Consider the following 57,671-nt stretch of genomic DNA (forward strand, 5'->3'; position numbering starts at 1 on the left):
AAACTCAAGCTATTTTGAGAGATAAATACATACCTCGCGTGCGAGCCTTGCAATCGCAGGTGATTGCTCATGTGGAAAGCAAAAAGCGTCATGTCCGTATACCGGATGAGTTGGGCGGAAGTGAACTTGCCGGTGCGGTCGCTCGTTCTTTCCTTCATAGCTTAAATAAACGCGGGCACAACGTTCAATTTGCAATTCATAATGCAGGTGGCGTTCGTACTTCACTCAATCCAGGTGATATTACAGTGGCAGATGTTGCCGGACGATTATTGCCTTTTGCCGTGCCGATCGGGTTTTACGATGTGAAAGGTGCGGTTATTCGCCGAGCTCTAGAAGGTGCAATCAATAATGCACTAAACAACGGCGTAGAAGGCACTGGGTCAGGCAGTTATCCATATACGTACAATCTGAACTTTGACTATCAAGCCGATGCGCCAAAAGGTGAGAGAATCCAACGATTAGAAATATTGGACGGATACCGCTGGGTAAAGGTTGATGATGACGCTTGGTATCGTGGCACGTCTTCGGCTTACACGATGAAAGGCAAAGAAGGCTATGAAGCCCTGCTTGATATGAAAGGCGAGGGTTGTGTGAGTAACTTATCAATGGCGGATTGCTTTATTGAACTACTTGCAGATGAGCCTAACTGTTTGAACGAAAGTCACAAACTTTACTCTCAACAAAATCGTTAATCATTCTTGGTATTGATTTTGCTGTACTTTCCACACTACATGCGAGTGAGAGGGTGGAAAGTATGTGGAAAAAAGACTGGGCAGACGCTGCAGTGGTCATTGCGTGGGTAGCCGCTTGGTCCATGCTTGTGTATTTTGTGCCACTAAATGGGCTATAAAGAACAAAGAGTAATAAGAAGGAGCGCTAGTCAGTGCTCCTTTTTCTTTATATTCATATATTTGATGGACTGCTGGCGATTAAATGCATTGATTTTATTGATAGGGAATTTTTGTTGGAAATCAGAATGATCAGGCGTATGATGGCGGCGTTTGGGGAGTAGTTAGCGCAAGTTTACTTATCGTCATCTCGTTAAGCGATAGCTTATCCGGTAAGTAAAGGTGTCTGATTGAACATTCAATCTTGGCACTTCAACGAGACCAACGCATTCATTGATTAGCAGACACATGGGTAATGTGACTGCTGGTTTGTATTGTTTGCGGAAGGTCACCAAACACTGCTGTCCTTCCGCGTGGGAGGAAGCATGTCTCTTATCGAAAATACCACCCAGTTAAGCCAATCTGTTCTATTTCAAGAATCACTGACAATGTATGGTGCATTCGGCCTTTTCACACTCGTTTTGGTTGCGCTTGATATCTATCAAACCCGAGGCGGTGCCATTACGATGCAAAAAGCCATCGTTTGGAGCATATTCTGGTTCTTACTCGCGTTTCTTTTTGCAGGTTCCATCTATTTCTTTTGGGACGTTTACGCTCCTCATAGTGCTTACAGCAATGAGAAAGCGACCGTTTCATTCCTAACTGGTTACTTGCTCGAAAAATCATTAAGCGTTGATAACTTATTTGTCTTCGCCATCATATTTGCCCAATACAAAGTGCCAGAGCATCTTCGTCCGCGTGCGTTACTATGGGGTGTGATTGGCGCGTTGGTTCTGCGAGCAATTATGATTGCTGTCGGTGCGCAGCTACTCGCCCAATACCATTGGGTACTCTACCTATTTGCGGCGTTCCTAATCTGGACAGGTATTAAGCTTGCTCGCGACAAAGGTGAAGAGGAAGAAGTGAACCCATACCCAGAGCAAGTGATTCGTAAATTGTTGCCAGTGACTGATGATTATCAAGGTAATCATATGTTCTTGAAGCAAGCAGGGAAGTGGGTTGCGACGCCAATGTTAATTGTAGTAGGCGTGATCGCCGTGATGGATGTGATGTTTGCACTCGATTCAATTCCGGCTATTTTTGCGGTCACTCGCGAGCCATTCTTGGTGTTAGCGGCTAACGTATTCGCGTTGTTAGGCTTACGCTCGCTGTACTTCGTGCTGCAAGCGATGCTGGACAAGTTTGTCTACTTAAAACCTGCGCTCTCTGTGATCATGATGTTTATCGGTGTGAAGATGCTTTTGGTCGGAACAGAATACGAAATCCCAACGATTTGGTCGTTGACGTTCTTGATTCTAGTAATGACTTCCGCGGTAGTTGCTTCGGTGTATAAGAACAAAGAAAACAGTCGTTCTCGAGTTAATATTACTAATCAAAAATATTGATAACCGGATTTTTGAAAAGATATTTTCAGTATTGATTGGTTAAGAATTTGTTACTTAAAAGCTTGGAGTTATCCCCGTAACTCCAAGTTATTCAAGAAAAGTAGGCGGTTGTTGAATTTTTATGCGAAAAGTGGGCATTTCTAGCTCGCAGCAATGTGAATGATTTGTTTTATTAGAAAAACTAATTTGGTTGGTCAAATTTTGTCATTTTTTAAACAGTGAGGAAGTGACTACTATACAACCAACAAAACATATTACTGCTTTTAAAGAGAGGCAATCATGGCACAAGCAATGCAAATGACAAATGTAGCTTTACCAACCTCTATGGATAAGAAAACCTACGCGGTTAACTTCAAAGGATTGATTGCTCACTTACTCGACATTCTTTTTGTAGATAACTCTGCTCCTCGCAGCTACTACGCAGAAGATTTGTCAGCTCACATTCAAAAAGATATCGGTATATACCGTTAATCTGAACACTGTTAAAAAAATGCCAGCTTAGCCGCTGGCATTTTTGTATTTGCTGTTTCAAAGGGACCTGATTCAAACGCATGGGTTAGGGGGCCTTCCGAAGCACAAACAAAAACGGGGTTCCAACTGGAACCCCGTTTTATACAAAAGTAACTAAAATTACTTCTTACGGCAGTACTCTGCGATCACGTACATTGACTGACCACCGTTTGCCTTACCTGAAATCAGTTTAGGGTCATCACCAAGGCTGATACCGCGAATCACAGTACCTTGCTTAATTACTTGGTTTGTACCTTTAACTGGTAGATCTTTGATTACTGTTACATCGTCACCTTTCTTAAGTTCAGTGCCGTTGCAGTCAACAGTTTTGTCATCAGCAGACATACCTGTCATTGCCCAGTTCTTTTGCTCTTCTTCCATGTACATCATGTCAAGAGCGTCTTGAGCCCAGCTTTCAGAGTTTAGGCGAGTTAGTTGGCGCCATGCAGTTACTTGTACTGCAGGAACCTGGCTCCACATGCTTTCGTTCAGACAACGCCAATGGTTAATGTCTTTAGGTTCTTCGATCTCGCTGTGGCATTTGTCACATACCATGATAGCGGTATCAACTGTTACGTTACCGTGTGGTGGTACAGCGTAAGCAGTTAATGGAGATTCAGATGAACACAGTTCACATTTTGACTCGCAGCGTGCAAGCAGAGTAGCTTCGATAGACATAAGGACTCACCTTAGTAATGTTATTTTGTGGCGGTATTATCCACTTTATCCTGAGAAATAAAAGGGTGTTAGCGAATTAAAGCCGAGATTTTACAATATTCCAACCTGATTAGGTGAAAGATGTAAAACAATCGCTAAATAAATAATATTTGGAATATAAAAGAAGTGGTCAATTACCTTGGGTTATGAATTGTTGTGTGAATTATTCAACACTCTTTTGAGTGCGAAAAATAAAAAACCCAGCCTAAGCTGGGTTTTTTCGATGGATGAATGGTCGATTATTTCAGTACTGTTGTATCCGCAACATCACTCAATGCGTTGTCCATCAAGAAGTCCGCGTTTTCTTTTTGCATTTCAGCATGATGATTGACATCGGCAAGTGTGCCTGATGGCGACGCAAACGTACTGTGTGAAGCAATAGCGTTGAATTGAACAAAGCTTGACGTCGCAGAGACCGCTGTATTTAAGCTATTAACCTCAGTTAAGCCCAATTTCTTGGCTAACGGCTCTGTACCTGCAAATGGAGCGTTCGCAACGTTATTCGGTACCGTCTTATCACCTTCAACTTCTGTCATCAAGAATGGTGTAGTTAGAGTGCCTGAAGCAACTAGGTCTGCGGCATTAGTAAATGGATCTACAGTATCAAGCGTGGTTTGCGCTGCGTAGATGAACTGTGAGAAACCAGCACTCAGAGCTGCAAGCTGTTCCGGTGTCGCTAAACCTTCAAAGACCTCGTAACATGCTTTGTCATCTAACTGTGCACACTGCGCGTCAGCGTAAGACTTGTAATCCGTTGATGCTGCATAAGCAAGGTTGTGCTTGATTTGCGGACCAAAGTCTGAAGAACCCAGCAATAGATTACCGATTTGACCACCAGAGTTCTGAATAGAGGCCGCGCTAAATGTATACAATGCATCAGCAGTAGGGCTACCTAGCGTATTGTTTGCAGCAGCAACCGCAGACGTACCAACAATACCGCCTAGTGAGTGACCTAGCATTTTCACTTGAGAGCCCATCATCGGGTTAAAACCTTGAAGAGGGCCTCCAGCCAATAGGCCGCCTTGCGCTGATACTACTAAACTAGCACGTAAGCCCAATACATCCAGCACGCTTTGACGAAGGTTATCACGCGCAACAGCAAGGTTAGAAAGGTTCAAGTAAGCAAGAACGTTCGCATTTGCCGATCGTTGTTCGTCTAGGCTACGTGTACCGTGGATTGGAAGATCGATAGCGATAACAGCTACGCCAGCCTGCACCATATTAAAAGCAAATGCATACGAGTTTTCTTTCGCTGAGGTGATACCGTGTTGGTAGATCACCACGTCTTTCGCTACACCATTTTGAGGAGTAAACAGTAAAAACTCGACATTTTCTAAAGATTTAACCGCAGGAACAGGAGAGTAACGAGTAATAACTCGCTCACTATCCAGCTGTGTACCGTCGTTTAAGTACAGTTTCGAGCCTACCAGTTTTAGCTGCTCTGTTGGATCTGTTGCCAGCTTGCTAACGTCTACAGGAGAGCTTGCGAAAACGCCAGAAGAAAGTTGCTGAACCATGTTCGCTTGTTCTGCTGGATCGGTAAGTGCTGCGTTTAGCTTCGCTAGGCTTGGCATCGCAGACACCATCGGTTGCATGTTCCAGTTTGCGCCTTTTTCAAGGTAGTGTGGCAGTCTTACTTGACCCTGAGTAACATTCACACTCGCGCCAGATTGCAGGTAAAGACCTTTAATCGCGGTTTTCGCTGCATCTAAGTCACTGACGTATTTATTAAAGTCACTGTCCGAATCTAACGCTGTCATAAAGTCTTGTGTCTCACCAAGCACCATTGTGTACGCAGTAGAAAGGTCGACAGCATTCTCGTTAGTATCATTTTTGTAAATGGTATTTAGCGTGTTCGCGCCAGTAGCAAAACCTGTCGCAGTAACACCTTTAACAGCCGCTAACGTGTCACCTACAGATTGAGTGCTGAACCATGAGGAGTAGACAATATCTGCTGGGTTGACTTGCGCTAGACCAAAAATGCCTTCGACAGCTTCTGTTACCGCTTGTACAGATGCAAGATCGCCTGATTCGTACTTAACTTGTTTGCTCTTTGCCACCGCGTAGCTTGAAGAGGTGCCAATAGGCTCGCCATTAACGTCAGTTACGTCTTGTGTGACTGCGAAAATGTATTCGCTAGATTCATCAAGAGAATCGGCAAACTGAACATAAAGAGATTTACCATTGGCTTGAACAACGTAATCTTGGTTCTGAACAAGGACTTTTGAAATCGGGTTAGTTTTTCCGTCCCATTCCGTCAAACGCTGGTTGATTTTGATAACTTTAACGCCAGAAGCCAACATGCCAGGAGCGAAGCCATCGCCGTTAAAGTTCAAAACGATAGGCATAGACGTTGACCAACCGTCCATTGTGTTCATTGATGCGCGTGGATTAGTAAGGGCATCATCACCGTTAGTTGGCAGGCCAAGCGTACCATCTGACGTATCCATAAGTAGGTAAGAAGGGGCAGGTACGTCTGCGTTTGCACCTTGGATAGTAAAGCTAATTGAAGTGCCACGATCTAGCAATGCTTGAACTTCCGATTCAAACGTTACTTTATCTGTTGTGCCTGAGCTTGATGTGTTGTCGCCACAACCTGCAAGTAGGATCGCAGAACAAAGCAGTGATAGTTTAAACGTATGTTTCATTGGGTTACTCCGAGAATCCTATTATTTGAAGGTGTAGTTCATCTGTACTGCACTGATGTATGCCGTACCTTCTGAATCAAACTTAATTTCTTGACCTGCAGCGTTAGTCTCAGTGAAAGAGCCCGACTCACTTTGTACCAATGCAAAACCAGCATCAAACGATAGGTTTTCATTCATTGCATACGTTAGACCCGCGCTGTACCACATACGGTCACTATCAGGGATACTCAATGTTGCTTCACCCGCTTGCTCGTCATAAGCCAAGCCTGCGCGGAATGTCCACTCTGTGTTTAGCGTGTAAGTTGCACCTACAGAGTAACGGTTGTTGTCTTCATACTTTTCTGGTTTGAAGAAACATACGCCGCCTTTACATTCATTACTGGTCGCTTTTAGCTCTTTAAAAGTGCTCCAGTCAGTTTGTTGCCAACCGTAATGAATCGCCCATTGGTCGTTCAATTGATGGAATGCAGATAGTTCGATAATAGAAGGAAGCGAAATCTTCAAGCGACCATCGACTTTTGCTGCGGTTGCGATGCCAGAGTCGTAGCTGCTGAATTCACCATCATCAAAATCTAGATCGACTTTAGAACGGTAGCCAAAGCCAAAACGGTTGTTTTCGTTAAGTTCAAATAGGGCACCGACGTTCCAACCCCATGCGAAAGTCTCACCTTCCATGCCAATTAGGTTATCGGACTTACTGCTACCAGAACCAAATAGCGGCGCCAACGCACCTTTATGACGTGTCAGTTCTGCTTCTGCATAAACTAAGTTGATGCCGCCACCAACACTGAATTTTTCGTTGATGCGGTAAGCAATGTTTGGATTGATATTGACAGAAAGTAGCGAGGTGTCGCCAGCCATATCACCCGCAGAAATATCATCTGGATAATCTGTTGCAACACCGTAAGTGGTGAACATACCGATACCCCAAGCCCAGTTGTCATTGATTGGGCTGATGTAATAACCCGCAGGAACCACTTGCAGTGGTGCTACGTCATCAGATTGCTCTTTATGAAGCGTATCGTAAACGTTGACTTCAGGATCAACGATAGAAAGTGCGCCAGAAAACTGAGCTTCTTTGAAAAGAGTCATTGCTGCTGGGTTACGTGCAAGAACGCTGGCATTGTCTGCTACAGCCCCTTCACCTGAGAATGCTCGACCAAGACCAGATGCCGAGTGTTCAGCAACCTGAAAGCCCGCTGAATGGGCATTACACGCAAACAATATTGAAATTGTCAGCAGAGAGCAGTGCTTCTTGTTCATCCTTGACCCTCCTAGGGTGTCATTATGCTGGACCGAAGTCCTTGTAATTGTTGTGTGGTACTAAACAGCAGTTGTGATTGCATTGAAATACAACCGTGATGTAAATGTAATGTTAATTGCATGTTTAATAACTTGTCAAAGTTTGAGCGTATTTGGCGTTTTAAATTTGATGCATACGTCAAACGCCTGCTCGTAAGGGCATGTATTATCGTTATATTTTTTGTGGAAATGGTACGACCAGAATTGTTTTGCAAATCTTATGATTAAATAACCTTCAAATCTTGAGTTCACATGCTTTGATGTCACTTGTTATAAGAGGCATAATTCGACCTTTGTGGTTATCGCATTAGGAATCGCGTTGGAATTACTACACACTGAATTTTTAGGTCGCCCGTTAAGATTAGAAGGATCGATGGCGGGATGGCAGCAATTGTACTGGGATAACACTCTAGTTTCTCAAATTGATGCGAGCGAAAAGAAAACCGAAACTTACACGCATCAATTTAAGCTGAGTGCTGGAGAAGAGGTTTTGCTTTGCCAATTAGACTGCACATTGGATTGGCAACCTTTTGATCTGACCTATCGCGCCACCGTTAACGGTGAGCTAATTACGGAAGGTTCAAGAAACGAAAAAGATATTGAAAGGCAGGTGCCACAGGTCGCGCCGCCATCAGAAAAGCGCTTGAGTGTCATCGGTATTTTTTCCTTAGGTATGAAAGCCTTAAAAAGCGCGAAAGTGATTAAAGTTGCGCTGGCGTCAGCAAGTTTAGCTGCCTATTCATGGTTGTTTTCTATTGAGTTTGCTCTGGCTCTTATCACTTGTCTTATGTTCCACGAATATGGGCATATCAAAGCGATGAAGTATTTCGGTATGAAAACCAAGGGCATTTACTTGATCCCGTTTCTAGGTGGCTTGGCTTTAAGTGACGAGAAAATAAACACGCGTTGGCAAGATGTCGTCATTTCTATCATGGGGCCTTTCTTTGGATTGGTTTTAAGCATTGTGTTTACTCTGCTTTATTGGATGACAGGCGAAATGATATTCGCTGGTCTTGCTGTGTTTAACGCGCTGCTAAACCTCTTTAACTTGCTGCCGATCTTACCGTTAGATGGTGGCCATGTTCTAAAGAGTATTACTTTCTCGATGAATACTTGGATTGGGTTGGCGGGCAGCATTGTTACAGCACTACTTGGTATTGCGCTCAGCTATTCATTTGGTTTAACGCTGCTCGGATTCTTACTGATGATGGGGATGCTGGAAGTGGTCATGGAATGGCGAGCAAGACATCACAGCCACTTGTTGCCACTCACTCGCTACGGTCAATTGTTCTCATTGATTTGGTATTTAGCATCCGTTGGTGGTTTTGTTGGGATTATTTGGTATTTCGCAGGACTGGGTGACAGCTTACTCAGCTTACCTTTGCAAATTCTTGGAGCTTAACGAAAGTTCTCAACACACAGATAACGAAAAAGCTCCTTAAGTAGGAGCTTTTTTGTATCAGACTTTTGTAGGGTTATACGCTTTCTAACCACATTTCGGTGCTTTCACATTGTACTTCGGTAACTTGTTGATGGTTGCCTGCAAGTCTTTGATTCGCGTACTGTGAGAAGGGTGAGTAGAGAAAAACTCCGGCGGCTGCGCTCCACCTGATGCTGCACTCATGTTTTTCCACAGATCGACGCTTTGATTAGGATTGAATCCAGCTTTCGCCATGTACTCTAAGCCAACGATATCTGCTTCAGACTCTTGCGTTCTTCCATAAGGGAGAATTACGCCGTACTGCACACCAACACCTAACGCGGCCATAGTGAGCTGTTGATATTGTTTGTATTCAGATGCGCCAATTGCCACATTCGCTAACGACAGCCCAGCATTGGCCAATTGGCTTTGAGACAGCCGCTCGTTACTGTGTTCTGCTAAAACGTGCGCCACTTCGTGCCCGATAACCGTTGCTAACTGATCTTGGTTTTTCGCTACCTTGAGAAGGCCAGTGTAAACACCAATTTTTCCTCCTGGCAACGCAAACGCATTGACTTGGTCACTATCAAACACCACGATCTCCCAATCTTTGAAACCAGCTTGAGGTGGAATGGCATTGGTGATCTGCTTAGCTACGCATTGTACGTAAGCGTTGGTCTTTTTATCTTTACTGATTGGAATATCCTTCTTCATTTGATCAAAGGATTTTGCACCAAGTGATGACATTTCTTGATCTGAAAACATCAGTATTTGATTTCGACCAGTTGGTGAGGCGCTGCACGCAGTTAAGCCTGCTAAGGTCAAGAGAGCAGAGGCTTTAATCCATACCTTCATAAGTGGCTCCATATTCACTAATTCTTGTTTTGAACCAGTAGTATATACCCAAATGATGACAAGATGCATAGGCGAGGTAAGTGTGATTGTAGAGTTGAGGGCTAGCGCGTTTTGTCTTGAAGTGTCGCAGCAATAGAGACTATGCTAAGCGCTTGGCATAAATATGAATAAGCAGTCTCAACCTGCAAACAGTAAGAGCGAAAAATGAGTATTTGGAAAAAGCCGATCAGTTTGGACATCCTTAACGCTACATCAAGAAATACCATGATGGAGCACCTACAAATCGAGTACACCAACTTCACGGATGACTCATTAAGTGCAACGATGCCAGTGTGCAGTTTTACTCACCAACCGCTGGGTATGTTGCATGGTGGTGCATCCGTCGTGCTAGCAGAAACATTAGGTTCCATTGCCGCAAACTTTTGCGTGAGTGAAGGTAACTACTGCGTAGGTTTAGATATCAACGCAAACCATGTACGAGCAATGCGCAGTGGTTATGTTATCGGTACCGCAAAACCTATTCACCTTGGTGTTTCGACTCAAGTTTGGCAGATTGAAATTACAGACGAACGTGATCGCTTGGTGTGTACTAGCCGTCTAACGATTGCTGTGAAGCAACAAAAAACAAAATTGGCTTAATTCGACGTTCATCAATCAGCAGAGATACACCCAAAGGCAGAACATGGTTATCGAGTTTTCATTAGGTAAAATTATCGCGACGCAGCGTGAAATCGTCATCAAACTAACGGGTAAGGCAATGGTCACATTGCAAGCACAAACCGATGCACTTCAACTTCTTGGTCGTGGCGCAAATGTGGTGTTAGCCCATGGGGCCGAATGCAAATGGTCAATAAAATTGGATAATGAGGAACAACTTATCCAACTCGCACAAGAAATTGGTATCGATATTCAATAATTTACCCCTTCATATTTGCACTTTTTCATAAAAATGAGGAAACTTGACTTATTGACATCAAGACAAGTATTTCCTCTTTATGAGTAGCCCTCGTTTACGTGTTCAGTTCGAAACACTCTTTGAAAAATTTGCCGGTAACGACACAGAAGTTCAGCTAGAAGACATTACCGACGCTCTGTTTTGTACGCGACGAAATGCGCGTATCGTTCTCAATAAGCTCGAAGAAGAAGGGTGGATAGAATGGCACCCGGCTGCTGGCCGAGGAAAACTATCCAAACTGATCTTTAAACGCAATCGTAGTGACGTAAGCGAAAACTTAGCGAGACGCTATCTAGACGAAGGAAAGATTGGACAGGCGCTCGATGCGTTAGACAATGACGCCGCACGTTTAACCCAGGTGATTCAAGGTTATTTGGGATTACAGCATCGACAAGGCGAGCAAGTCGTGAGATTACCTTATTACCGACCGTTAGCCATGCTGAACCCGCAAAAGCCGATGCGTCGCTCGGAACAACACATCGCGCGACAAGTTTTTAGCGGTTTAACGCGTCTTGATGAAAGCGAACAGCTTCAACCGGATCTCGCACATACGTGGGAGGCGCTTTCTGACACTCATTGGCGTTTCTATTTGCGTCGTGGCGTACGCTTCCATAATGGCGAACCACTCACGACAGATTGTGTTGTAGAGAGCATTCTTGCCTTGAGTGGATTGAATTTGTTCTCTCACATTCAGCAAGTTTCGTCACCACAGCCTTGGACCGTTGATATTAAGCTTGTTCGTCCAGATCGCTATTTACCGTTAGCATTGAGCGAGTCTCAAGCCAAAGTCTTATTGCCACAAGCGCTTCGCTCTGAGGATTTTGACCGTAAGCCTATTGGCACAGGTCCGTTCCAAGTGAAAGTGAACGACGACAAACGCCTTATCCTTACTGCTTTCGATGGTTATTTTGGGTTTCGTCCACTGCTGGACCAAGTTGAAGTGTGGGTGATTGATGAAGCCTACTCATCAATGGTGTATCCAAGCCTGTCCAAGCCACAAATGAACAAACAAGCGTCGACCGATGAAGTGGAACTCGATCCGGGCTGTACCTTCTTGCTGCTTAACAAAAACACCGGGATCGCAAAAGACCCACGTTGGGCCGAATTTTTAAGCCAAACACTAAATAGCCATCAAATCTACGCGCACGTTCCCCAAGATAAAGTGATTGAACTGGGTGTACTGCAAGCATTTGGTTTAAAACCGGGGTGGATTGACTTAAGGCCGACATCAGTGGGTGAAGTCCCGCAACAAGGTAAATCGATTACCGTCGCTTATCAGAAAAAACATCCGATGTTTCCTGTCATTGCCAAAGCAATTAAACATTTGCTCAAACCGCACAGTGTCGATGTCGAGTTTATTCGCTACGATACGCAGCCGCCAAACCCAGAAGAAGTCGACGTTTGGGTAAAAGCAATGGGTATTGCGACCAATCGCAACGATGCCTTAGCGGGTTGGCTACTTGATTACAGCGACATCGAAAAATTCAGCGCGGGTTACGATTTTTCAGAATGGGCGACATTAGTCGATCAATGGCGTGCAGGCATTCATGCCGACTTTCCTGCTCGCGAATTAGGAAGGCAGTTAGTGAAAAGCTGTCAGGTTATTCCAATGTTCCATTGCTGGCTAGGGGTAAACAAAGACCACAGCGGTGCGCTTCAAAACGCAAAATGTAATGCGCTGGGGTGGTTCGATTTCAGCAATGTGTGGGTCAAGCCAGAGATAGAAGATAATGGCCAAGCCGAATAAAAAGCAACCGAGTAAAACTGTCGAAATTTATTGTGCGAAATGCAAAGCGCAGCTATATAAATATCGCAAGGGCGGAAAGGGGGCCTTGGTGAAGTGCTTTAAAGAACGTATTGTAGAAGATTACACTCAAACCCCTTGTTTTTGCCCTAGCTGCGGGCAAGAGTTTGCACGAGATACGTTAGTCAGAGGTACGCCTGCGTTTAAGATGATTGGCGGAAAAGTGACAATGAAGTAGGAAAAATAATGAGCCAACAAAACGATTGCTGCATGGTGTTAAGTACCACCAATAATGAAAAAAATCGCGATGAAATCATCAAAGGTTTATTAGAAGCTCAATTAGCGGCGTGTATTCAGACGATGCCAATTGAGAGCCATTATGTTTGGAAAGGGGAAGTTTGTACTGATCACGAATGGTTATTGATCATCAAAACACGACGTGAGCTTTACGAGTTAGTGGAAGAAAAAATTGAAAACCTGCACGAATATGAGGTTGCTCAAATCGTACAGGTTCCTATTGTGGATGGTTTTAATCCGTATTTAGAATGGCTTCGCGAATCGACGTTGAGCCGACATTAAAAACAACGACAGTATGGCACCCGTCGTATCACACAACATGTCTTTCTGGGCATCCCAAATGTCTCCTTGGGAGCCTAGGAAGGCAATGCCTTCATCGCCACCAGCCAGTTCGGCATACCACCACTCAATGATTTCGTAACCTGCAGCCAAAGACATAATGGCAAACAACGCAAACCAGCATGAAAAAGTTGGGTTGAATTTTTTGTTGTGAATCAAATACTCAGCGATCGGGTAGGCATATAAACCAATCGCAAAGTGGGCCACGCGATCAAAATTGTTTCTCTCTGATCCAATTAGGTTATTGAACCAATCAAACGGCACTTCAGCGAAGGTGTATTTCGCGCCAATGGTGTGTAGCCACAACCAAATAAACATCAAAAGGTAAGCGGTGTTGCTGAACTGGTAGCGAATCGAAATCGCCCAAATAGCAATGAGAATACCAATCGCCGGAATGATTTCAGCAAACCAGACAGCACGCGAGCTAGGTTCTAATGCTGAAAATAAAAAAACGATGGCGTAAAAAATCGTCAATCCCAATAGTGTAGAAGTGCTTTTCATAGGGTTAGTTGATCCTTCAATTGATTTTTTAGAGCGTACAAACATCGAGTTAAACCGTTTATATCTCTGTTTGTAATGCGTTAACAATGATTACACTTAATTGAACGGTGTGCAATTATTTATTTTCATTGGTTAATTATTAACTAAACATGTTGAATTATTAGCGAACTGCTCAACATTAAAACGTTTGCGCGTGCACATTTCATTAAAGTTTGATTTACAACATGCCCATCCATAGAATCCGTGACTCAGTCTAATAAAAAAGAAGTAAAGTCATGAAACTGGAAACTGTCGATTATCTTGCTGACGACGCTGCTCAACAGTTCGTAGCATCACTACGCGAAACAGGATTTGGCGTATTAAAGAATCACCCAATCCCTCAAGAGTTGGTTGAGTCCATTTACAAAAACTGGCACGAGTTTTTCTGCTCAGAAGAAAAAAATGATTTCCAATTTAATGTAGAAACGCAAGATGGTTATTTCCCACCTTCGGTTTCTGAAGTTGCGAAAGGCCACAAAGTAAAAGACATCAAAGAGTACTTTCATGTTTACCCTTGGGGACAAATCCCAGAACAGTTGAAAGCAGAGATTCTTGAGTACTACGAGCGCGCAAACGCTTTTGCACAAGAACTGCTAGGTTGGGTAGAAGAGTACGCACCAAAAGACGTACAAGAGAAGTTCTCTATCGCGCTGTCAGAAATGATCAATAACAGCGACAAAACGTTGCTTCGCGTTCTTCATTACCCACCAATGACAGGCGAAGAAGAGCCAGGTGCAATTCGCGCAGCCGCTCATGAAGACATCAACCTACTGACTGTACTGCCAGCGGCGAACGAGCCTGGTCTGCAAGTTATGAGCAAAGATGGCGAGTGGATCGATGTTCCATGTGATTTTGGTAACTTGATCATTAACATCGGTGACATGCTACAAGAAGCGTCAGGTGGTTACTTCCCGTCAACGACGCACCGAGTTATCAACCCAACAGGTGCTCGCCAAGAAAAATCTCGCATTTCACTACCGCTTTTCTTGCACCCAAAACCAGATACAGTACTTTCTGAGCGTTACACAGCACACAGCTACTTGATGGAACGATTACGTGAGCTAGGCGTTATTTAATCAAACGCGATCCTGATTCCAAAGGCCGATGGTTTTTCGCTATCGGCCTTTTTTCGTTTATGGTACAAAAGTAATGACGTTGAGCTTTGAAACGTGCTTAATTTTAATCGCTTATAAATCAAACGAGGGCGCATGGAAGATCAATATGGCGTATGCGATAGCAGTCAGAGTGAAATAGAAAACCCATTGCTTTGGCCAATGCTTGAGATTCTCAAAAAGCAACCGTCTGGTTGGAAAGTACACACCTTGGCCAGCAAGCTCAGTGAACGCGGTTACATTAACCAGCTTGACCCCTTGCCAGATAAAGACTTATTCAAAAGAAACTTTCTGATAATGAATGCGCTGTATCAACTGCAAGAGACGCTCTTTCCGGACAGTTGGTTGCAAGTAGAAGCGATGGATATCATGTTGATGTCAGCATTAGAAGCGAGTAGAAACAGCGTCGATCCAAACGATCCTTTGCGACAATACTATTTGGATTGGAGCCATTATGAAGCGAACGAAGATGAAGTTCGTCGATTACTCAATGAGTTTTGGACTCGTTATCAACGCTTTGTAGGCGGCGCCTCGGAGCATAACATCGATAAAGCGAAAGCGCTTAAACTCTTTGACCTAGCGGGTGATGCATCTCGTACTGAAATCCGCCGACAATGGCGAAAACTGGCGTTACGCTGGCATCCTGATAGAGAAAATGGCGATGCCGAAAGATTCAGAGTGTTGTGCGAAGCATGGAACGTGCTTCGAAATAAATAGTAAGTAACCATCTACTGAAGTAGGTGGTTTAGGGCTGAAAATAAAAAAGGCAGCGATTATCGCTGCCTTTGTGTTTTAGACGAGCCAGACTTGGATAAGTCGTGATACGTCAAATACAAAGTACTTAGTGTGAAGGTTTGAACTGTGACTTACGCATACGGTTAAGTGCAGCCATTACATCCAAAGTACGTGGTTTAGCAAGGTCACCTTGTTTAGGCAATGATGCGTGCCATTCGCCCGATAACATCTCTTCAATTTCTTTTGCTGGGTTGTTACACCAACCAGGCAGTTGTGCAAGCTGGAACCACAACCAACCAATGGCGTTCACTTCGTCAGCAGACTCAATCTGCTCTAGCGCACTAAGGTCAGTAAATTCTTTACCAAAACGCAGTGAGTCTTTGCCTTTTGCACTTACGCGGAATTTACCGTCAGTCAATATATTCATAAGAGCCACGCGGTTTAGTGCGCGTGGTCGGAAAGTTTGTAAGCTCTCTTCTGATTCGTTATGGCGCTGAGTAGGGTGCTGCGCAATCACTTGTTTTGCTTTTTCAGTCACGTCGACCGCTTGGTAGTCATGCATCTGAATAACGGTATTCGCCACATCTAGGTAATCACCAGAGCCACCCATAACGATGATAGTAGAGATATCCAGTTCATCACGTAATTGACCGATACGGTCAACCAGCGGTGTGATTGGCTCATCGCCTTTTGCCACAAGTGCCTGCATACGCTCATCACGAATCATAAAGTTAGTTGCAGATGTGTCTTCGTCGATCAGCAGTGATGTCGCACCGGCTTCGATAGATTCTTGTAACCAAGCCGCTTGCGATGTTGAACCTGATGCATCTTGCGTTGAGAAATCTGCAGTATCTTTACCCATTGGCAAATGGTTGATGTAGTTCGACAGATTTAAGTGATGCACACAACGGCCATCTTCTGCACGAATCTTCATCGCTTTCTGATCTGTTACGATGTACTCGCGACCATCGCCAGGAATGTGATCGTAAATAGAACGTTCAATGGCGTTCAGCAATGTCGACTTACCATGAAAACCACCGCCGACAATCAAAGTGATGCCTTGGGGAATGCCAAGTCCAGTCACGTAACCTTTGTTTGGTGCATGCAGAGTCACCTGCAAAGACTCAGGAGCCGTAAACTCCACTGCTTCTTTCATCGGCAAATCACAGTTACCCGCAATACGTGGTAGAACGCTACCATTCGCAACAAACGCAACAAGATTGTGTGCTTCTAATTGTTCTCTTAGTGCGCTTTGATCTTCTACGACTTGACAGTGCTTCACCATTGCTTCTTTATCCAACTCACGCTCAAGCGTCGCGCGTCGAATAAACTTAGGCAGATGAAACGTTAGGATGTTGTTCGCCTTTTTACCAAGCACAGAACGGCCTTCAGCGGGTAGGTTGACACGAAAACGCAGTTCAATCCCTTCTTCTGTGAATAGCACCGCTGTGCTGTCTAAAACCGTTTGACCATTTAAAGCGATTGATACGGTATTTTCTTGTTTAGCAAATTGCTCAAAGCTACGAGCAATAAAGTCGCGAGCCGCGCGTTGGAACGCCGGAGACTCGTCTTTTAACCACTCAAGACCAGTTAGTGACCAAGCACGAGTCGCACGAAAACGTGACGCAGAAGCATACGGGTCGCCTTGAACATGATCGATAAACAACGTGAAATCAGTGAAGTCATACTGACCTTTGATTTGTTGGTAAGCACGGTAGTTCTGCTTTTCAATTTTCTTAAGCGTGGCAGTTAACTGATCCATGAAGATATTGGCCTTTTAATTAGAAGCGGGCGGCGATTATAGAAACCACCGCAAGGAGAGTAAAGGAGAGCTTAGGAAGAATAGGCGTATTGGCCACCAATTTGACGCTGATTAAACAAACTTTGTTCGAACTCGTTACAAGGCATCGGTTTTCCGTACAAAAAGCCTTGTCCGATATCGCATCCTTCGCCAATCAAAAACTGCTCTTGTTGTGGCGATTCAATTCCTTCAATGACCACTTGCAGCTCAAGTTTTTTCGCAATATGGATGATGGAACAGATGATTGCGCGGTCATCGTCGGATTTTTCCATTTGCTGAACAAAACTCTTGTCGATTTTGATGGCATCAAAAGGGTACTTCTTCAAATAACTGAAAGAGGCGTAGCCCGTACCAAAATCATCAAGTGACAATGTCACGCCAAGTTTATTCAATTTTTTAAGGGTTGTTCGTGCGACCACTTCATCAGCAATTAACGCACTTTCTGTCACTTCTAACTCAAGAAAACGTGCCGGAAGGTGAAACGCTTCGAGAAGGTGTTCAACTTGCTCGGCAAAATTCACGTTTTGCAGTTGAATAGGAGAGACATTTACCGCAACTTTGAAATTATCGAATAACTCAGACCACTGTTTGGCTTTGTCGATAGCAGTACGCAAAACAAATGAGCCAACTTCAAATATGAGCCCATTTTGCTCAGCCATGTGGATGAGCGCTTCGTTAGATACATCACCTAAAACGGGGTGACGCCAGCGTAATAGTGCTTCTGCACCTATCCATTTGTGCGTATGAGGGTTCACTTTCGGTTGGAAATACAACATCAAATCGTCATTACGTACCGCTTGGAGCAGATAACTTTCGAGCTGATTATGGTTGTTCAACTCATGCGTGTGGCTCTCACAGAAGTAACTGTAAGCTTCACCCGACTCTTTACATAGCAACATCGCGTAACAAGCATTTTGTAGAAGCTGTTTAGCACTGCTCGAACGATGAGCCTGAACTACGCCAACGTAGGAGTGCAAATGCACCTCTGTGTCGTTGATGTAGAAGTTCCCCACGCTGATATTGGTGATTTTATCGAGCAGATTATGCAGTTTCGAATCAGCATCTTCTCCCCATAACAAAAGCACTAAGTCGTTTGAACTTGGGCGGCCAGTAATGAAGTAGTTTGAATCGTTCGTCCCAAGGCGCTTACGAAATTCTTTGAGGATCTCATCAAACGCTTCAAAGCCGTATCGAGTTTGTATGCTACGCGCATTACTAAAGCCCACATTTATAACAATTAAAGACTGATGCCCGTGTTCTAGGGATTGAAGCGTATCTTCAACCACCGCTTCCAGTGCGGCGCGATTAAGAAATCCGGTACCTTGGTCATGGGTTTTCTGGTAGTTAACTTGTCTTTCTGCGGCTTTGCGGCGGTCAATTTCTTGAGTGAGTGAAAAGCTGAGTTGGGCGAGGTCAGTGGTTCGGTTTTCTACGCGATTTTTAAGTTCGCTGTTAAGTCTCAACAGTTTGTATTGTTGGTAGACAACAGCAAGTTGAGCTTCTATTGAGTCCTTGAACGTATTGAGCAATTGCCGGTAAGTTTCGCTGTACTCATTGGCTTTAGAGTCCAACATACAAATGGTTCCAAACGTTTCGCCATTTGGCCAAAACAACGGCAAACCACAATAGGAGAGCATACCAAGTTTGATGTCCGGATTATTCGACCATTTTTCATCGGCAAGGGCATCGGGAACAACCAGTTGGCTTTTGGTTTCAATGACATGTTCACAGTACAAACCATGTCCAAGATCTTCTTTGTCACCAGCTTTATATGGATTACCTTGAGTGTCGCTTGAGGTGTTTACTTCGATGTGGTTTTGATGCACTCGCATGATAAGCGTGGTTGGCACGTCTGCAATCTGTGCGAGGAGATTGACGATATCCTGCCAGCTTCGCTGCATGGATTCAGGAATCTCATAATCTAGTGTTTGAAATCTCCCCATAGAGGCCTTCCTTTCCGGTAGTTTCACATCCTGTGAATCGAAGATTTATGCAGTAGTAATTGTTATAACATTAGTCGTTTTACTTAAGTATAGGGTCGCCCACAGACGAAACAAAAAAAAGTCCTGAAAACCTTTCAGGACCCTAAATTGTTGGAAGCCATCTCAAATATGAAACAAATTTGACGAACTTATGGCTTAAGTGACGCCAAGGTTTCTAACGAAATGTCTTGCGAGTAGTCTACATCGTCAAAGTTAAAGCCGTTGAGTTTCATGAACTCGTCTTTAAAGCCTTGGTAATCACCAATCTCTTTAAAGTTCTCCGCATTCATTTGTTCTAATAAATGACTCACTTCAGCCTGCGTTTGCGGATCCAGTTCTAAATCATCAATTCGAATCAATCGCTCGCCATCAACAGGAACTTTAGGCTGATCGTAAAGCTTCGTCGTGAACAGACGTTGCATTTGTTCGATGCAGCGTTCATGCGTGCCTTTCTCTTTCATTACTCGGTATAGAGCTAAAAGGTAAGGGCTCAGAGCAGGGATGAAAACACTGGCTTTCGTTACCAGCGCTTTACACACCGTGGCGTAAGCACCACCGTCGAAGTTAGCCAGTTTCAGATTCAATGCATGGCTGGTTTGGTGCAAATCAATTTTGGCTCGGCCTAAAGTACCATCGAGATAGATTGGGTGAGTAACTTCTGGGCCCATGTATGAGAATGCAATGGTTTTGCAACCTCGAGCAACGGATTCCGTGTTGATGAGAGTATCAATCCAGCTTTCCCAATCTTCCCCCCCCATGACCTTAATGGTCGCTTCTGCTTCCTCTTCGGTGGCGGGCTCGAGCGTGGTTTCAACCCATTGATCATTTTCAAGTAAGATGGAAGCGCCAGTAACCGACTCACCAATAGGCTTAATCACACTGCGCCAGAACGTATCTGAATGAGGTTTTGGACGAACGCCCGCTGCAAGGCTGTAAATCACCAAATCGACTTCACCTTCAAAGTAGGTTTCGATCGCTTCGATAACTTCATTACGGACAGAGTCAGAGAATGCATCACCAACAATATTGATTGCAGTGCGTCCTGCATGTGTTGCTTCTTGTTTGAAAAAGATGTTGTTGTACCAGCCTGCGCTGCCAACCCCTTTCTCAGATGGACCTCGTTCAAACGAGACGCCAATGGTGTCTGCTTCAGCGCCGCCAAACGTTAGGGCAATACGTGCTGCTAACCCAAAACCGGAGGAAGCACCAATAATTAAAACTCGTTTAGGGCCGCTTTTGATCTGCGGGGCTTTTTTTACGTATTCAATTTGCTCTTTTATGGATGCATGGCAACCGTGTGGATGTGCAGAGCGAGCAACAACACCTTGAATTAACGGTTCTATTCGCATTGTTGTGATCTAACCTCGGTGAGTGGAATTCTGGTTAGATTAACGTAAAGTTAGGTAAAACTTATTGAGCTAGACCATCAAAATTAGAGATGTTTAACCAATTCTTGAGCAACGAATTCCGCAATCCAAGGTTGAGCTTCAGGTTTCGGATGTAAGCCATCATCCATCATCCACTCTGGCTTGGTGATCACATGCTCTAAGAAGAACGGCATTAACTGAACTTGTTGATGCTCAGCCAATTTAGGATAGATGTCGTAAAACATGTCGCTGTAGCGCTTGCCGTAGTTAGGTGGGACACGAATTTGCATCATGACCACATTGGCACCAGAATCTTTGATCATGCTAATCATTTTCGACAGATTCGACGTAATAACTTTTGGAGGGAAGCCACGCAACCCATCATTGGCGCCCAACTCGATAAGAACTAAGTCGGGTGTATGTTGGTCAAGCAGTTGCGGGAGGCGAGCCAAACCGTTGCCAGTAGTGTCTCCGGAGATGCTGCCATTAATAACTGTTACATCTTGCCCGTGTTCGAGCAGCGCGTCAGGGAGTAAGCTAGGCCAACTCTTCTCAATCGGCATTTGATAGCCAGCACTCAAGCTATCACCAAGAACAAGAAGCTTTTCGCTTGCTTGCGATGCGGCGGAAAGACAAAAAAAGAGAACTAAGGAAAGTAAACGAATCATGCAAACACCTGTACTCAAAGCACCTATTGTTCAAGCGAATTTGGTTTCTAAACAAGTCTCTACTAATCAAGAACAATTAACAATCCTTAAAGATGTAAATGTTGACATCAGAAAGGGCGAGACCATCGCAATTGTCGGCACATCTGGTGCAGGCAAATCCACGCTAATGACATTGTTGGCGGGGCTCGACACACCAACCTCCGGAGAAATCACGCTTCTAGGACATGAACTTTCGAAGCTAGATGACGAAGCTCGTGCGAAAATCCGAGCCGATTCTCTAGGATTTGTCTTTCAAAGCTTTCTACTTATCCCAAGTTTGAGTGCACTTCGCAATGTGACCTTACCGTGTCTTTTACGCGGAGAAGCCGAAGATGAAGCACGAGCGACAGAATTGTTGACCGCTGTAGGATTGGAAAAGCGACTCGACCACTTACCAAGTCAACTTTCTGGTGGTGAACAACAACGCGTTGCGTTGGCCAGGGCATTTATGACTCAGCCAGAATTGCTGTTTGCTGATGAACCGACAGGGAACCTTGATCACCAAACCGCGGATAAAGTCATCGAGCTGTTGTTCGATCTCAATAGCCAGCACGGTACGACATTAATATTGGTCACTCATGATGTGAACTTAGCAAGCCGATGCGACAGAATTTATCGTATGGAGGCGGGTGAGCTTAAGGAGGAGATGTAATGTCAGCAGTATCTTCAAGTGAAGTAACATCTTCAGATCAACGTGGATTGAAGCAACACTCTCCGAATAAAAGTTTGGTGCGTTGGAGTTTGGGCGAAATTAGGCAAGGAAACCTTTGGCCGATCAGCGTCGCTCTGGTGTTGGTCATCGCGAGTATTTTTGCATTGTCTGCACTTGCATCTCGTATGGAGCAAGTGATTGTCAAGCAGGGCAAGGATGCATTAACAGCGGATGCGGTGTTCGTTTCCGCAAACCCATTATCTGACTCGCTATTAAAATCGACAGAGCAACTTGAGCGCTCCGTTATGACCCGATTTTCGACCATGGCTTTTAGCGATAACGGAATGCAGCTTATTTCTGTACGAGGTGTCGATGAAAGTTATCCTTTAATGGGAGAGTTGGTTTTAGATGGGAATGAGTCAGGTCGCGTGAAGCCTAACCAGCTTTGGTTAGACGAACGCATTATGGCTCAATTAGAAGTTAACAAAGGTGACAATGTCACCATTGGTGATGCAGATTTCACCGTTTCAGGTGCCGTGCTGATGGAGCCGGGTTTAAGTTTCAATCCATTCCAACAAATGCCTGCTGCGTATATTCACCAAAGCGACGTAGAAAAAACAGGCGCGATACAAGTCGGCAGTCGAGTGCAGTATCGACTGTTTCTAAAAGCTGACAATGCGGCGCTAAAGCAACTCCAAGATAAGACAGTTCTGTCACCAAGTGATCGCTGGCGTACTCAAGATACCGCGAGTCGCAGCAATGAAGTTTTTGATCGCACTACACAGTATTTATCATTGACCGTAGCTATCGTCATAATTATGGCCGCGACAACGTTGGTTCTTACTTGCCAAAACTACGTGAATAGCCGAACTCAAACCATCGCAATGTTGAAAAGCCTTGGCGCGAGCAGACGTTGGATAGAAAAGTGGTTATTGATTCAAGTTGCCATTCTATTGGTAACCGCCAGCATTGTCGGACTCATTCTGGGTAGCGGCTTGGAATATTTGTTACGTATTCCTCTGAAAGATCTCTTGCCAAACCCATTACCGAGTTACGGCGTCACTCCGTTTATTGTCGCTGTGGTTTCTGCCATTCTCATCACCGTTCCGGCGCTTGGTATCCCGCTACTTGGCTTAATTAAGACACCAGCACTTGAGGTTTTACAGCAGGGCACAGCGCAACGATCTTGGAAGCGACTGCTGCTCGTTCTTGTCCCTGTGCTTCCATTGCTCGCGTTGTACGCAAACAACACTTTGGTCTGGATTGTACTTGCGGGTATTGCAGCACTATTTGTCGTGTTGGCCGGATTAAGCATCGCATTGACGAAGTTATTCTCCCGCTTTGCCACCAAACCAGCGATGAAGTTGGCACTGAGCCGGATCAACCGCACGCCTATAACCAGCGGTCTGCAGTTTGGTGCGCTGTCGCTTTCTTTGATGCTCCTTTCCATTATTTGGCTTGTCCGTAGCGATATCCTCGCAGATTGGGAACGGACTTTGCCTGCGGATGCGCCTAATGTATTCGCATTAAACATTGCCGATCATGAACTGGCTAACTACCTAGAAACACTGGATAAAAATGGAGTGACGCGGTCACAAGCATTTCCAATTATTCGAGGACGACTCACAGAGATTAATGGCCAAAACGTTAAAGACGTTGAATATGAAGGGGAAGGCTCTGACGCAATCCGTCGAGAGCTTAACTTAACATGGGGTGATCAGTTACCAGAATATAATGACGTTCTTTCAGGAAAATGGACGAACGCAAACAGTGTTTCTGTTGAGGCAGATGTCGCGCGCGATTTGGGTATTCAACTTGGAGACGAATTAAGGTTTGTTATCAACAGCCAAAACTTTGATGCGACGGTGGATACCATTCGTCATGTTGAGTGGCGAGATATGAAGCCTAACTTCTATTTCATCTTTTCTTCTGATGTGATGGCAAATGTTCCGGGTTCATATTTAATTAGCTACCGAATCAATGAAGGAAACGAATCGCTGCTTACATCAATGTCGAGAGCGCACCCAACAGTTTCTGTGTTAGACATCCGAACTATGGGAGAGAAAATACAGGCACTAATACAACAAATCGTTTCTGCGATCACTATTCTTGCTTTGTTAGGCGTAGTTGCAGGGCTATTGCTCATTTTTACATTATTGCGCTTGAGCTTGTCTCAACGTCAGCAAGAAATCCGTCTGTATCGTACGCTCGGCTCAAGCAAAAAACGGATTAATACAACCTTGTGGGCGGAATACGGAATTATGGCGCTTGTCGCAAGTTCTGTCGCCGTTACGGCTGCCGAAGCCTGTGTAGCAGCAGTGATGAAGTATGGGTTTGACCTCAATGCTCAAATTCACCCTGAATTGTGGATAGCTTTACCGTTAGCCACTTTCGTTACACTGGCACTTGTTGTAATGAGTTTGTTGAAAAGATTGCTAACGCCAGTAAACACTTAATACCCATTTATATAACTAACGCGGACTCACTCCATGACATTTTTATTTTAGTTATCCACAAAAACGGTGGATAACTTTTGGGATAACTGGAGAGGTCAAAAATAGGGGTGATTCCGCAAGCTTTACGCCATGGGTCTTAGAGTGGGATTCTTATACACAACAGGCTAAAAATTCGCTCATCAAACCACTTCGTCAAGCACTTTTTTTGCAATTTTTTTATTCCGTAAAGCAACTTTTAAAGTTATCGCAAACCCATGAACTTTTTGTGATTTTAATCATGCCCAAACCCGAGTAGAATCACGGTTAGTAAAGATTTCTCCTTATAAAATTTTTAGTGAAGCAATGAAGTCTGAGTTTCTAAGTCATAAAGATAAACACATCGCCGTTGTAGGTGGTGGTGTAGCCGGTGCCACAGCCGCCATTCATTTTGCAGAGTTGGGATTCAAAGTCTCTGTTATTGAAAAGGGCGTCTCGTTAGTCAACGGCCCACCAATTTGTCACCTTCATGCGGGCGGTAATTTGTATCGTGAAATTTCTGAACAACAATGTTTGGATTTGCTTGCGCAATCTATAGATACGATCAGACTGTATCCTCACTCACTGAATATTCGTCCTACCATTATTGCCGTACCTCACTCTGATGGGGGTGACCCATTCGCGCTGCTGCCTCGCTTAGAGGTGATTAAAAGTGCTTACCAGGCGTTAGTCGACAAAGACGAACACAACAAAGTACTTGGCGAGCCTGAAGAGTATTTCAAACTGTATTCGAAAGAAGAATTGCAGGAACTGGCAAAACAAAACCAACCAGAACATCCATCCACATTTGATGAATGGAGCATTCCTTTTGCTCAGCACGCTGATTTAGAACAATTAAAATATCCGGTCGTTGCCGTTCAGGAGTATGGTTGGAGCGTGTTCCGTTTAGCGGCTATTGCTAACTTAACCTTAGCAAAACTGCCGAATTCAAACGTGATTACTCAAGCGACACTGAATCAGGCTGATTGGCTTGGTGATCATTGGCAATTGACTTACGAACACAATGGCGTCAATTGTTTGCTTACTTGTGATTACTTAGTCAACGCATGTGGTTTCGAGACGGGAACTATTGATAACGCAGTTGGTGCTAAGCGTGACCGTTTAGTTGAATTCAAAGCCGCTTACGTGACCAAATGGAACGAATGTAACCAGCAATGGCCAGAAGTCATTTTCCACGGCCCCCGTGGCACAGATAAAGGAATGGCGCAGTTAACTCCCTATGGAGATGGCTATTTCCAGCTGCACGGCATGACGAAAGAGATCACGTTGTTTGAAGATGGCTTAGTTGAAAGCACGGCACTCTCTGCTCAACCTGAGCTACCTGTTCCGTTACTGTCTAAAATTCGCAGTGGGTGGCGTGAAGAAATTTTGGGAGAAAGAACGCATAACGCAATACAACACATGGCCCAATTTATCCCTGATTACAAAACAGCGGAAAAAGGTGGCAAAGCATTGTTTGGTGCTCAACAGATTCCAGGCACAGATCCTGTGCTTCGCGCGGCAGATGTTTCATTCGAACAAAATCACTACGCTCGAATTGAAGTTGTGAAAGCGTCTTCTACGTTGTTAGCTGCTCAAAAAATGCTTCAGTATTGGTTTGATATCACGCCTCAACAAAATGTAGAAGCGCAACATCCAGTGACCGTTAATTGGTCTGAAGACAAAATCGAACAATACGCGATTAAACTGACCGAAGAACGAGGCTATCCGCATGCTCTAGCTGAACGCTACGGGATGTAAACAGCCAAAAACTGAATAGGGCTCAGTAGCCAAAAAACTGAGCCCACTGACACCACACATCCTGCAAACCTTGTCTATCACCCTTGATGAAACGCACTTTCTGACCCGGCTTCGCTTGCGCTAATCTAGGCAAATCTATTCTTGCAACACAACCAAGCTTTGGATACCCGCCAATGGTTTGGTGGTCATTGAGTAATACAATCGGATTACCATCATGGGGAATTTGAATGGCGCCTAGCGCGATCCCTTCAGACAAGATGCCATCATAAGGTGGCTTTACCGTATTTCCTTCAAGGCGATAGCCCATTCGATTAGAGTCTGGCGATATCGCAAAGCTTCCCGAATAGAGTTTTTCTTTAGCTTCAACACTGAAATCATCACATTGATAACCTTCAATAACGCGTAGTGTAATTGGCAAGTTGTAATCTGGCTTGAAACGAAATGTCATGATTCTTGGTTTATGGTTAGGTAATGAATGAGCGTCAAAAGGGAGAACATCTCCAGCTTTTAGAGCGTTACCATTGGCTTCTAGTCCACCTAATGCTTCACGAAGCACGGTCGATGAGCTCCCAAGGTGCTCAGGCACATTGAAGCCACCTTTTACAGCGAGATAGGCGCGAAGGCCATTTCTCGCCATTCCGAACTGAAGCTTTTGCCCTTTTTTTATCGAAAAATCCGACCAATTAGCAATAGGGTGACCATCTACTGATGCATTAAGATCGCCGCCACAAATTGCCAGGTGACAGTCTTGTAAGGCGACAAAACAAGCATTGCCTAGCGTAATCTCGATTGCTGAGCAATTCACACGATTTCCAAGTAAATGATTAGCCCAACTGTAGGCGTAATCATCAACAGGGCCACCTTGCGTTATCCCGATGTGAGCAAGACCAAAACGGCCAAAGTCTTGAATCAGTGACAAAGGCCCTGACTTTTCAACTAATAATCCTGATGCGCTCATAACGCTCCCCCTAATTCAAGAAATTCCTGTTTTGATACCGCATAAAACGTGACCTTGTCACCAACTTCAAAAGGAATAAAAGGAGGAGTATCCGAAAAGAGTGAGAGTGGAGAACGACCTATGATATTCCAACCACCTGGACTGTCTGATGGGTAAACGGCGGTCTTACTATCGGCAATGCCGACACTTCCTGATGGCACAAACGTTCTCGGCGTTTTTAACCTAGGCATGGTGATACTCTCTTCGACATCAGAAAGAAAGGCGAAGCCAGGTGCAAACCCAATCGCAGAAACGGTATATACTGGCTTTGTATGAGCATCAATAAGCGCGCCGATATCAATGCCTTGTTCTTCAAAACGCTTCAAATCTAAAGCAGTTTCTTCCGAGTAATAAACGGGTATCGAAATTTCGTTAGGTTCACCCTTGTCGGCTTTATTTGGATCAAAAGCGACTAAGATATTGTGCAGTATGCCGACTAACTGAAATTCACTGATTCTGAACGGTAAGTAATCAATTAACACGGTTCGATAGGAAGGAACGATATTCATGACAATATGAGACAGATGTTGGTTCATTGCTCGCGCTAACTGTCCAATTGAGTTTTCAGAAATGGTTTCATCAAATCGAATCAAAATGCTGCATTCAGAAACCAAATCAATCGAGAACTTTGTTTGATGCATTAATTTCCTCCGGAGTAGAGGCTTTGACGAATTTTTTGAATCAAAGCGATCGACTCTTCATTGTCTCCATGGACGCATATTGTGTCCGCTTCTAACAAGATATAACTGCCTGAAGCGGTTTTTACTCGGCCCGAATCAGCCAATGTTCTGACTTGTTCTAAAATCGCAAGCTCATCTTTCAAAACGGCATTTGGATGCGTTCTTGGTGTCAACATCCCATCATCCTGATACAGGCGATCGGCAAACGCCTCAAACAACAATGGCACATCATAATCGTCCGCGATTTCTAAATATTTTTCGTTCTCTTGCGATGCAAGGATCATCAACGGTACTTTAAACAGTGCGGCTGCTTTAACGACCGCTCGAAAAACCGCATCGCTTTTCATCATATCGTTGTAAAGGGCACCATGAGGCTTGATATAACCGATATCGGTATACTGCGCACGGCACAATGCCTGCAACGCGCCTACTTGATAGATCACCATGTTAGTAATTTCATCGCTGCTCATACTGAGGCTGCGTCGACCAAAACCTTGTAAGTCGGGATAACCGGGATGCGCACCAATATCAACATCGTGAAGATTCGCTAAGGTAATCGTGTCGTGCATCACGTTCGGATCGGAAGCGTGAAAGCCACAAGCAATGTTCGCCATATCGACATGAGGCATCACGCTATCGTCAGCGCCCATCTTCCAAGAACCAAAGCTCTCGCCCATATCGCAATTTAATGTCAGTTGCTGTTTATTCAATGTCATATATTTTTAGTTACCTTAGCAATCACATCACGATGCAGGAAAAACCTTTTATCTTCAGTGACTCAGTTCATTCTTCAAACAACCAGAATGAGATTTTTACTTAGAACTCGAGCTGAGAAAGATCATTAGAGTCCAGCACGTCGTTATCGTTCTTTGATTTGATCCGAATTTTAAGGTAATTCGGTCCTTTTCAATCCAATTTTTGAGAATTTAACGTTATTTTGCTTTGCCATCATGTTAGTCTTACGGCTTCTATTGGGTGATAGTTTGCATAACAACTCTTTTGTCTTCTAGCTGTTGTTGTGCGACAGGAATATATATGTCATTACGAGCAAAGCTTATCTGGCCGATTCTGGTTTTTATTACGGCAATCTTTGTTGCTTCAAAAGGTTATACCTCGTACACCGCATACCAATCGTCAAAACATGAGTTGGTTGAGCAAACTCGCAAGTTAATCAATAACGTGTCTTATTCAATTAAAGATGCGCTCACAACAAAGAACAAGCGAAAAGCACAAACTATTCTGGCCGATCTTCTAGAACAGCCCAACGTTTCTAGAGTGAAGTTGTATGATAGGGCCAATGAACCTTTTGTTGTGCTTGAAGGGAGCGGGGAGTCTGCTCCAGTGCCCAGTCAAAATGAAAGAAGTAAGCTCGATGCATTAGGGTACGCGTTGTCCGCCAAGTTTTTGTACGTACTTGAGCCTATCATCCATGAAGGGCATGTGATTGGCTCAATTCGAGTGACGTTGTCACACATTCCAATTATAAATGCGCAACATTCATTCTTGAAAGATGCCGGCGTACTTCTGCTGATATTGGCGGCTGGTGGCATTATTTTCTACATTACCATTGATCGTATCATTCTAAGACCGTTGCTCGATCTCAACGGTGCAATTCAAGATGTTACTTTTGGTAATGCCTCTCACGTACAAATTCGTCATCATTCTAAAGACGAACTGGGCGAAGTTATTCACGCATTCAACCGAATGATGACCAAACTCCGAAAAAGGGAAAAACAACGCCAACATTCGTTAGCTACGCTCGAACAAAAAAGAGCATTTTCAGAAGAAGTCATTGAATCCATTCAGTATGCGTTAGTTATTACCGACAACCTTGGCACCATTATCCACAGTAATGCTGCGACTCAGCATATATTTCAGAAAACACCGGAAACATTAGAAAATGCGAATATCCGCGATCTGATAAAAACAAAAATGCCGAACGAGCTTAGCCAAATTCTTAGTCGATGCTTAGAGTGTGATGATATCCACCTTCAAAACATTGATAACGAACAGCAGCTAAGCCTAACGACTCGTCGTTTGTCTAACCACGGTTATCTTCTCTTCGCCATTCAAGACATCACAGAGATTGAAGAGGCGATGAATCGCCAGCGCGTAGCTGGTCGAGTGTTTGAAGCCAGTCAAGACGGCCTTATTGTGCTTAATCACAAAGGCGTCATCACCATGGTTAACCCAGCAGTCACCAAGCTTGTGGGTTTAGAAATCGACCAGTTAGTTGGTCAGTCTTTCATTCAAACTATTCGTTGGCGAAAATTACAAGAAATGATGCCGAGTATCATTGAGTCCATTGAAAACTATGGCGTATGGCAAGGGGAAGTGATTGAGCAAAATCACTTAGGCTTACTTGTGCCAATGTTTGCTCGAGTAAATCGCATCGTGAAGTGCGAGGATAACGGTTTCTACGATTTGGTCATTATTCTTACCGATCTCTCCAATGCAAAAGAGATGGAGCGCCTCGAATATCTCGCACATCATGACGCGCTTACAGGATTAGCAAATCGTTCTAAGTTCCATTTAGAGCTGGAAGATTTAGTCCAAAGATCAGGCTATCAGCGCGATGAATTTGCGGTACTTTATCTTGATCTAGATGGTTTTAAGGAAATCAACGACACATACGGCCATGACGCTGGGGATGAAGTTTTAAAACGTGTCGCAGATCGTTTGACATCGGCGACTAGGCATAGTGACTTAATCGCACGCCTGTCTGGCGATGAGTTTGTTATGCTGGTCAACCCGGCCAATCAAAAAGTCGTAACGCGAATCGCCGAGCAATTGTTAGAGAGCATCTGCGCGCCTATTGAATACAAAGGTAATGAGTTAAAAGTCGGCGTGAGCATTGGGGTGAAATTGGTTGGCGTTAATGAACGAGACGCAACCCGTATTTTAAAGAGTGCGGATACCGCAATGTACCAAGCGAAGAAAGCCGGAAAAGGGCAAGCAATATTAATGGGATGCGAATTGCAAGAGACCGTTTAAATTGTCGCATTAAAGCTTTACACTAACCGGATTCGCGTCAGAAGGATTGATAAAATGAAAGTACTTGTTACGGGTGGTATGGGCTACATTGGCAGCCACACTTGTATTCAAATGATCGAAGCTGGTATGACACCAGTTATTCTCGATAACCTATACAACAGCAAATCTACAGTCTTAGAGCGCATTGAAAAAGTATGTGACGTAAAGCCTACTTTTATCGAAGCGGATATTCGCGATAAGGCTGCGCTTGTTGAGGCACTAAAAGCGCACAATATTGAAGCCGTTATTCACTTTGCAGGCCTAAAAGCAGTCGGAGAATCAGTAGAAAAACCGCTTGAGTATTACGATAACAACGTAAATGGCACACTTGTTCTTGTGGACGCAATGCGTGAAGCAGGCGTGAAATCACTGGTATTTAGCTCATCTGCGACAGTTTATGGTGATCCTGCATCAGTGCCAATTACTGAGGACTTCCCAACTAGTGCGACTAACCCATACGGTCGTAGCAAGTTAATGGTAGAAGAGTGCTTAACTGACTTCCAAAAAGCGAATCCAGACTGGAGCATCACACTTCTTCGTTACTTCAACCCTGTTGGTTCGCACCCAACTGGTGAGTTAGGTGAGGACCCGCAAGGTATTCCAAACAACCTGATGCCATTTATTTCTCAAGTAGCGGTTGGTCGTCGCGAATTTCTATCTGTCTTCGGCAGTGACTACCCAACCAAAGATGGTACTGGTGTTCGTGATTACATTCACGTAATGGATCTATCAGATGGCCACGTTGCTGCGCTAGAAAAAGTCGGCAGTAAAGCTGGTTTGCACATCTACAACCTTGGTACCGGTAATGGTTACAGCGTTCTTGAAATGGTAAAAGCATTTGAAAGCGCGTGCGGTAAAAATGTGCCATACCAGCTGGTTGAACGTCGACCTGGTGACATTGCAGAATGTTGGGCAGATCCTTCAAAAGCAATGAATGAACTAGGCTGGAAAGCATCACGTACTCTTGAAGAGATGACAGGGGACACATGGCGCTGGCAATCAAATAACCCACAAGGTTACCCAGATGCATAGCCTTTTAACACAATAACAACAAAAAGGCGCATTCCAGCGCCTTTTTTGATCTAAATCGGAAAAAATCGTAAATTACTGGTTAAAAGGTAGCAACCAAATAGATAAGTGCTAAACTACCCATGACTCTTAATTTAGGTCGTAAATTTTCTTGTAGCTATTGGGGTAGTTCATGGAGCTTGGTCTGATCATCGCATTCATCGTTGCAGCAGCAGTGATGGTGAAGAAAGAGATGGCAAAACAGTAAGCTTTCATTTTTCATACTTTTCTTAACATTTTTAAAATGAAAGCCAATTAAAAAAGCCAGCATTAAGCTGGCTTTTGTGTTTTCGGAGGCTTTAGAACTCGTATTTTGCTGTAATTGACCAGTTCCGCCCAGCTTGAGTCAGATCTTTGTTCTCTGTCTGAAGGTCACGCACATCATTCCAATTGTAGTACTCTTCATCTGTCACGTTGAACAGACCTGCTCGCAACGTAAGATCTTTAATAGGTTTGTAGTACGCGGTGATATCTACAACCGTAGCAGCAGAGATAGGCAACACTTTATCGTCATTTATGTCGCTTTTATGTTTAGAAGCTGTGTAGTTAATGGTTAACGTGGTTCCCCAGTTTTGTTCTGAATCGTAATTAAAACCAGCGACAAGGTTCCAAGGGTTAACACTGTTTAGTGGATTATTGTTTCCATCTTCACCTTCAGTATACGCCGCTGCTACACGAGAGCTAAAGCCTTCGATTGGCATGAACTTGTTCCACGAAAGTTGGTTTGAAAACTCAATACCTTTAATTGTCGCTTTGCCTATATTCACGTACTGCTTAATCGCAGGGTCAGTCACTGGCGTCCCAGTGCCAGAGACGGTTTTACTTTCGATGAAGTTGTCGTAGTCGCTGTAGAAAACTGACACTTCACTGCTAGAAATGTCATTGTTATGTCGCCAACCAAACTCGTACGAAATGCTGTCTTCTGCTTTTAAATCAGGATTTGGCTTAAAAATGTAGCCATGCATTGGGTTACCGAAAGAGTAGTACAACTCCTGGAAATCTGGAGCACGGAAACCTTGGCTGATTTGCGCGAATAAACGATGTTGCTCATTAAGCTTATAAACAGAACCTAAGCGGCCTGTAAATGCAGAATCAGAGAACTTTTTGTAGTCGCTAGCCGCGTTACCACTTGGGTTGCTGCTTGTTTCGCCTGGATCGGTTTCAAATGCATCCCACCGTACGCCTGGAGTAATCGTAAAGTTACCTACCGTAATCTCGTCTTGTAAAAAGAGCCCGTAACGACGCTCACTCGCAGAAGGAATATAGAAAATTTCTTTGTTCGCGTTTGCACTGTTGTACTCTTTGTTGACGTTCTTAATGTCTTTATCACTAAAGGATGCACCGTACACAAAGTAATGCTCTGTACTACCAAGCGAGAGATATTTGTCAAACTGTGAGTCAAACTGGTAGCCTTCATCCTCGTAGATGTAGTCTTTACGTTGGATATTCTGACCTTTAACACGATCAGTAATGCCGTTTTCTTCTTTGTTAAGCCAATCTAGTTGCCAGGTAAGGGAGTCCGCTAGGGCCGTTTGCATCTCCCAAATATGTTTTATACCAACTTGATATTGCTCTGTTACATCTTCACTTGTTGCATTCGTATAACCGTTGTAAGACTGCTTTCCGTTGCCTTTGTTGCGAATATAATTCCCATTGAACTCAACACGATGTGCATCATTGACTTGGTACTGAAGTTTAACCAGTAAGTTGTTCGCTTCAGTACTTGCATCTGCTAGATCTCCAAAGTTATCCAGTTCATTGCCGTCGCGACGCGTATAGGCAACTAGAGATTCCAAATCGCCAGTTTTGTTCGCTAGTGCAACAGATTCACTGAGTGTATTGTCTTCGGAAGAGTAGTTGAACTTCGCATGGCCCCCAAAGTTACGACCCTTAAGGAAATCAGCCGGATCTTTGGTTTCAAATGCAACAATGCCACCAATTGCGTCAGAACCATGCAGAGACGATGCTGCACCTTTTACAATTTCAACCGCTTTTATTAGGTCGGTATCCACGTTAACGCGAGCAGAGTTAATGAACGTATTCCCTGATTCGAACTGGTTACCTTGAGATACGCCGTCCACAAGAACCTTAATTCGGTTACCTTCGATACCACGAATATTGATACTCTGGACACCTTGACGCGAGTTGGTCTTAACTGTGACTCCTGGCGTGTACTCAAAGAGATCATCTAAGCCAGTGACCATGCTTTCTTCGATGTTCTTATCAGTAACGACGGCAACAGAAGCAGCAGTGTCTTCGATTTGGCTATTAGTACGAGTCGCAGTCACGACCACTTCATTGAAGGTTGAATGGTCTTCAGCGTAGGCACCTTGGGATAGTGCAATTAGAATAGAGGCTGATAAAATTGATTTATTATACATTGGTTTCAATACCTTAAATCCATAATAGGCAATAACAACGCGCAAATGCTAATGGATCTAAATAATAATTACTATCATTATCATTTTAATATTTAAATTTTGATGTCGTCTATTCTTGAATGCTTGGCATTTCTAGTCTTTATTTATCAGTGTGTTATATTGTTGAAAACGATTTCTGACAAATCTATCCAAATATCACAGCTGTGACTCACATCACACAAAGGGAGTTATCGTGCAGAGCCCTATCACTTTAGAAGCGCTCCATATCTTGGATGCGATAGATCGCAGAGGCAGCTTTGCGGCAGCGGCAAATGAGCTCGATAGAGCACCATCTTCACTGAGTTACCAAATCCAAAAGCTCGAACAAGATCTCGACATCAATATTTTTGACCGTTCAGGACACAAAGCGCTCTTTACGGAGGCGGGTAAGCTCATTTTGGAAAGAGGGCGTGCAATTCTGCAAGCGAGTGAAAAGTTAGTGAATGATGCGACTTTGCTTGCTAACGGTTGGGAGTTGGATATTACTGTTGCGTTTGATGGCATCATTCCAGTTTCAAACTTCTTTCCGATGGTGGATGCGCTGGCGGAAGTAAGCTCGACACGCATTAGGCTGCAAGAAGAAATTCTTGCAGGAAGCTGGGAATCTCTGAATACAGGAAGAGCCGATCTGCTTGTGTGCCCTTCGTTGGATACGTTACCGCAAGAAGTGAAAGCAGAGAAAATTGGCAAGATGTCCATGATTTGGGTTGCGGCAACCGAGCATTACGTTCACAAACGCAGTGGCGAGTTTGATGATTCAGCAAGAGAGAAATACCGAATTATTGCCATTGCAGACACCGCGCGCGAACAGCCAGCACTTTCGATAAACATCATTCAAAAGCAACCTAGACTCACTGTTACTAACTTTACAGCAAAAGTAGAAGCATTAACCGCAGGCTTAGGGATTGGTACCTTACCTAGACAAATCGCGCTACCGTTAATAGAAAAAGGCGTACTCAAACAAATTGAAGGCACAGAAGAACAGCCGATGGATATCATTCTAGCGTGGAGAAGAAACACCATGGGTGAAGCGAAATCTTGGTGCATTCAGTATCTGAAGAAGAATTGGAAACTAAAGTAACAGCGTCACTTTTTACTTCTTAGATTCAGATGAGTCTACTGAATCTAAGAAGTTGAGCGGTAAAAAGAGAGCACGCTCCTCACTCATTAATTTAAAGGTAGCACCATATCTGCCGTACCATCAGCAAACTGGACATCAACTTCAAACCCCAAACGTTGAGCAAGCATCAGCATCCCTCGATTGGTAGGCATCGTCATACCTGACATTTGTTTCGTGCCTTTAATTTTGCAATAGCTGATGATCTTCTCCATCAAGATTTTTCCTAATCCTTTTCCTTTCAAATCTGAGCGAACCAAAATCGCAAATTCAGCATCACTATTGTCTGGCGTGATCAGCGCACGCGCGACACCAATGATCGAAGGTCCACTTTTATCGAATGCTACTGCGACAAAGGCCATCTCTCGGTCGTAGTCAATTTGAGTAAAATTAGCTAAAGCTTCGTGATTGAACTCACCAACCTCTGAGAAGAACCGTTTATAGAGATCTTCTTTAGATACACTATTGATGAACTGAGCGTGGAGTGGCTCATCTTCAGGAAGAATTGGACGAAGAAGGATTGGTTGACCATCACGCAGTGTCACAGTTTCAACAAATTCAGCAGGGAAAGGGCGAATAGCCAGTCGTTTTTGCGCGTCACCTTCATATTTGCAAAGCGTCACATCAGCATCAAGTATGGTTAAGTCATCTCCAGACACCAGCACTGGATGGATATCCAGTCTTTGTATTTCAGGTAACTCAACCGCCATTTGCGAAATACGAACTAAGAATTTTGAAAGCTCAGTAATATCGAGCGCATCTTTGTGTTTCTGAAGACGGATCTTCCCGGACTTTAATGCAACCACGACTAAATAGCGTGCAAGCGTCATATTCAAAGGAGGAAGGGCGGCCACCGCATCTTGAGCGATGTTCCATTCAGATCCACCTTGACCAAGTAAAATGACAGGCCCAAATACCTTGTCGACCGCGATACTGATTCGCAACTCCTCCGCGCTGCCAAGCTTCGCCATGCCTTGAACTAGCAGGCCGTGTACGTTTGCAGATGGGTAACTGAATTTGACGGTATCTAAAATCGATTGTGCAGCGTTAGAAACTTCTCGACTATTTCTCAAATTAAGCGCCACGCCGTGTACGTCTGATTTGTGAGGAATATCAGGAGAGCGTAGCTTCACGGCGACAGGGTAGCCAATATTTTCTGCCATGTGAACTGCTTCGATTTCATCCGATGCTATCCAAGTAGGCAAAACATTAAAGCCAAAGAGCTTAAATAATGGGCTAGTTTGGTGTGTATCCAGTGTGACTGTGTTTTTATCCAGTAGTCGTTCATCTACCCATTCTTTTGCAGAATTTACGCTACCTGAGTGCAGCGGCTCTGCTGTTGTTGGCGTTTCCATCAACTGTTTCTGGTTTCGCCTGTATTCAACGAGGTGCATGTACGCAACGACCGCGCTTTCCGGCGTACGATAGGTAGGTATCCCCGCTTGAGTGAATGCCAGTCGAGCATCTCGAGATGTTTGTTCCCCAGACCAGTTAGTTAGGACATTAAAATGTTTATGTCGAGGGTGATTCTTGATGGCTTCAATAACCGCCAAAGCCGTTTCATAAGAATCAGACACAGCAGAAGGACTGTGCATAATCAAAATCGCATCAGCACAATCATTATTCATTACCGCATTGATCGCATCTACGTAGCGTTTTTTCGTTGCATCTCCGGAAAGATCTATCGGATTAACACCCCGCCAGTTAGACGGCAAAATGGCTCTGAGCTGATCGGTTGTTACTTCGTCCAGAGTCGCTAAATTGCCACCTCGTTCAACTAGTGTATCGACTGCCATGACGGCAGGGCCTCCACCGTTAGTGATGATGGCTAAGCGTTCTCCACGCAACGGAACTGAGTGCGTCAGCGTCTCTACCGCAGCAAATAACTCATGCGTATTGCTAACACGCAGCATACCCGTTCTTCGTATCGCAGAGTCATAAATTACATCGAGCGTATCGCCATCTTGCTGCTCGAACGTATTCATTTCTTTTGAACGACCAGCTTTCAACACCAATATACGACGATTGCGAGAAGCGGCGCGGGCTGCGGACATAAATCGTCGGGCATCTTGAATGGAGTCGACATACAACAATATTGCTTCGGTATTACCATCCATACTCAAATAATCGAGCAAATCTGCAAAATCAATATCTTGTCCACGACCAATCGAGATAAATGAAGAAAAACCGATATTTTTGTCGTTAGCCCAATCTAAAACCGTGGTACAAACGGCAGCCGATTGAGAGATAAAAGCAATCTTTCCCGGCTTTGCTGCGACAGGCGAAAACGTACAATTGAAATTATGCCAAGGTAAGATAATTCCAAGACTGTTTGGTCCAAGAACCCGAATATTAAGAGATGACAAATCTAGCGTTTGTGCATCATCAGAAATTACTATCGCGAATGGAGTACCACGCTCATCCAGCTCTGTGAGAAGTTGTTCATTTCGCGAAGCATTAGTACAGAGAATAGCGATATCCGGCGTATAGGGCAGGGAAGCAACATCGCGATAGGCAATGACGCCCGATACCGCTTTATACCTTGGGGTAACGGGCATGATTGCACCGTCAAACCCACTTTGCAGAAGATTCCGCATAACGACTTGGCCTGCACGGAGTTCTTTTTGAGAGGCGCCAATTACCGCTACGGAACTAGGTTTAAAGAGCTTATGTAGTTTATTCATGTGAACTCCTGCGGCTTGTCGCGGCTTACTTGCAATCTGCTACGTTGATATCAACAATCATAAACGAATAAATAGGCCAGAAAACATAAACGAACCGGACATTGAAGCAAATCTATACAGTGCTTGTAGAGTTTGTGTTACTCATCACATCAAATTCGCAGATTATTGTATTTGATGCTTGATAAACGGGCCTGCTATCGGCATGATTTATCGTAATATTTATCCAGAGCGTTTGTTACTTCATGAAAAAAATCGCAATCATTGGCTTATCAGTCCTTCTTTCAGCTTGTGTTTCGGAAACTTACATCACAGATGTCACCTCCGAAAGCTACCGAGAAGACTACAAATCAGACGCAGTCTCTAAGCCTATAATGGCATCTGAAAGTGCAGTTGTAGAACAAGACGTTAAGCCTGAAGTCGTGAAAATGACGGCAAAGCCTGAAGAGAAAAAAGTGGTGAAACTCACACCAAAAGAGCAGGTAAAACCCGTTAAAATCGTCCCTCCGAGCAAGAAGCAAGCAGGTATTCAACGATTCGGTTACACCATCCAAGTAGTCGCCGTCGGTAGCCAAGCTAAAGTTGATCAATTTGCAAACAAACTGCCTCAAAATGGTCAGCCGATTTGGGAGAATTACAAAGTCGTCAACGGCACAAAGTGGTTCTCGGTTCTTTACGGTGACTACGCAACAAGCGCCGAAGCTCAACAAGCGATTTCAACGCTTCCAACTCAATTCCAACAGTTGAAGCCTTTTGTTAAAAGCATTGACGCAATTAAGAACTCATCATTTCCAACGCTTAACAAACTCAACTAATCAAACCAAAATAAGGGAGCAATACGCTCCCTTATTTCTTTGGTCAAATCCTATTCGAACAGAATTCCTCACACTAAAATAACTGTACGTTACACCTCAAAGGTTTATCATATTAACTAGTATCTTTTGTAGGTCACGGAAAGATTGATTCATGATTAAAAATATTCTTCTATTATGCGGCGGCGGCTCTTCTGAACACGAAATTTCACTGTTGTCGGCTAACTTTGTTGAACAACAACTCAACCTAATTCAGAACGTCAAAGTCACTCGCGTAGAAATAAAAAATGAAGGTTGGGTTACAGATCAAGGCGAATTGGTTTACCTTGATTTAAACACCAAACAATTGTGCTCGAATGAGTCCAATCAAACGATCGACTTTATTGTGCCTTGTATTCACGGCTTTCCCGGCGAGACTGGTGACATTCAATCACTATTCGAAATTGCCGGTATCCCATACTTAGGATGTGGACCAGAAGCAAGCAGCAACAGTTTCAATAAAATCACATCAAAACTTTGGTACGACGCTTTAGACATTCCAAATACACCTTACTTATTCCTAACTCGCAATGATGAACACGCTCACAGACAAGCTGAACAAGCCTTTGAAAAGTGGGGAAAAGTGTTTGTTAAAGCTGCACGTCAGGGCTCGTCTGTTGGGTGTTACAGTGTAGCGGAAAAACAAGCTATCGCTAAAGCAGTAAACGATGCGTTTGGTTATTCAGATCAAGTACTTGTAGAGAAAGCGGTAAAACCTCGTGAGTTAGAAGTCGCAGCTTATGAAATGAACGGTGAACTGCACATCACTAAGCCAGGTGAAGTGATCGCACCCGATGGTGCATTTTACTCATACGATGAAAAATACAGCAGTTCAAGCCATTCATTAACAGAAGTAGAAGCGAAGAACCTGACTCAAGAACAGATCGATAAGATTCGTCATGCGTCAGAAACCGTATTCAAACAAATGAACCTTCGTCATTTGTCTCGCATCGACTTTTTCCTTACGGAAGATAACGAAATTTACTTGAATGAAGTGAATACATTCCCAGGAATGACGCCAATTTCAATGTTCCCAAAAATGCTTCAAAACAATGGTCACAAGTTCCATGAGTTTCTTGAAGATTGTATTAATAGTGCAAAGTGATTAACGTTCACGCGATACGTTTTGTGTTAGAAATAGTTGAATAGAGCACGGTTTGTTCAAGCGATATTTGAATAATGCTCAGTAGCAATTATGATTGTATTAACGCATTAAACAGATGATTCAGTGGTATGGCAATTTCAAATTATAGAGGTTTTAACCTGCAGTCAGGCGGACCCGATGGCAGTATTTGGAAGGTTAAAATCAAAAACCACGTTTTACAAGGCAGTTTGACGGCGGTGAAAAAGAGCATTGATTGGTGGTGTGACACAGCATCAATCATTGACCCGAAAGAATTCGCGTCTCTTGGACAAAGAGCACACCCAACAGGTGGTGTTCAATCAGAAGTTTTTAACGGCTATACCATTAAAAACGACACTGGTGAACCAAACGGTTGGTACTGTATGTTTAATGGTAAACTCATTAAAGGTGGCAAAGCTGCTATTCAACGACACATCGAAGCTTATTTAGTTGCAAAGCAGAAAGCGATGCAAGCACAGGCACAACAGCAAAAGAAATAACAGAATGACCCTGGTATATTCAACAGAAACCGGACGCATTAAACCGGAAGAAGAAAAAGTAGCTCGTCCTAAAGGCGACGGTATTGTTCGTATTCAACGCCAAACCAAAGGCCGTAAAGGCAAAGGCGTTTGTATCGTTTCAGGATTAGACCTAGACGACGCGCCTTTGAAACTGCTCGCTGCAGAGCTTAAAAAAGTATGCGGTTGTGGCGGTTCAGTCAAAGATGGCACCATCGAAATTCAAGGTGACGCAAGAGATAAGATCAAAACACACCTTGAAAAGAAAGGCATGACAGTAAAACTAGCCGGTGGCTAAATTCCTGACGTTCAAATCTCAGATAAACTAAAAATGGCGTCTATATGATTAGACGCCATTTTTATTTGCAATAAACGACGAGCTAATTGAAGAACAAGCAATCGCAGATTGATAGATCGATATTAGCTATTTTATGGTAAATCAGAATACTGTTAAATATGCATACTCTTATGAACCTAACAAAAACCTAGAAGCACCAACACATGAAGTTAGCGTAGACCTATAACTCACAATAGGCAAGTGATTGGAAAGCAGGGTAAGTGATTGAAACAGACCTGTTTATGAACCTAACTAAAAACCCTACATATTTAACATAACACATATAATGCGCACTGTAATAGTGGTTCCTGTGGACTTGCAATCACGACGGCTAATCCAGTGCAAGCCATTGAGATTCCTGATAATCCAAGCCCATTAAACTTTTTTGCAATTCCTTCCCATACTGCTTTTATCTGCGGATTGTCACTGCTTCAACCCAGCAATGGTACCTCAGGTTGAAGAAATGTTTGGAATGGCTATACCAAACCAAACCAAACCTTATCAACTATCTCTTGTATACGTCAGTGTAAGAATTTACTTTTTTCATGGAAATTTGAGGTGTAAAAACCGAACCTCATAGCCCAGGTGTTGTTTTATTTATGACTTAAGTCTTTAGTATCACAAACCAAGATCTCTTTTCATATGCTCGCTTAGCTCTTCGGATGCCCGTACGTTTTGCTTTCTTGAGTACCGATGCCTTAACTCACCACCAAACAACACGCGAAATACTCTAGTATAAAAATTTATGGTTTGTACAACTAACTTAGAAAAACTTATTTCTGGCAAGGATAATTGTTTCGTATTTTGTTTTATTACTTTCATATTCATAAACCTCAACATAATTTGTACTTAAATTTGATAATGCAACATCGATTACTAAAATAATTTTATTTATATTTTTTGGTACAGTAATTTCATTATGGATAACGCAAGCCGCTTCAATTAACATGCTACCTTTACTTTTATTCAAAGATGTTATTTTTGATATAATGTCAACCTTACAGTTCCTATCGTTGACTAAAGATTTAATATCGTCACTGCCTGAAACGTTAATAATCCCATTTTTTATATTATTAACAATCTGCTCCAAGTGGTATTCAGAAACCACTTCTTCGTAACTTTTAAATATCATTTTCCCCCTCCGTTGATGCAAGTTATACTGTTCAGCCTCCAAAAAGACAACGTGACTCAGAGTTGCAGATAGGTAACAATCATGGAATGGCTCAATAGCGAACTCATCAACTTCGCGGCAATATGCAAACACCTCTCTTTAACTGAAGCAGCTAAGGAACTTGGAAAATCAAAGGCTCAAGTCAGTCGTCAACTCGCGATGCTTGAAACTGCTTTAGGCGTAACATTGGTGCATAGAACGACTCGAAAGCTCGTCTTAACTGACCATGGGAAAAGTATTAGTCCTCTGGCTCTTGAAACATTAAGTAAGCTACAAGAACTAAACTATAGAGCCAGATCACTGAGTGACTGTATTAGCGGTAAATTCAAGATAACAATGCCAAACTCTATAGCTTCATCAATTTTCGGCAGTATTTTGAGAAAATTACAAGAGAGATACCCTGCGGTAATTTTTGAAATTTCGTCTAGTAATAAGGTCGAGAATTTATTAGAAAGCAATGTTGATATTGCAATAAGACTAAATGATGTTGTTGATGATAATTTAATTGCGCATAAAGTTGGGAATTATAATGATGTTCTAATTTCTAACAACAGCAATGAAAAAAGTAGCACTCTTCTTATATATAAAAATCATTCGAATAAGGAAGAAATAAGAAAAAGGTATTGTGATGTGATAGAGGTCGATAATACATCAATTTTATTGAACTTTGTTGAGCAAGGTGTGGGATTGGGCGTAATACCCAACTACCTGTTAAAAGGCAGTAGTCATCAAGAACTTTTAAAAGTTACCCATACATACAGCACAGAAAAGTCAATGTATGTCGCCTACCCCTATCAAAATCCATTACCGAGAAAGCTGGCCGAAATTTCATCTTTCATAAGGTTAGAGCTCACAGCGATCTTAGGGGAAAAGTAACTATAATTACGGAGTCACATCCAGTTGGACTTACTCATTTGAGGTCTGCCGAAAAATGACAAATAACACTCAAAAACAAAGTCAATTTGTAACAAATTATGTTAACGATATTGTCAATTCAATTATCTCAATAGAGGAATGATGCTTTGCGTCACAGAGATCGTGGTAAAACATATCCTCGGAAATGCTTCTAATGAATGCATATCACGTTAAATAGTGCATCAATTGACTTTGACTAAAACATAAATCTAGTACAGTTCAATAATCAATTGATTTCATAATCTGCGAGCGGTATGGTGTTTGTGACCCCCATAAAAAACAAGGATATTGGCTATGGATAAATTACTGGCGTCCGCTTTAGAAATTAAACAGCGCACCATGGTTACTGGCCTTTTTGCAAAGAACGGGTTCAAAATCGCCATGACAGATTTTGACGATGTTACTTTTGAGCGAGAAGGCGTCCAAGTTAACGTACATTTTGACATGGCTTCAAATGCTGAATCCGTTTCTGTTTTGTCCAAAAAGCCATTCTCGTTAACTCGATAAACGATATAAGCCGAACTAGTCTTTGGTTCGGCTTCTACTCATCATTGTTTAATCATCTAAGTACACGACTAGCAAATCAGCTTCTATGGCGTTCGCAAGCTTAGGGACAGAAGAAAAGAAACGACTCAACAAGCTATGATGATGGCCACATACAACGAGATCTATCCCTACTTCCTTCGCAATTCCGGAGAGCTTGATGTGAAGATCACCAATTACAACCATACTGTCATGGACTTCGTAATCACACTCGTCAGCAAGCTTTTGTAATGCATTCTGCAACTTTCGTTCTTCTTTCAACTCTAGAATAATCTTATCGACATCTACATAGACTAAGGAAAGCTTACTTTTTTCATCTTTAGCTAAAGAAACTGCTTTATCGATGACTTTCTTGCTGGAATCAGTAAGGTCTACCGCAACCAAAATATGTCCATAACTCATTACGTTCTCCTATTTTGAATGGTACTACTTTTAGTCTAGCTTATCGAACACACTAAACATCGGCTTACCCGCCGATATCTAAATGAAAACATCCAAATCCCCATCTCTAAGAGCTCAGCTGTTCGAACATATACCCTAAAACATCAAAAGCCTCTCACTAAACATTACACCGTAACTTAAGTTGACTTGTAAGCGATGCTGTAAAACTAAGTCCGTAGTGGCTCCTGCCTCTAAGCGCTCTGAAAATCTAGATTAAAGATCATCAAAAACTCTGCCGCAGTTTTAATGATGTAGTCCCTGGAGAAGCAGTTCTGACACACCGTCTGCAAGTACTTACTGTCTTTATATGGAAGTATATATAAGCACCTAATTCTGATTTGATTTTGTGACACTGTGTCTTAATGAAAAATTCAACACATTATACTGGCTAATTATCCCTCTTAATGGTCACTGTGTAATTTAATTACATCAAAATCACTCATCAATCTTGGAAAAGCAAATAACTCCAAGGTAAACCACTGATTAATATCGGATTTAGCCAAGATTGACCTAAATAACTATAAAATCACCACTGAAGCATGCTTATGGATAAAGATGAATTAGTAAAATTTTACCTGCTACTTTCGTCTAAATGGTTGGGCTCTTTTACTGCTGTATTTAAGAAGGTTGTGTTACGCGGTAACGGAATGACTTAAATTGTTTGATGGGAAATGGATTAAGAAAGGGGCAAAAAAAAAGCAGGGTCTGTGCCCTGCTTCTTCTATTAACTGTCTTGTTGTTTGGCTGCGTATTCTGCGCGAATCTGCTCTGCCACGATTTTGATCGCTTCGGCTGTACTTGTGCCCTTTGCCATCAGTTCTTGAATTCGTTCTACAGCTTCTTGCTGCTCTTTGTGCGATATAGGTGGTAAATCGTCAAACATAAAAAAAGGCTCCTCAATGTGAGGAGCCGACTATAACGATTCAGTTAATAGGTCGCAAGGAAATTAATGGATGCGCCCATTGCATTTTCGTTTGTGTATCTCGCAGCAATATCTAATTCAATCAGGTTCAATGGCGATAAGCCTATACCAGCCGTAATCGTCCCTTCATCATTACTTCTCGCAAGGTTTTTCATATAGCCACCTCGTAGTGCCATTTGGCGCAAAATGTCTATTTCGAAGCCAGCTCGAATCATTTGGGTGTTGTCATCAAATGAGGAAAAGCGTTTCTCTTCATTTAAGTCGTAGTCGACGCTCATGGTAAAGTAGTCTGCAACGATACCCGCACCTACTGTGTAAACAGGTCTCATACTGTATTCGTATGACTGAATCGTATCAGTGTTGTACTGGAACGATTTGGTTTTCACGTCTCTTCCAATCAAGTTTTTAGCCGAGATACCCAAACGATATGGACCGAAGAACCAAAGTGCACCCGCATCTAAGTTAAACATAGTTTCAGCAGTTTCGTGTTCACGGAGATCTTTGGTATCAAAGTTCTTAAAGCTGGTCGCATACGAATATGTATAGATGCGCTGCAGTTTTGGGGTGATACCAAAAGAAAGATGCTGATTCATAAAGTTGGTGTACTTGGCAAGAGACACCCCCGCCTCCGCTACGCCAATCGAAACACCTTGAACATAGCTGTCTGTCAGTGGATCGACACCTGATGTATCGACATTAGGTTGAACAAATGACTCTGTGTAGAGTTTTCCGTAGACAGTTGCTGATAAGAATTTATTTGGAATACCAACGGCAACGACACCACCTAAGTCAAAATCCATTTTTTTGCCGTCAATAGCGTCCATGGACTTTTTGATCTCATCAACATCGGTCAGCTTACTAATCCGCTCGATTTCGTCAATAAGATCATATTGATCGTCATAACTTATACCGAAACTTGGAATGATCATACCCGCGTCGTCATTGCGGCGGTAAATTGCAGTTAACGCAGGGTTGAAAAATGGAGCGGTCAGATAAGAGGCAGAAACGGTACCAACACCACCCATTGCATCGCTACGTGCTTCAATAGCATAAGTCGCAGCAGAAGCGACATTCGCAAATAGTGATGCTGTAATGGTGGTGGCTAAAATTTTGAATTGGGTTTTCATACTACACTTGTGTTTTTAGTTCTTCCTGAACTTATATCGGCACAAATGTTATTTCTTTAATTATTCTTCCTGAGAAAGATCATAAGTACGGCTGATTGTTTGAGCTTGCTCAACAATTATGTCCCCTTGCCAACGTCTACTGTTGATACTTACCGCTAAAACATATCTATCGTTTGGTACACCAGCTAATTCAAGTGAGTTTGGGTAATTAGATTCGTAGGTTTTCTTCCACATCTGCTCATACTGGCCATCGACATAGTCGTACAGACCGACTTCTAATTGAGGTAATGGGCAATGAGGATTGCGAAGTGCACTCTTTTCTACTTTCCAGTTCTCTTTTGATGTCCAGCGTACATATTGGGAGGAGTTTGAGTCTCCGAGTATCACCCAAGTTCGGTAAACTTGTTTATCTTTAGATACAACGGACAAGTGATACAAACCGGCTTCCAGTTTACCTGTGAGGTTGTATCGCTTGAGAAAACTGCGTTCGTTTGCTATTTCTGTCCCATCAGCTTGCTCTTCATAACTGAAAGAGCTGTCACCAGAGATAGATTCATCAACCCAACGACGAAACGATATGTCCTCAATATCTGTTGTCGCTCTAAGTTTGATCACCAAACGGAAAGTATCGCGCCCCGGACTTTGGATAGTTTGACGAATCACGTTTACGCCACTGATCCAATCAGGCAAGGTAACACCTGTCAGTGATTTGCCACAATTTTTCGAAAGAGATTGACCGAGTAAGTCATTGAGATGAGGAGTTAGATCTTTGCTTGGCTCTGTTTGCCATAACTCAACCAACGAGTTGAACATCCCTGCTAGGTCATCTTCAAGCAGGTGTTGATGAGCTTGTGTCAGTGGCGTATTGGTTTGAAACCAGTCCATCGCTTGGACTGGTTTCACTAACGCTAACGAGAGAACTACAGGGAGTAGCGTTTTCATTATCGACTATGCTTTCATCTTGTAGCCTACGCCACGAAGCGTTTCGATTTCAAGGCCTGGCAATTTCTGACGAAGTTGAAGTACGTGGGTATCTACAGTACGTGTTGTAGGGAAATGGTTGTACCCCCATACATGGTCTAGTAGTTCATCACGAGTAAAAACGCGGCCTAGGTTTGACGCCAAGAACAGAAGCAAATCAAACTCAGTACGAGTTAACGTGATCAAATCACCTTTGAAGATAACTTCACGTGTTGCGCGATCGATCTCCAGATCTTTCGTCATCACTTTATCTGCATTAGCTTGATCAGCAGAGTCAGGCGCACGCAATTGAGCACGAATACGCGCGAACAATTCAGCTTCTGCAAACGGTTTTGTAAGATAGTCATTTGCACCAGAGTCTAAACCAGCTACCTTATCTTTAACGGTAACAAGAGCCGTTAACAAGATAACTGGGACGTCTTTAATTTTCTTCCATTCAGGGAGATGTTGTACGGAGTCACCGTCAGGTAGCTGGCGATCTAGGATGACAAGATCCGCTTTTTTCCACTGAGGTTCGACGTCGGCAATACGCTCCACATGTAAACACTCATATCCTGCTTGTTCCAGGCTTACTAACAGGCCATCAGCCAAGTTTTTATCGTCCTCAACGAGAAGCAGTGTCTGTTTCACAAGGTATCTCCAATATAAAGGTTGTAGGTGGTCCCATTAGGGACATTTTTCCGCCCATGCGGCCTACCATAGATTCAACGATTGTTAATCCAAGTCCTAACCCGCTCTTACTTACGAACGGTTTTCTCAAATTTGCCCAGTCTTTAGAAGTCAAATCACCGGCATCTCGGACTTGGAATACGATTTTTTCTTCACTGGTTTGAACGTTCAGTTCAACCGGTGGAACGCCATACTTAAGTGCGTTTCGCAATAAGTTATCGATACATGTTCCAAGCCAGTAAACGTTAACCTTTGCCGCTACATCTTCGTTGATGTTGAAAAGCACAGCGTTATCAAATTCTTCTTCAATCTTATATTCTAGCCATTCTGCTACAGATGGAACCCAATCTGTTGCAAGCATTTGGTTATCAGATTGCAAATAATCTTTACTTGCCTCCGCCAATTGACGCAATCGGCGAGTATCTTCACATAATCTTCGGAATTCGTCATACACACTTTCAGGTAAGTGCTCAAATTCTCGTCTAAATCCTTCGACGGTTAGCGATAGTGAAGCAATTGGCGTTCGAAGCTCATGCGTTAAGATCTGTAAGACCAGCATACGGCTACGAAGTTCTTCACGCTTACTGTTCCAACGGTACACCGCCCAGCCAATGACAAGCAAGATGTTTGCAATGACAAGGATGATCATGCTGATCCGCAATACTTGCGAGTGATCTTCTACATCCCAACATATGTTGCCTCGTTTTACGAAACAGCTTTTGCTTTGTGACGCTAATGTATAAGAAAGACCCGCATTCGCGACGTTTTCTTGCCAAACGTCTTTGGAAAATACGAAGTAACGGTCGCCACGACGAAGCCACATTTCCTTGCCTTCAATAAACATACTTGCTCCTGCAATTAGAGCATTAATGGCGTCATCGTCCATATTTTGCAAGCTTTCTAGTAGCTCGTCACCTTCTTCGTTGTCACGCTCTTTAATGTGCATGTACTGAGCAAGTTTAGGACGCAACTCGGGATACTTTTCAACATAGCGCGCCGCGTAAGTACCGCCACCAGGGTGAATTAATCCGCTACGCGAGAACCAACGCGGTGTTAACTGAGTGCCCTTACAAATAGCACGAGTAAATACTAGAGGCTCAGTAATTAGAGGGCTGAGAGGTAATTTCCCTCGGCATGTATTCGCCAAGCTGTAGAGCTGCTGAATATCCTTCAAAGGATAGTCAGAAGTTTGAGGAAGCAACGAATCAGGTGAAAGTAACTTCGTAGGGTAATTTGATTGCAGAATGCGTATATCATACGATTTAAGAGCCACTTCATAGTTAAATAGCTCTGTAAACGTATCTATGCGTTCTGGTAGTGAATCGGATAATGCAGGTGCCGAGAATAGTGGCAATATTGATGCAAAACCGAGCAAAAACTGTTTAATCAAACTGTTACCGTTACTTGTTTCATTAGCGAAAACTATACATCAATCTACAAGCAATTGACATTAGCTAACTTAAGGATTTGCATTACTATAACATTGAAACGGAACAAAAAAGGGCCAGCAAGTGCTGACCCTGTATAGTTTTAAAACAATTTCGATTACAACGCTTTAAAAATCGCCTCTACGCTTTCTTTAGCGTCGCCAAACAGCATCGAAGTGTTTTCTTTAAAGAACAGTGGGTTCTGAACGCCCGCGTAACCAGTATTCATTGAACGCTTGAATACGATGACGTTTTTCGCGTTCCACACTTCCAATACAGGCATGCCAGCAATCGGACTGTTCGGATCTTCTAGCGCTGCTGGGTTTACAGTGTCGTTCGCACCAATAACCAGAACCGTATCTGTTTCTGAGAAATCATCATTGATTTCGTCCATTTCCAGAACGATGTCGTATGGTACTTTCGCTTCTGCAAGTAGCACGTTCATGTGACCAGGCAGACGACCCGCGACAGGGTGAATACCAAAACGAACTTCAATACCTTGTGAGCGAAGTGCATCAGTAATTTCATGCACCGGGTACTGCGCTTGCGCTACTGCCATGCCGTATCCCGGAGTAATGATTACTGACTTCGAGTTTTTCAGCATTTCAGCCACTTCTTCAGCAGTGGTTTCACGGTGTTCGCCCTGCTCTTCATCACTTGAAATGATAATCTCTTGACCAAAGCCACCAGCAATAACACTGATAAACGAGCGGTTCATCGCTTTACACATGATGTAAGACAGAATCGCACCTGAAGAACCAACCAAAGCACCTGTTACGATTAATAGGTCGTTTGCAAGCATGAAACCTGCTGCTGCCGCTGCCCAACCTGAGTACGAGTTAAGCATAGAAACAACAACTGGCATATCCGCGCCACCAATGGATGCGACTAGGTGGTAACCAAATGCGAACGCAATTAACGTCATCACGATAAGCGCGAACATGCTGCCATCTGCTTTTACGAAGTAGATCATTAGAAGCGTTGAAACTACGATCGCAGCCAGATTCATTTTGTGCTTGTGAGGAAGGTTCAGTGGAGACGATGAAATCACACCACGTAACTTACCAAACGCAACAATAGAACCTGTGAACGTTACAGCACCAATGAATACACCAAGGAAAACTTCGACAAGGTGGATAACATGCTCTGCATGCGTTGCAGCTTCTGGTGCGTCTAAGTAGCTATTGTAACCAACAAGTACCGCCGCCAAACCTACAAAGCTATGTAGAATAGCAACCAGTTCTGGCATTTCGGTCATCTCTACTTTCTTGGCGTAGAAAATACCGATCGCACCACCGATCGCCATCGCGATAATGATCCAACCAAACCCTTGAGCATCTGGGCTAAAGATCGTTGCGATCAACGCGATCGCCATACCCGCGATACCGTAGTAGTTACCGTTACGTGCGGACTCTTGCTTAGACAGTCCCGCCAAACTCATGATGAAAAATAATGCAGCAACAATGTAAGCTGCTTGTACTAATCCTGCAGACATTGTGACTCCTTATTTATCTTTGCGGAACATTTCAAGCATGCGCTTGGTTACGGTGAAACCACCAAATATATTGATACTTGCAATCAATACAGCAATAAAGGATAGGAATGATACAACACCGTTTCCTTGTCCGATTTGCAACAACGCTCCAACCACAATAATGCCCGAGATAGCATTCGTTACAGACATTAGTGGCGTATGCAGAGCATGTGTTACGTTCCAAACTACGTAGTAACCCACCACACACGCAAGAACAAACACGGTAAAGTGAGAAAGGAACGCAGCAGGTGCTACCGATGCAATCCAAGCAAATGCGCCAACGGCTGCAACAAGACCAATCAACTTTTTAGTCGGAGAAGTTGCTTCTTCAACTTTTGGCTCTTTCTTAACGGGTTGAGCTTGCTTAGCTTGAGGCTGAGCCGATACTTGAATTGGTGGCGCAGGCCAAGTGATTTTGCCTTCTTTAATAACAGTAACACCACGAAGAACCACATCTTCGAAATCAATATTGATGTTGCCGTCTTTTTCTTTACAAAGCAGTTTAAGAAGGTTTACAAGGTTGGTTGCGTAAAGCTGGGAAGATTGCGTTGGCAAACGGCCGACCATGTCGGTGTAACCAACAATTTTTACGCCGTTGTCTGTCATGATAACTTGGTCTTTCACTGTGTATTCACAGTTACCACCATTAGCGGCTGCCAAGTCAACAATCACACTACCCGCTTTCATGCTATCGACCATTTCTTTGGTGATCAACTTCGGAGCAGGTCTGCCCGGGATTAATGCAGTTGTAATGATGATATCAACGTCTTTAGCTTGCTCTGCATATAGCTCTGCCGCTTTCTTATTGAAGTCATCAGACATTTCTTTTGCGTAGCCGTCACCAGAACCAGAGTCTTCTTGGAAATCCACGGTCAGGAACTCCGCACCCATCGACTCAACTTGTTCTTTTACTTCTGGACGAACGTCAAACGCACGAACGATAGCGCCAAGACTGCCAGCAGCACCGATTGCAGCCAAACCCGCTACACCTGCACCAGCAACCAAAACTTTCGCTGGTGGCACTTTACCTGCAGCCGTAATTTGACCGGTAAAGAAGCGACCAAACTCATGCGCCGCTTCAACTACCGCGCGGTAACCGGCAATGTTAGCCATTGAAGAAAGTGCATCCAAGGCTTGTGCACGAGAGATTCGAGGAACAGAATCCATAGCAAGAACGTTAATATTCTTACTTGATAGTTGTTCCATCAACTCTGCGTTTTGAGCTGGCCAAATAAAGCTAACAAGTGTTGCACCATCTTGTAGTAACGCGATTTCGTCGATGCCTTTTTCTTCATCTACGATTGGCGCATTCACTTTTAAGATAAGACCAGATGCCCATACTTCGTCACTAGAAACGACTTTCGCTCCAGCAGCTTCATAAGCAGCATCATCGAAACTTGCTAGGACCCCCGCTTGAGATTCGATAACGACGTCGAATCCCAATTTAATTAACTGCTCAACCGACTTCGGCGATGCAGCCACTCGCGATTCACCCGCGAGTATCTCTCTAGGTACACCGATTTGCAAAACGCATACTCCTTGTATACATATCAATAAATTAGTCCCAAAACAGAGCTGTGCTCTACTCTAATTCTTTTTTATTTCTATCTGTTTACCACGCAAGACAATTGCAAACGAAAGATGGTGTTTGGGGCCACCCATTTGCACAATAACACCTTGACTAACAGCCCTGTTATTATTCTGTTTGTATCGAACGTGGGTTATGACTTCAAGTGTTTTGTAATTTAAATACTAAATTTCATTACATATAACGCTAAGTAATCAAAGATTCTCGCTTTGACCATGAAAAATAACAACGCTTTATCACACAAGACCGAGGTCTAACCAGATCGTCGTAACTACTTAGTTAACAGACATTTAAGCTAAAAAAAGAAAGAGCCATCAGCATATACACTAATGGCCCTCGTTAAGATGATTCGTATCAAGTTGCAGCGAATTGTTAATCGAAGATTTTGTCGCCCATTTGATCGATAAACATTTGAGATTTCTTCAACATCAGCTCGTTTGCATCTCCCTCAGAGGCGAGCAAATCAGAGCGAATGAAACGATGCGTTTTGACTTCTCCATCGTAGGACTTTTCAATGCGCCCTGCGATTCTGTATTGACCGCCTTCTGAAATGCTCTCTTGATAGATCAGAAAGCCTTTGTATTCGACAGGCTCTATCGTTTTTACTTCAGCAGTTTTTTCACTGCCACCAAACAAGCGTGAAAAGAATCCCACGATTCCTCCTTGGGTACGATTACTCTATTGTTTCGGTTCTGCGCAAACGCCAATCACCTAATGTTGACGTTTAAGATTGGTTTCTCAAACCAGTCCAGCTCTTTGTCATCATCATAACTGGTATGAGAGAAAATGACAGGCACATCATTATCGCGATTCTTACGCCTGTCTTCTAAAATCATAGCGGCAGCATTGTGTACCGCGACATCCACGCTTTGCTTGAACTGAGTGAGTTTTCTTTCCGGTAGTGCAGAGAGAAAATCAATATCATGACGAATATAAACAGGTTTAAGCTGAATCAGCGCGAGACAGGCAATATCTGCCAACTGCTCGTTATCGAATTGAGAAGTGTATTGGTCTGAACTTAGCACTTGACCAACGAGGGTTTCCATATAGTTATGTACGTCAGAACTGATCTGCATTGATGATTCTCCTATGTTCATTGTGAACAAGTATAGCAGCCGGTCGTTTTGAACAACTCATTGATTGCTCTTAATTTAATCAATCTCTCTCTTTTTGTTGCGATGCGAGCCAAAATACTTGGGAAAATGCGTAAATACACGTATTCTTCTTAAATCAAAAAGCTGGAAAATCAAATACTCACCTTACTCGGTATTGATTAAATGCTTAACGTAACATACTAGATATAATCAACTATTTGCAGGCAGTTTTTAATAAATGTCCTCATCTTTAATGACGTCATCAGGCTTAAGATTTTTATTCCCGATCGCACTATTAGGTATGGTGAGTGTTGGTATGGGCAACATCATTCAGATGACTCAATCCAACTGGGGTATTGCTGCAAACCTACCTTATATCTTGCTAGGTTGTGCGCTCGTGCTTTGCTACTCCTTTAAGCAAGGCAGAGAGTCAATGGTCTGCTTATCCATGTTGGTGGCATACTTTGTTATTCAGCATCGATTGCAAGTTCCTCTAAACAGCGGAACCGCGCTATTAGAACTCACTATTCTCGCTACCCTGCTTCCTGTCTCCTTTTTAACGGTCTTTCTGTTCAACAAAGATGGATTCGATTCAAAAGCCATGTTCATCTATGTTTTGATGCTGGTGATGTTCATCTTGTGGTCCTACATCATCTTGGCTTATTACGTTGATGGTGGCTTTGAGCAATGGACCAGCGGCATTTTGTTCATTGTGCCTAGCGTATCTAAACTGCCGTTTATTCTTGTTTTGTATTGTGTTGGTATTGTGTGCTTTCTTGGTATTCTGCTGCTGAAAACCAACAAAATCATCCATGCGATGACCTATTCTGCAATGGCTTTGGCTTCCGCGACATTCATCTTCTTTGATGTGCAGTACATTTCCAGCACCATGTTTACGCTTACTGGTCTACTCATCATCATCTATTCGACCTCGGCGAGTCACCAACTTGCTTTTACTGACAGCCTAACGCAGATTCCAAGCCGCAGAGCATTAGATTTAGATCTAAAACACATGGGCAGAAAATTCACAATTGCAATGCTCGATGTCGACCACTTCAAGAAATTTAACGACACGTACGGGCATGACATCGGCGATGATGTGCTAAAAATGGTGGCTTCAAGATTGATGAAAACACGTGGTGGTGCAAAGGTCTATCGCTTCGGCGGCGAAGAGTTCACCATGGTCTTCAAGGGAAAAAACGTTGAAGATTGTCGCCAATACATAGAAGAAGCTCGTAAAGCTATCGCTGAATATGAAATGATCCTCCGCGACAAAGCCTCTCGCCCTGACGATCACAAGCAAGGCCAGCAAAACCGAGGTACCGAAGACATGCAAAGAGAATCGGTGTTCGTCACGGCGAGCTTTGGTGCTGCAGACAGTAGAAACGGAAGAGAACCTGCTGAAGTCATCAAACTGGCGGATGCGGCATTGTATAAAGCTAAAAAAGCAGGTCGAAATTGCACCAGAGTGAATCAGAACTAATCACATAAAGAAATACAACGACCGCACTCAAATAAGTGCGGTCGTTTTGTTTAGGCAGTTCAACGGCAAGTTTCGTCAATCCTGATTAAAGAACAGAACCAAACTGCCGCCTTTCAGATCACTACCATAATTGATGGTTAAACCGATACCAATATTGTCTATCCAATCGGACTCAAACGGTGGAGTCATCAACCATCCAATACTGCCTTCATAATAATTCGTGGTATTTAGCGGATCGCTCGTATCGCCACCAATATCGATTCGACTAAAGCTGGTATAGAAAGATTGAACTGTCGTACCAATATGAGCGACGTCGTAGAAGACTTTGACACCATTTACCCAATACCAACCTTCCGGCTTTCCTACATTCCCGTTATTTGCCTCACCCCATCCAGTTCCATAGAAGTAATGTGGCGATGTCCAGAGATACCATTTACCCCATGATTCTTGCTCAAGGTATTTTAACTTGGCGTTAAGCTGTCCGAGCAAAGCCCAAGCGCTGGTATTTATCAATGCACCATCCAAGATAGGTTGGAGTGCCGTAATTGCATCACTTCGGTAGGTATAGTCCGTTTTATAATGTATGAGGTGAGCCCCTAGCGCACCACTTAAGCTAAAGTGTTCTGTGAGCTGCTTTTCCACTTCAAACTCGTTGTACCCACCGATAAACTGCTCTTTACTTCGATCTGGAATAGGTTCTTCATTGAAGTAAACATCTTGATCAATGCCCAACAGATAGAAGCGGCCATTAAAACGATACGTTAGTTTCTCAGTTTCGTTTTCGGCAAGGTCAAAGCTGTAAGGTAACGTGAATTCTTTGATCTCTTTGCGCAGATCCAAAGAGTCTGCCGTCCCAATATCTTCGTTACTTAAGTTGAAGTATTGGTTAGGGTCGAAATCATGAAACCCAAATGTAAATACATCGGTGTCAGTTAAAACCACACTCAATGCAAAGTTGTACTCAAATTCTTTGACTATTAAATCATTAAGCGTTTCGGCTTGTGAAGCCGCGGACAAAAGTGACAGTGTAGCTATAGCATAACTGTTGATAACAGCTTGTTTCAACTTGCGTTTACCATTGTATAAGTATTGCGACCTAACGATTTTGAAGTATAAAGCGCCCTATCTGCCGTGGCATACAAATCTGCTTGATTCTCTTTTCCAGTGGGTTGGAACACAAACACCCCCTGTGACACTGTCACTCTATTTGCAACGCTTGAGAACTCATGTTGATAGTCAAGGAAGTACATCGCTTCTTGAATTCGCTCTGCTTCCCTTTCTGCCGTTTGCGCGTCCGTGCTACTGAGTAAAACCACAAACTCTTCTCCGCCATAACGACCAACATATTCACCAGAACGACAGAATGTTGCTTTAAGCTGGTTGGCAATCGCTTGTAAACAGCGGTCACCTTCTATGTGTCCATAGTTATCATTAAATGGCTTAAAGAAATCGACATCCAACAGTATCATCGCCATCGGCATATGGTGCCTTCCATGCCACGCCACCATTGAATCTAACTTTTGATCAATGTAACGGCGGTTGAAAAGCTTGGTCAGTCCATCCTCGTTGGCTTGTTGAGTGAGAAGTTGGTTGACTTGCTCTAGCTGGGCTGTTGCTTGTTTGAGTTCTCGACGCATATGCGCGATACGCTGCATCGCTATGAGTTTGGAGTTCAGGACGAGTTTGTCAACTGGCTTAATCAAATAGTCATCGCCGCCCGCATCGATCGCTTTCGCAATCATTTCAGGTTCTTCATGACTACTTAAGAAAATGATAGGAATCCAGTCTGGAAAAGTTTCTCGAACATGGAGGGAGACTTCAAAACCGTTCATTTCAGGCATGGAAATATCAAGCAGTACCAGTTCGGGATCAAAGCTCTCGTAAGTATTTAAAGCTTCTATACCGCTACCGACGGCTTTGACGATATGTCCAAGCTGTTTAAGACGAATAGCCAACTGCATTCTGTCTAGTTGAACATCATCAACCAGAAGAATACGCATTGATGTCCCTGTAGGCTGCATAACGCGTTCCATTTTTATTTGTCTTTATTAAACATATACCATACTCATAGACTTGTTGCATTACGCTAAGAATTAAGTGCTATATTTTTTGTCGATTTGTCACGAATTCAAATGGTTCTTATGGTAGCTATTTGATGCATTTGGTATTACTATTCCCGCCTTTTGTAACGAGAGACACACCATGTCAGAAGCAACTAACAACGAAAGCAAAAAAATTGATCTAGAAACCATTTCTCCAGAACTACGTAAAGTTATCGAATTTGACGAAGTTCCAGAGCAAATGTTCGAAATGGTTACCTCTATCCATGAAGTGTCTGAAGAAGCTGTACGTGCGTCTTGGGACGAAATGCCTGCAAGCGCGCAAAACATTCTAGATAACTTCGAGCAGTTCCATGCTCTAGTATCAGTAGGCCAAGCGTTTGCTGGTATTAATGTAATGGAAGAGTTCCCAACTCTGAATCTGCCAGAAAACATGACAGACGAAGATAAAGAAGAGTACCGTTCGCAACTGCTTGATAACGTTCTTCATAACTGTGTTAAAGACATGGTTAAGCAACTGAAGAAAGCACGCCGCGACCCAATTCTTAAGCGTGAATTCAAAGAAGTATTTGCAAAATAATTGCTAGAATACAAATAATTAAGGCCGCATCGCGGCCTTTTTTTGGTCATGTAATAAGTCGGTTTAATGCGGTGCTAGCGCAACGTCTCTCTGCGTGACACTCACACCTTTCACCTGAGCATAAACCTTGTCACCCACTTTCAAGTTCAAGTCATCAAGCGCC

At 43.3% G+C, this 57,671-nt stretch carries 54 protein-coding genes and 1 pseudogene (2 of these 55 cut by a window edge); 25 read left to right on the forward strand and 30 right to left on the reverse strand.

The genetic code is table 11. The features are described from left to right. The 3 genes from DYB02_RS24630 to DYB02_RS24640 form a co-directional block, all read left to right on the forward strand. Window positions 1–692 carry the final stretch of a bifunctional metallophosphatase/5'-nucleotidase gene (locus tag DYB02_RS24630; RefSeq protein WP_029804841.1) on the forward strand. It extends 1,051 nt beyond the left edge of the window, so the window shows 692 of its 1,743 coding nt (coding positions 1,052–1,743); its start codon lies off the left edge, out of view; the stop codon is at window positions 690–692. Between the two features lie 521 nt (window positions 693–1,213). Continuing rightward, complete coding sequence (locus DYB02_RS24635; protein WP_020842108.1) at window positions 1,214–2,233, forward strand: TerC family protein; 1,020 nt, start codon at window positions 1,214–1,216, stop codon at window positions 2,231–2,233. A gap of 279 nt (window positions 2,234–2,512) precedes the next feature. After that, window positions 2,513–2,704 (forward strand): hypothetical protein, encoded by a 192-nt coding sequence (locus DYB02_RS24640; protein WP_029804843.1) that lies wholly within the window; start codon window positions 2,513–2,515, stop codon window positions 2,702–2,704. A gap of 159 nt (window positions 2,705–2,863) precedes the next feature. On the opposite strand, the gene DYB02_RS24645 is transcribed toward DYB02_RS24640, so the two are convergent. The 3 genes from DYB02_RS24645 to DYB02_RS24655 all read right to left on the reverse strand — a co-directional run bounded on the left by DYB02_RS24645 (window position 2,864) and on the right by DYB02_RS24655 (window position 7,371). Continuing rightward, window positions 2,864–3,421: a PhnA domain-containing protein gene (locus DYB02_RS24645; RefSeq protein ID WP_005455388.1), complete on the reverse strand. Its 558-nt coding sequence runs from the start codon at window positions 3,419–3,421 to the stop codon at window positions 2,864–2,866. Between the two features lie 278 nt (window positions 3,422–3,699). Beyond that, complete coding sequence (locus DYB02_RS24650) at window positions 3,700–6,108, reverse strand: VolA/Pla-1 family phospholipase (RefSeq protein ID WP_029804947.1); 2,409 nt, start codon at window positions 6,106–6,108, stop codon at window positions 3,700–3,702. A 21-nt stretch (window positions 6,109–6,129) separates the two neighbouring features. Continuing rightward, entirely contained in the window at window positions 6,130–7,371 is a 1,242-nt protein-coding gene (locus DYB02_RS24655; RefSeq protein WP_005455385.1) for an outer membrane protein transport protein, read from the reverse strand. Between the two features lie 358 nt (window positions 7,372–7,729). Between DYB02_RS24655 and DYB02_RS24660 the strand changes: the two genes are divergently transcribed. After that, window positions 7,730–8,812, forward strand: a complete 1,083-nt coding sequence (locus DYB02_RS24660; RefSeq protein ID WP_029804949.1) for a site-2 protease family protein — start codon at window positions 7,730–7,732, stop codon at window positions 8,810–8,812. 84 nt (window positions 8,813–8,896) lie between these two features. Here DYB02_RS24660 and DYB02_RS24665 read toward each other — a convergent pair whose 3' ends face one another. Beyond that, window positions 8,897–9,685 carry a M48 family metallopeptidase gene (locus DYB02_RS24665; protein ID WP_029804951.1) on the reverse strand — a complete coding sequence of 263 codons (789 nt, stop codon included), beginning with the start codon at window positions 9,683–9,685 and terminating at the stop codon, window positions 8,897–8,899. A 204-nt stretch (window positions 9,686–9,889) separates the two neighbouring features. Between DYB02_RS24665 and DYB02_RS24670 the strand changes: the two genes are divergently transcribed. The 5 genes from DYB02_RS24670 to cutA all read left to right on the forward strand — a co-directional run bounded on the left by DYB02_RS24670 (window position 9,890) and on the right by cutA (window position 12,963). Next, a complete protein-coding gene (locus DYB02_RS24670; RefSeq protein ID WP_015313225.1) occupies window positions 9,890–10,324 on the forward strand; it encodes a hotdog fold thioesterase in 435 nt (144 codons plus the stop codon). 43 nt (window positions 10,325–10,367) lie between these two features. Continuing rightward, on the forward strand, window positions 10,368–10,601 hold the full coding sequence (locus tag DYB02_RS24675) for a DUF3389 domain-containing protein (RefSeq protein WP_029804953.1): 234 nt from the start codon (window positions 10,368–10,370) through the stop codon (window positions 10,599–10,601). Window positions 10,602–10,680: 79 nt separating this feature from the next. Then, window positions 10,681–12,387: an SgrR family transcriptional regulator gene (locus DYB02_RS24680; protein WP_024701251.1), complete on the forward strand. Its 1,707-nt coding sequence runs from the start codon at window positions 10,681–10,683 to the stop codon at window positions 12,385–12,387. Next, on the forward strand, window positions 12,371–12,622 hold the full coding sequence (locus DYB02_RS24685) for a hypothetical protein (protein ID WP_005479768.1): 252 nt from the start codon (window positions 12,371–12,373) through the stop codon (window positions 12,620–12,622). The genes DYB02_RS24680 and DYB02_RS24685 overlap by 17 nt, the downstream gene beginning before the upstream one ends. Window positions 12,623–12,630: 8 nt before the next feature. Continuing rightward, window positions 12,631–12,963: a divalent-cation tolerance protein CutA gene (gene cutA / locus DYB02_RS24690; RefSeq protein ID WP_005455382.1), complete on the forward strand. Its 333-nt coding sequence runs from the start codon at window positions 12,631–12,633 to the stop codon at window positions 12,961–12,963. Here the strand turns inward: cutA and DYB02_RS24695 are convergent. Further along, window positions 12,925–13,521: a DUF2238 domain-containing protein gene (locus tag DYB02_RS24695; protein WP_029862148.1), complete on the reverse strand. Its 597-nt coding sequence runs from the start codon at window positions 13,519–13,521 to the stop codon at window positions 12,925–12,927. The genes cutA and DYB02_RS24695 overlap by 39 nt on opposite strands. A 275-nt stretch (window positions 13,522–13,796) precedes the next feature. Here DYB02_RS24695 and DYB02_RS24700 point away from each other — a divergent pair, with 275 nt between their 5' ends. Beyond that, window positions 13,797–14,636, forward strand: a complete 840-nt coding sequence (locus tag DYB02_RS24700) for an isopenicillin N synthase family dioxygenase (protein ID WP_005455357.1) — start codon at window positions 13,797–13,799, stop codon at window positions 14,634–14,636. Between the two features lie 132 nt (window positions 14,637–14,768). Then, window positions 14,769–15,389: a DNA-J related domain-containing protein gene (locus DYB02_RS24705; RefSeq protein ID WP_029804959.1), complete on the forward strand. Its 621-nt coding sequence runs from the start codon at window positions 14,769–14,771 to the stop codon at window positions 15,387–15,389. 124 nt (window positions 15,390–15,513) lie between these two features. On the opposite strand, the gene DYB02_RS24710 is transcribed toward DYB02_RS24705, so the two are convergent. The 4 genes from DYB02_RS24710 to DYB02_RS24725 all read right to left on the reverse strand — a co-directional run bounded on the left by DYB02_RS24710 (window position 15,514) and on the right by DYB02_RS24725 (window position 21,225). Then, the gene (locus tag DYB02_RS24710) at window positions 15,514–17,169 is read right to left on the reverse strand and encodes an ABC-ATPase domain-containing protein (protein WP_029804961.1); all 1,656 of its coding nucleotides are present in this window, start codon (window positions 17,167–17,169) and stop codon (window positions 15,514–15,516) included. 71 nt (window positions 17,170–17,240) lie between these two features. After that, entirely contained in the window at window positions 17,241–19,151 is a 1,911-nt protein-coding gene (locus DYB02_RS24715; protein ID WP_005498840.1) for a sensor domain-containing phosphodiesterase, read from the reverse strand. Between the two features lie 188 nt (window positions 19,152–19,339). After that, a complete protein-coding gene (gene fabV / locus DYB02_RS24720; RefSeq protein ID WP_029806628.1) occupies window positions 19,340–20,539 on the reverse strand; it encodes an enoyl-ACP reductase FabV in 1,200 nt (399 codons plus the stop codon). 83 nt (window positions 20,540–20,622) lie between these two features. Then, window positions 20,623–21,225 carry an arylesterase gene (locus tag DYB02_RS24725; RefSeq protein WP_005455373.1) on the reverse strand — a complete coding sequence of 201 codons (603 nt, stop codon included), beginning with the start codon at window positions 21,223–21,225 and terminating at the stop codon, window positions 20,623–20,625. Between DYB02_RS24725 and DYB02_RS24730 the strand changes: the two genes are divergently transcribed. The 3 genes from DYB02_RS24730 (at window position 21,224) to DYB02_RS24740 (ending at window position 26,148) form a co-directional block, all read left to right on the forward strand. Then, entirely contained in the window at window positions 21,224–21,916 is a 693-nt protein-coding gene (locus tag DYB02_RS24730) for an ABC transporter ATP-binding protein (RefSeq protein ID WP_025442747.1), read from the forward strand. The two genes, DYB02_RS24725 and DYB02_RS24730, sit on opposite strands and share 2 nt — an antisense overlap. After that, window positions 21,916–24,372, forward strand: coding sequence for an ABC transporter permease (locus DYB02_RS24735; protein WP_029804416.1), 2,457 nt, complete (start codon window positions 21,916–21,918; stop codon window positions 24,370–24,372). The genes DYB02_RS24730 and DYB02_RS24735 overlap by 1 nt, the downstream gene beginning before the upstream one ends. A gap of 342 nt (window positions 24,373–24,714) precedes the next feature. Next, window positions 24,715–26,148 (forward strand): FAD-dependent oxidoreductase, encoded by a 1,434-nt coding sequence (locus DYB02_RS24740; RefSeq protein WP_029804417.1) that lies wholly within the window; start codon window positions 24,715–24,717, stop codon window positions 26,146–26,148. 22 nt (window positions 26,149–26,170) lie between these two features. Here the strand turns inward: DYB02_RS24740 and DYB02_RS24745 are convergent, their stop codons facing one another. The 3 genes from DYB02_RS24745 to DYB02_RS24755 are packed head-to-tail and all read right to left on the reverse strand — an operon-like array spanning window position 26,171 to window position 28,541. Then, entirely contained in the window at window positions 26,171–27,106 is a 936-nt protein-coding gene (locus DYB02_RS24745; RefSeq protein WP_029804419.1) for a 5-oxoprolinase subunit C family protein, read from the reverse strand. Beyond that, on the reverse strand, window positions 27,103–27,786 hold the full coding sequence (locus tag DYB02_RS24750; protein ID WP_025787617.1) for a 5-oxoprolinase subunit B family protein: 684 nt from the start codon (window positions 27,784–27,786) through the stop codon (window positions 27,103–27,105). The genes DYB02_RS24745 and DYB02_RS24750 overlap by 4 nt, the downstream gene beginning before the upstream one ends. Then, window positions 27,786–28,541, reverse strand: coding sequence for a 5-oxoprolinase subunit PxpA (locus DYB02_RS24755; protein WP_005498854.1), 756 nt, complete (start codon window positions 28,539–28,541; stop codon window positions 27,786–27,788). The genes DYB02_RS24750 and DYB02_RS24755 overlap by 1 nt, the downstream gene beginning before the upstream one ends. 319 nt (window positions 28,542–28,860) lie before the next feature. Here DYB02_RS24755 and DYB02_RS24760 point away from each other — a divergent pair, with 319 nt between their 5' ends. Beyond that, entirely contained in the window at window positions 28,861–30,819 is a 1,959-nt protein-coding gene (locus DYB02_RS24760; RefSeq protein ID WP_025516416.1) for a diguanylate cyclase domain-containing protein, read from the forward strand. A gap of 54 nt (window positions 30,820–30,873) precedes the next feature. Further along, window positions 30,874–31,890 (forward strand): UDP-glucose 4-epimerase GalE, encoded by a 1,017-nt coding sequence (galE, locus tag DYB02_RS24765; protein WP_021448522.1) that lies wholly within the window; start codon window positions 30,874–30,876, stop codon window positions 31,888–31,890. 126 nt (window positions 31,891–32,016) lie between these two features. On the opposite strand, the gene DYB02_RS26020 is transcribed toward galE, so the two are convergent. Together DYB02_RS26020 and DYB02_RS24775 are read right to left on the reverse strand one after the other, a co-directional pair. Next, window positions 32,017–32,142: a hypothetical protein gene (locus DYB02_RS26020; RefSeq protein WP_005480852.1), complete on the reverse strand. Its 126-nt coding sequence runs from the start codon at window positions 32,140–32,142 to the stop codon at window positions 32,017–32,019. Window positions 32,143–32,225: 83 nt separating this feature from the next. Continuing rightward, the gene (locus DYB02_RS24775) at window positions 32,226–34,307 is read right to left on the reverse strand and encodes a TonB-dependent hemoglobin/transferrin/lactoferrin family receptor (RefSeq protein ID WP_029804420.1); all 2,082 of its coding nucleotides are present in this window, start codon (window positions 34,305–34,307) and stop codon (window positions 32,226–32,228) included. Between the two features lie 232 nt (window positions 34,308–34,539). Between DYB02_RS24775 and DYB02_RS24780 the strand changes: the two genes are divergently transcribed. Next, window positions 34,540–35,427 (forward strand): LysR family transcriptional regulator, encoded by an 888-nt coding sequence (locus DYB02_RS24780; RefSeq protein ID WP_029804422.1) that lies wholly within the window; start codon window positions 34,540–34,542, stop codon window positions 35,425–35,427. Between the two features lie 86 nt (window positions 35,428–35,513). Here the strand turns inward: DYB02_RS24780 and DYB02_RS24785 are convergent, their stop codons facing one another. Continuing rightward, complete coding sequence (locus tag DYB02_RS24785; RefSeq protein ID WP_029796591.1) at window positions 35,514–38,147, reverse strand: bifunctional acetate--CoA ligase family protein/GNAT family N-acetyltransferase; 2,634 nt, start codon at window positions 38,145–38,147, stop codon at window positions 35,514–35,516. A 242-nt stretch (window positions 38,148–38,389) separates the two neighbouring features. Between DYB02_RS24785 and DYB02_RS24790 the strand changes: the two genes are divergently transcribed. The 4 genes from DYB02_RS24790 (at window position 38,390) to yciH (ending at window position 40,934) form a co-directional block, all read left to right on the forward strand. Then, the gene (locus DYB02_RS24790) at window positions 38,390–38,959 is read left to right on the forward strand and encodes an SPOR domain-containing protein (RefSeq protein WP_005455347.1); all 570 of its coding nucleotides are present in this window, start codon (window positions 38,390–38,392) and stop codon (window positions 38,957–38,959) included. Window positions 38,960–39,110: 151 nt separating this feature from the next. Then, window positions 39,111–40,100 (forward strand): D-alanine--D-alanine ligase, encoded by a 990-nt coding sequence (locus DYB02_RS24795; protein WP_005455294.1) that lies wholly within the window; start codon window positions 39,111–39,113, stop codon window positions 40,098–40,100. Between the two features lie 128 nt (window positions 40,101–40,228). After that, the gene (locus DYB02_RS24800) at window positions 40,229–40,618 is read left to right on the forward strand and encodes a DUF3319 domain-containing protein (protein ID WP_005455283.1); all 390 of its coding nucleotides are present in this window, start codon (window positions 40,229–40,231) and stop codon (window positions 40,616–40,618) included. Window positions 40,619–40,622: 4 nt separating this feature from the next. Then, window positions 40,623–40,934 (forward strand): stress response translation initiation inhibitor YciH, encoded by a 312-nt coding sequence (yciH, locus tag DYB02_RS24805; protein ID WP_005455336.1) that lies wholly within the window; start codon window positions 40,623–40,625, stop codon window positions 40,932–40,934. Between the two features lie 308 nt (window positions 40,935–41,242). Here the strand turns inward: yciH and DYB02_RS24810 are convergent. Both DYB02_RS24810 and DYB02_RS24820 read right to left on the reverse strand, forming a co-directional pair. Further along, window positions 41,243–41,401: pseudogene (locus DYB02_RS24810) on the reverse strand (DUF3693 domain-containing protein); the annotation flags it as partial. 335 nt (window positions 41,402–41,736) lie between these two features. Continuing rightward, complete coding sequence (locus tag DYB02_RS24820) at window positions 41,737–42,105, reverse strand: hypothetical protein (protein WP_021484665.1); 369 nt, start codon at window positions 42,103–42,105, stop codon at window positions 41,737–41,739. An 81-nt stretch (window positions 42,106–42,186) separates the two neighbouring features. On the opposite strand from DYB02_RS24820, the gene DYB02_RS24825 reads away from it, so the two are divergent. Continuing rightward, a complete protein-coding gene (locus tag DYB02_RS24825) occupies window positions 42,187–43,020 on the forward strand; it encodes a LysR family transcriptional regulator (protein ID WP_029804423.1) in 834 nt (277 codons plus the stop codon). Window positions 43,021–43,353: 333 nt separating this feature from the next. After that, window positions 43,354–43,566: a hypothetical protein gene (locus DYB02_RS24830; protein ID WP_005479370.1), complete on the forward strand. Its 213-nt coding sequence runs from the start codon at window positions 43,354–43,356 to the stop codon at window positions 43,564–43,566. Window positions 43,567–43,614: 48 nt separating this feature from the next. On the opposite strand, the gene DYB02_RS24835 is transcribed toward DYB02_RS24830, so the two are convergent. From DYB02_RS24835 to DYB02_RS24880, 10 genes are all read right to left on the reverse strand, one after another. Then, window positions 43,615–44,004, reverse strand: coding sequence for a universal stress protein (locus DYB02_RS24835; protein ID WP_017447541.1), 390 nt, complete (start codon window positions 44,002–44,004; stop codon window positions 43,615–43,617). Between the two features lie 763 nt (window positions 44,005–44,767). Further along, the gene (locus DYB02_RS24840; protein ID WP_005455352.1) at window positions 44,768–44,926 is read right to left on the reverse strand and encodes a YoaH family protein; all 159 of its coding nucleotides are present in this window, start codon (window positions 44,924–44,926) and stop codon (window positions 44,768–44,770) included. 44 nt (window positions 44,927–44,970) lie between these two features. Beyond that, window positions 44,971–46,092 carry a conjugal transfer protein TraF gene (locus DYB02_RS24845; protein WP_005455289.1) on the reverse strand — a complete coding sequence of 374 codons (1,122 nt, stop codon included), beginning with the start codon at window positions 46,090–46,092 and terminating at the stop codon, window positions 44,971–44,973. Between the two features lie 60 nt (window positions 46,093–46,152). Next, window positions 46,153–47,034 (reverse strand): DUF2861 family protein, encoded by an 882-nt coding sequence (locus tag DYB02_RS24850; RefSeq protein WP_005455351.1) that lies wholly within the window; start codon window positions 47,032–47,034, stop codon window positions 46,153–46,155. Between the two features lie 6 nt (window positions 47,035–47,040). Continuing rightward, window positions 47,041–47,703 carry a response regulator transcription factor VxrB gene (vxrB, locus tag DYB02_RS24855; RefSeq protein WP_005479407.1) on the reverse strand — a complete coding sequence of 221 codons (663 nt, stop codon included), beginning with the start codon at window positions 47,701–47,703 and terminating at the stop codon, window positions 47,041–47,043. Next, the gene (gene vxrA, locus DYB02_RS24860) at window positions 47,678–49,132 is read right to left on the reverse strand and encodes a sensor histidine kinase VxrA (RefSeq protein ID WP_015313246.1); all 1,455 of its coding nucleotides are present in this window, start codon (window positions 49,130–49,132) and stop codon (window positions 47,678–47,680) included. The genes vxrB and vxrA overlap by 26 nt, the downstream gene beginning before the upstream one ends. 155 nt (window positions 49,133–49,287) lie before the next feature. Continuing rightward, window positions 49,288–50,664: a Re/Si-specific NAD(P)(+) transhydrogenase subunit beta gene (pntB, locus tag DYB02_RS24865; RefSeq protein ID WP_005461042.1), complete on the reverse strand. Its 1,377-nt coding sequence runs from the start codon at window positions 50,662–50,664 to the stop codon at window positions 49,288–49,290. Window positions 50,665–50,673: 9 nt separating this feature from the next. Continuing rightward, window positions 50,674–52,230, reverse strand: coding sequence for a Re/Si-specific NAD(P)(+) transhydrogenase subunit alpha (locus tag DYB02_RS24870; RefSeq protein ID WP_029805637.1), 1,557 nt, complete (start codon window positions 52,228–52,230; stop codon window positions 50,674–50,676). A 433-nt stretch (window positions 52,231–52,663) separates the two neighbouring features. Continuing rightward, window positions 52,664–52,945: an HlyU family transcriptional regulator gene (locus DYB02_RS24875; RefSeq protein ID WP_005460998.1), complete on the reverse strand. Its 282-nt coding sequence runs from the start codon at window positions 52,943–52,945 to the stop codon at window positions 52,664–52,666. Window positions 52,946–52,998: 53 nt separating this feature from the next. Further along, window positions 52,999–53,367: a late competence development ComFB family protein gene (locus tag DYB02_RS24880; RefSeq protein ID WP_005479403.1), complete on the reverse strand. Its 369-nt coding sequence runs from the start codon at window positions 53,365–53,367 to the stop codon at window positions 52,999–53,001. Between the two features lie 256 nt (window positions 53,368–53,623). On the opposite strand from DYB02_RS24880, the gene DYB02_RS24885 reads away from it, so the two are divergent. After that, window positions 53,624–54,868, forward strand: coding sequence for a GGDEF domain-containing protein (locus DYB02_RS24885; RefSeq protein WP_029805639.1), 1,245 nt, complete (start codon window positions 53,624–53,626; stop codon window positions 54,866–54,868). Between the two features lie 75 nt (window positions 54,869–54,943). Here DYB02_RS24885 and DYB02_RS24890 read toward each other — a convergent pair whose 3' ends face one another. Both DYB02_RS24890 and DYB02_RS24895 read right to left on the reverse strand, forming a co-directional pair. Then, complete coding sequence (locus tag DYB02_RS24890) at window positions 54,944–55,933, reverse strand: Solitary outer membrane autotransporter beta-barrel domain (protein WP_005498888.1); 990 nt, start codon at window positions 55,931–55,933, stop codon at window positions 54,944–54,946. Next, on the reverse strand, window positions 55,930–56,889 hold the full coding sequence (locus DYB02_RS24895; RefSeq protein ID WP_005479359.1) for a GGDEF domain-containing response regulator: 960 nt from the start codon (window positions 56,887–56,889) through the stop codon (window positions 55,930–55,932). Before DYB02_RS24895 ends, DYB02_RS24890 begins: the two co-directional genes overlap by 4 nt. Window positions 56,890–57,070: 181 nt before the next feature. Between DYB02_RS24895 and DYB02_RS24900 the strand changes: the two genes are divergently transcribed. After that, on the forward strand, window positions 57,071–57,508 hold the full coding sequence (locus DYB02_RS24900) for a DUF3069 domain-containing protein (RefSeq protein ID WP_005461031.1): 438 nt from the start codon (window positions 57,071–57,073) through the stop codon (window positions 57,506–57,508). 63 nt (window positions 57,509–57,571) lie between these two features. Here the strand turns inward: DYB02_RS24900 and modC are convergent, their stop codons facing one another. Next, window positions 57,572–57,671 carry the end of a molybdenum ABC transporter ATP-binding protein ModC gene (modC, locus tag DYB02_RS24905; protein WP_029806095.1) on the reverse strand. The gene runs 1,007 nt beyond the window's last position, so only the last 100 of its 1,107 coding nucleotides appear in the window; its start codon lies beyond the right edge, outside the window; the stop codon is at window positions 57,572–57,574.

The organism is Vibrio parahaemolyticus, from assembly GCF_900460535.1.
In the GTDB taxonomy this organism is placed as follows: Bacteria; Pseudomonadota; Gammaproteobacteria; order Enterobacterales; family Vibrionaceae; genus Vibrio; species Vibrio parahaemolyticus.

What these genes read in the sequence shown, in the direction of transcription:
- DYB02_RS24840 (WP_005455352.1), bottom strand. Translation starts at nt 44,926, where the DNA reads ATGTTTGACGATTTACCACCTATATCGCACAAAGAGCAGCAAGAAGCT.
- DYB02_RS24685 (WP_005479768.1), top strand. Translation starts at nt 12,371, where the DNA reads ATGGCCAAGCCGAATAAAAAGCAACCGAGTAAAACTGTCGAAATTTAT.
- DYB02_RS24880 (WP_005479403.1), bottom strand. Translation starts at nt 53,367, where the DNA reads ATGCAGATCAGTTCTGACGTACATAACTATATGGAAACCCTCGTTGGT.
- DYB02_RS24825 (WP_029804423.1), top strand. Translation starts at nt 42,187, where the DNA reads ATGGAATGGCTCAATAGCGAACTCATCAACTTCGCGGCAATATGCAAA.
- DYB02_RS26020 (WP_005480852.1), bottom strand. Translation starts at nt 32,142, where the DNA reads ATGAAAGCTTACTGTTTTGCCATCTCTTTCTTCACCATCACTGCTGCT.
- DYB02_RS24655 (WP_005455385.1), bottom strand. Translation starts at nt 7,371, where the DNA reads ATGAACAAGAAGCACTGCTCTCTGCTGACAATTTCAATATTGTTTGCG.
- DYB02_RS24830 (WP_005479370.1), top strand. Translation starts at nt 43,354, where the DNA reads ATGGATAAATTACTGGCGTCCGCTTTAGAAATTAAACAGCGCACCATG.
- DYB02_RS24640 (WP_029804843.1), top strand. Translation starts at nt 2,513, where the DNA reads ATGGCACAAGCAATGCAAATGACAAATGTAGCTTTACCAACCTCTATG.
- DYB02_RS24900 (WP_005461031.1), top strand. Translation starts at nt 57,071, where the DNA reads ATGTCAGAAGCAACTAACAACGAAAGCAAAAAAATTGATCTAGAAACC.
- DYB02_RS24645 (WP_005455388.1), bottom strand. Translation starts at nt 3,421, where the DNA reads ATGTCTATCGAAGCTACTCTGCTTGCACGCTGCGAGTCAAAATGTGAA.
- DYB02_RS24755 (WP_005498854.1), bottom strand. Translation starts at nt 28,541, where the DNA reads ATGACATTGAATAAACAGCAACTGACATTAAATTGCGATATGGGCGAG.
- galE (WP_021448522.1), top strand. Translation starts at nt 30,874, where the DNA reads ATGAAAGTACTTGTTACGGGTGGTATGGGCTACATTGGCAGCCACACT.
- DYB02_RS24675 (WP_029804953.1), top strand. Translation starts at nt 10,368, where the DNA reads ATGGTTATCGAGTTTTCATTAGGTAAAATTATCGCGACGCAGCGTGAA.
- DYB02_RS24680 (WP_024701251.1), top strand. Translation starts at nt 10,681, where the DNA reads ATGAGTAGCCCTCGTTTACGTGTTCAGTTCGAAACACTCTTTGAAAAA.
- DYB02_RS24730 (WP_025442747.1), top strand. Translation starts at nt 21,224, where the DNA reads ATGCAAACACCTGTACTCAAAGCACCTATTGTTCAAGCGAATTTGGTT.
- DYB02_RS24795 (WP_005455294.1), top strand. Translation starts at nt 39,111, where the DNA reads ATGATTAAAAATATTCTTCTATTATGCGGCGGCGGCTCTTCTGAACAC.
- DYB02_RS24715 (WP_005498840.1), bottom strand. Translation starts at nt 19,151, where the DNA reads ATGGGGAGATTTCAAACACTAGATTATGAGATTCCTGAATCCATGCAG.
- DYB02_RS24775 (WP_029804420.1), bottom strand. Translation starts at nt 34,307, where the DNA reads ATGTATAATAAATCAATTTTATCAGCCTCTATTCTAATTGCACTATCC.
- DYB02_RS24665 (WP_029804951.1), bottom strand. Translation starts at nt 9,685, where the DNA reads ATGAAGGTATGGATTAAAGCCTCTGCTCTCTTGACCTTAGCAGGCTTA.
- DYB02_RS24725 (WP_005455373.1), bottom strand. Translation starts at nt 21,225, where the DNA reads ATGATTCGTTTACTTTCCTTAGTTCTCTTTTTTTGTCTTTCCGCCGCA.
- cutA (WP_005455382.1), top strand. Translation starts at nt 12,631, where the DNA reads ATGAGCCAACAAAACGATTGCTGCATGGTGTTAAGTACCACCAATAAT.
- DYB02_RS24850 (WP_005455351.1), bottom strand. Translation starts at nt 47,034, where the DNA reads ATGAAAACGCTACTCCCTGTAGTTCTCTCGTTAGCGTTAGTGAAACCA.
- DYB02_RS24735 (WP_029804416.1), top strand. Translation starts at nt 21,916, where the DNA reads ATGTCAGCAGTATCTTCAAGTGAAGTAACATCTTCAGATCAACGTGGA.
- DYB02_RS24745 (WP_029804419.1), bottom strand. Translation starts at nt 27,106, where the DNA reads ATGAGCGCATCAGGATTATTAGTTGAAAAGTCAGGGCCTTTGTCACTG.
- DYB02_RS24740 (WP_029804417.1), top strand. Translation starts at nt 24,715, where the DNA reads ATGAAGTCTGAGTTTCTAAGTCATAAAGATAAACACATCGCCGTTGTA.
- DYB02_RS24705 (WP_029804959.1), top strand. Translation starts at nt 14,769, where the DNA reads ATGGAAGATCAATATGGCGTATGCGATAGCAGTCAGAGTGAAATAGAA.
- DYB02_RS24845 (WP_005455289.1), bottom strand. Translation starts at nt 46,092, where the DNA reads ATGAAAACCCAATTCAAAATTTTAGCCACCACCATTACAGCATCACTA.
- DYB02_RS24700 (WP_005455357.1), top strand. Translation starts at nt 13,797, where the DNA reads ATGAAACTGGAAACTGTCGATTATCTTGCTGACGACGCTGCTCAACAG.
- DYB02_RS24895 (WP_005479359.1), bottom strand. Translation starts at nt 56,889, where the DNA reads ATGCAGCCTACAGGGACATCAATGCGTATTCTTCTGGTTGATGATGTT.
- DYB02_RS24785 (WP_029796591.1), bottom strand. Translation starts at nt 38,147, where the DNA reads ATGAATAAACTACATAAGCTCTTTAAACCTAGTTCCGTAGCGGTAATT.
- DYB02_RS24710 (WP_029804961.1), bottom strand. Translation starts at nt 17,169, where the DNA reads ATGGATCAGTTAACTGCCACGCTTAAGAAAATTGAAAAGCAGAACTAC.
- DYB02_RS24695 (WP_029862148.1), bottom strand. Translation starts at nt 13,521, where the DNA reads ATGAAAAGCACTTCTACACTATTGGGATTGACGATTTTTTACGCCATC.
- DYB02_RS24670 (WP_015313225.1), top strand. Translation starts at nt 9,890, where the DNA reads ATGAGTATTTGGAAAAAGCCGATCAGTTTGGACATCCTTAACGCTACA.
- pntB (WP_005461042.1), bottom strand. Translation starts at nt 50,664, where the DNA reads ATGTCTGCAGGATTAGTACAAGCAGCTTACATTGTTGCTGCATTATTT.
- DYB02_RS24790 (WP_005455347.1), top strand. Translation starts at nt 38,390, where the DNA reads ATGAAAAAAATCGCAATCATTGGCTTATCAGTCCTTCTTTCAGCTTGT.
- DYB02_RS24885 (WP_029805639.1), top strand. Translation starts at nt 53,624, where the DNA reads ATGTCCTCATCTTTAATGACGTCATCAGGCTTAAGATTTTTATTCCCG.
- DYB02_RS24800 (WP_005455283.1), top strand. Translation starts at nt 40,229, where the DNA reads ATGGCAATTTCAAATTATAGAGGTTTTAACCTGCAGTCAGGCGGACCC.
- DYB02_RS24750 (WP_025787617.1), bottom strand. Translation starts at nt 27,786, where the DNA reads ATGCATCAAACAAAGTTCTCGATTGATTTGGTTTCTGAATGCAGCATT.
- DYB02_RS24760 (WP_025516416.1), top strand. Translation starts at nt 28,861, where the DNA reads ATGTCATTACGAGCAAAGCTTATCTGGCCGATTCTGGTTTTTATTACG.
- fabV (WP_029806628.1), bottom strand. Translation starts at nt 20,539, where the DNA reads ATGCGAATAGAACCGTTAATTCAAGGTGTTGTTGCTCGCTCTGCACAT.
- DYB02_RS24650 (WP_029804947.1), bottom strand. Translation starts at nt 6,108, where the DNA reads ATGAAACATACGTTTAAACTATCACTGCTTTGTTCTGCGATCCTACTT.
- DYB02_RS24835 (WP_017447541.1), bottom strand. Translation starts at nt 44,004, where the DNA reads ATGAGTTATGGACATATTTTGGTTGCGGTAGACCTTACTGATTCCAGC.
- yciH (WP_005455336.1), top strand. Translation starts at nt 40,623, where the DNA reads ATGACCCTGGTATATTCAACAGAAACCGGACGCATTAAACCGGAAGAA.
- DYB02_RS24820 (WP_021484665.1), bottom strand. Translation starts at nt 42,105, where the DNA reads ATGATATTTAAAAGTTACGAAGAAGTGGTTTCTGAATACCACTTGGAG.
- DYB02_RS24635 (WP_020842108.1), top strand. Translation starts at nt 1,214, where the DNA reads ATGTCTCTTATCGAAAATACCACCCAGTTAAGCCAATCTGTTCTATTT.